The 45,605-nt window shown below is 39.5% G+C and carries 39 protein-coding genes and 4 pseudogenes; 27 read left to right on the forward strand and 16 right to left on the reverse strand.

The window, feature by feature from the left end; translation table 11 throughout:
- A pseudogene (locus tag BZK24_RS02995) lies at positions 1-211 on the reverse strand (ABC transporter permease subunit); the annotation flags it as partial.
- Here BZK24_RS02995 and BZK24_RS03000 point away from each other — a divergent pair.
- Positions 186-728, forward strand: a complete 543-nt coding sequence (locus BZK24_RS03000; protein WP_077656528.1) for a DUF1882 domain-containing protein — start codon at positions 186-188, stop codon at positions 726-728. The pseudogene BZK24_RS02995 and the gene BZK24_RS03000 sit on opposite strands and share 26 nt — an antisense overlap.
- A 21-nt stretch (positions 729-749) precedes the next feature.
- On the forward strand, positions 750-1,562 hold the full coding sequence (locus BZK24_RS03005; protein ID WP_077656529.1) for a hypothetical protein: 813 nt from the start codon (positions 750-752) through the stop codon (positions 1,560-1,562).
- 390 nt (positions 1,563-1,952) lie between these two features.
- Here BZK24_RS03005 and BZK24_RS03015 read toward each other — a convergent pair.
- A pseudogene (locus BZK24_RS03015) lies at positions 1,953-3,490 on the reverse strand (GmrSD restriction endonuclease domain-containing protein).
- 303 nt (positions 3,491-3,793) lie between these two features.
- Between BZK24_RS03015 and BZK24_RS03025 the strand changes: the two are divergent.
- Complete coding sequence (locus tag BZK24_RS03025; RefSeq protein WP_000890441.1) at positions 3,794-4,327, forward strand: TIGR00645 family protein; 534 nt, start codon at positions 3,794-3,796, stop codon at positions 4,325-4,327.
- A gap of 5 nt (positions 4,328-4,332) precedes the next feature.
- Here BZK24_RS03025 and clsC read toward each other — a convergent pair whose 3' ends face one another.
- Genes clsC through BZK24_RS03045 form a run of 4 tightly spaced genes read right to left on the reverse strand, consistent with a single transcriptional unit; the run spans position 4,333 to position 9,514 of the window.
- Complete coding sequence (gene clsC / locus BZK24_RS03030) at positions 4,333-5,841, reverse strand: cardiolipin synthase ClsC (RefSeq protein ID WP_077656530.1); 1,509 nt, start codon at positions 5,839-5,841, stop codon at positions 4,333-4,335.
- 21 nt (positions 5,842-5,862) lie between these two features.
- A complete protein-coding gene (locus BZK24_RS03035) occupies positions 5,863-6,600 on the reverse strand; it encodes a fumarate reductase iron-sulfur subunit (RefSeq protein ID WP_001282402.1) in 738 nt (245 codons plus the stop codon).
- Positions 6,593-8,737 carry a fumarate reductase flavoprotein subunit gene (locus BZK24_RS03040; protein WP_024368856.1) on the reverse strand — a complete coding sequence of 715 codons (2,145 nt, stop codon included), beginning with the start codon at positions 8,735-8,737 and terminating at the stop codon, positions 6,593-6,595. The genes BZK24_RS03035 and BZK24_RS03040 overlap by 8 nt, the downstream gene beginning before the upstream one ends.
- 9 nt (positions 8,738-8,746) lie before the next feature.
- Entirely contained in the window at positions 8,747-9,514 is a 768-nt protein-coding gene (locus BZK24_RS03045; RefSeq protein ID WP_077656531.1) for a fumarate reductase cytochrome b subunit, read from the reverse strand.
- Between the two features lie 213 nt (positions 9,515-9,727).
- Here BZK24_RS03045 and BZK24_RS03050 point away from each other — a divergent pair, with 213 nt between their 5' ends.
- From BZK24_RS03050 to BZK24_RS03095, 10 genes are all read left to right on the forward strand, one after another.
- Complete coding sequence (locus BZK24_RS03050) at positions 9,728-10,432, forward strand: triose-phosphate isomerase (RefSeq protein ID WP_077656532.1); 705 nt, start codon at positions 9,728-9,730, stop codon at positions 10,430-10,432.
- A 9-nt stretch (positions 10,433-10,441) separates the two neighbouring features.
- Positions 10,442-11,275, forward strand: coding sequence for an enoyl-ACP reductase FabI (gene fabI, locus BZK24_RS03055; protein ID WP_077656533.1), 834 nt, complete (start codon positions 10,442-10,444; stop codon positions 11,273-11,275).
- On the forward strand, positions 11,275-12,285 hold the full coding sequence (lpxD, locus tag BZK24_RS03060) for a UDP-3-O-(3-hydroxymyristoyl)glucosamine N-acyltransferase (RefSeq protein WP_077656534.1): 1,011 nt from the start codon (positions 11,275-11,277) through the stop codon (positions 12,283-12,285). Before fabI ends, lpxD begins: the two co-directional genes overlap by 1 nt.
- Before the next feature lie 64 nt (positions 12,286-12,349).
- A complete protein-coding gene (gene metK, locus BZK24_RS03065) occupies positions 12,350-13,507 on the forward strand; it encodes a methionine adenosyltransferase (RefSeq protein WP_077656535.1) in 1,158 nt (385 codons plus the stop codon).
- Positions 13,508-13,572: 65 nt separating this feature from the next.
- A complete protein-coding gene (ndk, locus tag BZK24_RS03070; RefSeq protein ID WP_000813752.1) occupies positions 13,573-13,986 on the forward strand; it encodes a nucleoside-diphosphate kinase in 414 nt (137 codons plus the stop codon).
- A gap of 24 nt (positions 13,987-14,010) precedes the next feature.
- Complete coding sequence (locus tag BZK24_RS03075) at positions 14,011-14,367, forward strand: DUF177 domain-containing protein (RefSeq protein ID WP_077656536.1); 357 nt, start codon at positions 14,011-14,013, stop codon at positions 14,365-14,367.
- 15 nt (positions 14,368-14,382) lie between these two features.
- The gene (rpmF, locus tag BZK24_RS03080; RefSeq protein WP_000290431.1) at positions 14,383-14,529 is read left to right on the forward strand and encodes a 50S ribosomal protein L32; all 147 of its coding nucleotides are present in this window, start codon (positions 14,383-14,385) and stop codon (positions 14,527-14,529) included.
- Positions 14,530-14,596: 67 nt separating this feature from the next.
- Positions 14,597-15,616, forward strand: coding sequence for a phosphate acyltransferase PlsX (gene plsX, locus BZK24_RS03085; protein ID WP_171972384.1), 1,020 nt, complete (start codon positions 14,597-14,599; stop codon positions 15,614-15,616).
- A gap of 24 nt (positions 15,617-15,640) precedes the next feature.
- Positions 15,641-16,633, forward strand: a complete 993-nt coding sequence (locus BZK24_RS03090; protein ID WP_077656538.1) for a ketoacyl-ACP synthase III — start codon at positions 15,641-15,643, stop codon at positions 16,631-16,633.
- A gap of 20 nt (positions 16,634-16,653) precedes the next feature.
- Positions 16,654-16,956: a hypothetical protein gene (locus tag BZK24_RS03095; RefSeq protein ID WP_077656539.1), complete on the forward strand. Its 303-nt coding sequence runs from the start codon at positions 16,654-16,656 to the stop codon at positions 16,954-16,956.
- Positions 16,957-17,669: 713 nt separating this feature from the next.
- Here BZK24_RS03095 and BZK24_RS03100 read toward each other — a convergent pair.
- Positions 17,670-18,053 carry a hypothetical protein gene (locus BZK24_RS03100; RefSeq protein ID WP_000473924.1) on the reverse strand — a complete coding sequence of 128 codons (384 nt, stop codon included), beginning with the start codon at positions 18,051-18,053 and terminating at the stop codon, positions 17,670-17,672.
- Between the two features lie 77 nt (positions 18,054-18,130).
- Positions 18,131-21,331, reverse strand: a complete 3,201-nt coding sequence (locus BZK24_RS03105) for an AAA family ATPase (RefSeq protein WP_077656540.1) — start codon at positions 21,329-21,331, stop codon at positions 18,131-18,133.
- Between BZK24_RS03105 and BZK24_RS03110 the strand changes: the two are divergent.
- Positions 21,296-22,536: pseudogene (locus BZK24_RS03110) on the forward strand (Mrp/NBP35 family ATP-binding protein). The gene BZK24_RS03105 and the pseudogene BZK24_RS03110 sit on opposite strands and share 36 nt — an antisense overlap.
- Positions 22,537-22,595: 59 nt before the next feature.
- On the opposite strand, the gene BZK24_RS03115 reads toward BZK24_RS03110, so the two are convergent.
- Both BZK24_RS03115 and BZK24_RS09565 read right to left on the reverse strand, forming a co-directional pair.
- Complete coding sequence (locus BZK24_RS03115; protein WP_242423415.1) at positions 22,596-23,642, reverse strand: glycosyltransferase family 8 protein; 1,047 nt, start codon at positions 23,640-23,642, stop codon at positions 22,596-22,598.
- Positions 23,623-23,778: a glycosyltransferase family 8 protein gene (locus BZK24_RS09565; RefSeq protein ID WP_077656542.1), complete on the reverse strand. Its 156-nt coding sequence runs from the start codon at positions 23,776-23,778 to the stop codon at positions 23,623-23,625. Before BZK24_RS09565 ends, BZK24_RS03115 begins: the two co-directional genes overlap by 20 nt.
- Before the next feature lie 87 nt (positions 23,779-23,865).
- Here BZK24_RS09565 and BZK24_RS03125 point away from each other — a divergent pair.
- Positions 23,866-25,274 (forward strand): annotated as a pseudogene (locus BZK24_RS03125) (outer membrane family protein).
- A gap of 102 nt (positions 25,275-25,376) precedes the next feature.
- Positions 25,377-27,242 carry a molecular chaperone HtpG gene (gene htpG / locus BZK24_RS03130; protein WP_077656543.1) on the forward strand — a complete coding sequence of 622 codons (1,866 nt, stop codon included), beginning with the start codon at positions 25,377-25,379 and terminating at the stop codon, positions 27,240-27,242.
- Positions 27,243-27,411: 169 nt separating this feature from the next.
- Here the strand turns inward: htpG and hcpA are convergent, their stop codons facing one another.
- From hcpA to mnmG, 3 genes are all read right to left on the reverse strand, one after another.
- Positions 27,412-28,164, reverse strand: a complete 753-nt coding sequence (gene hcpA / locus BZK24_RS03135; protein ID WP_000901643.1) for a Sel1-like repeat protein HcpA — start codon at positions 28,162-28,164, stop codon at positions 27,412-27,414.
- Between the two features lie 483 nt (positions 28,165-28,647).
- Positions 28,648-29,814 carry a succinyl-diaminopimelate desuccinylase gene (dapE, locus tag BZK24_RS03140; RefSeq protein ID WP_000992409.1) on the reverse strand — a complete coding sequence of 389 codons (1,167 nt, stop codon included), beginning with the start codon at positions 29,812-29,814 and terminating at the stop codon, positions 28,648-28,650.
- A 10-nt stretch (positions 29,815-29,824) separates the two neighbouring features.
- Entirely contained in the window at positions 29,825-31,690 is a 1,866-nt protein-coding gene (gene mnmG, locus BZK24_RS03145; RefSeq protein WP_077656544.1) for a tRNA uridine-5-carboxymethylaminomethyl(34) synthesis enzyme MnmG, read from the reverse strand.
- 95 nt (positions 31,691-31,785) lie between these two features.
- Between mnmG and BZK24_RS03150 the strand changes: the two genes are divergently transcribed.
- Genes BZK24_RS03150 through BZK24_RS03165 form a run of 5 tightly spaced genes read left to right on the forward strand, consistent with a single transcriptional unit; the run spans position 31,786 to position 36,550 of the window.
- Positions 31,786-33,444 carry an SLC13 family permease gene (locus BZK24_RS03150; protein WP_077656545.1) on the forward strand — a complete coding sequence of 553 codons (1,659 nt, stop codon included), beginning with the start codon at positions 31,786-31,788 and terminating at the stop codon, positions 33,442-33,444.
- Positions 33,445-33,456: 12 nt separating this feature from the next.
- Complete coding sequence (locus tag BZK24_RS03155) at positions 33,457-34,257, forward strand: phosphatidate cytidylyltransferase (protein WP_077656546.1); 801 nt, start codon at positions 33,457-33,459, stop codon at positions 34,255-34,257.
- Positions 34,258-35,364 (forward strand): 1-deoxy-D-xylulose-5-phosphate reductoisomerase, encoded by a 1,107-nt coding sequence (gene dxr / locus BZK24_RS03160; protein ID WP_077656547.1) that lies wholly within the window; start codon positions 34,258-34,260, stop codon positions 35,362-35,364.
- Between the two features lie 51 nt (positions 35,365-35,415).
- Positions 35,416-35,721: a beta-1,4-N-acetylgalactosaminyltransferase gene (locus BZK24_RS09345; protein WP_171972381.1), complete on the forward strand. Its 306-nt coding sequence runs from the start codon at positions 35,416-35,418 to the stop codon at positions 35,719-35,721.
- Positions 35,696-36,550: a beta-1,4-N-acetylgalactosamyltransferase gene (locus BZK24_RS03165; protein ID WP_171972382.1), complete on the forward strand. Its 855-nt coding sequence runs from the start codon at positions 35,696-35,698 to the stop codon at positions 36,548-36,550. The genes BZK24_RS09345 and BZK24_RS03165 overlap by 26 nt, the downstream gene beginning before the upstream one ends.
- Positions 36,551-36,619: 69 nt before the next feature.
- On the opposite strand, the gene BZK24_RS03170 is transcribed toward BZK24_RS03165, so the two are convergent.
- A complete protein-coding gene (locus BZK24_RS03170; protein ID WP_171972383.1) occupies positions 36,620-37,246 on the reverse strand; it encodes a YbhB/YbcL family Raf kinase inhibitor-like protein in 627 nt (208 codons plus the stop codon).
- A 65-nt stretch (positions 37,247-37,311) separates the two neighbouring features.
- Between BZK24_RS03170 and BZK24_RS03175 the strand changes: the two genes are divergently transcribed.
- From BZK24_RS03175 to msrB, 6 genes are all read left to right on the forward strand, one after another.
- Positions 37,312-37,806 carry a helix-turn-helix domain-containing protein gene (locus tag BZK24_RS03175; RefSeq protein ID WP_077656548.1) on the forward strand — a complete coding sequence of 165 codons (495 nt, stop codon included), beginning with the start codon at positions 37,312-37,314 and terminating at the stop codon, positions 37,804-37,806.
- A 139-nt stretch (positions 37,807-37,945) separates the two neighbouring features.
- Positions 37,946-39,109: a NifS family cysteine desulfurase gene (locus tag BZK24_RS03180; protein WP_001941508.1), complete on the forward strand. Its 1,164-nt coding sequence runs from the start codon at positions 37,946-37,948 to the stop codon at positions 39,107-39,109.
- A gap of 21 nt (positions 39,110-39,130) precedes the next feature.
- Positions 39,131-40,111, forward strand: coding sequence for an iron-sulfur cluster assembly scaffold protein NifU (locus tag BZK24_RS03185; protein ID WP_001052004.1), 981 nt, complete (start codon positions 39,131-39,133; stop codon positions 40,109-40,111).
- A gap of 160 nt (positions 40,112-40,271) precedes the next feature.
- A complete protein-coding gene (locus BZK24_RS03190) occupies positions 40,272-40,502 on the forward strand; it encodes a ribbon-helix-helix domain-containing protein (RefSeq protein WP_077656549.1) in 231 nt (76 codons plus the stop codon).
- Between the two features lie 116 nt (positions 40,503-40,618).
- Complete coding sequence (radA, locus tag BZK24_RS03195) at positions 40,619-41,965, forward strand: DNA repair protein RadA (RefSeq protein ID WP_077656550.1); 1,347 nt, start codon at positions 40,619-40,621, stop codon at positions 41,963-41,965.
- 123 nt (positions 41,966-42,088) lie between these two features.
- A complete protein-coding gene (msrB, locus tag BZK24_RS03200; protein WP_000866616.1) occupies positions 42,089-43,168 on the forward strand; it encodes a peptide-methionine (R)-S-oxide reductase MsrB in 1,080 nt (359 codons plus the stop codon).
- Between the two features lie 358 nt (positions 43,169-43,526).
- Here msrB and BZK24_RS03205 read toward each other — a convergent pair whose 3' ends face one another.
- Both BZK24_RS03205 and BZK24_RS03210 read right to left on the reverse strand, forming a co-directional pair.
- Positions 43,527-44,360, reverse strand: coding sequence for a sulfite exporter TauE/SafE family protein (locus tag BZK24_RS03205; protein ID WP_021173721.1), 834 nt, complete (start codon positions 44,358-44,360; stop codon positions 43,527-43,529).
- Between the two features lie 212 nt (positions 44,361-44,572).
- A partial coding sequence (locus BZK24_RS03210) for an outer membrane protein (protein WP_143424369.1) occupies positions 44,573-45,605 on the reverse strand: 1,033 nt, incomplete at its 5' end.

Genomic DNA, 45,605 nt, shown 5'->3' on the forward strand with positions numbered 1-45,605 from the left:
AAAACGGCACATAAGTGATCGTTGCCACTAAAGCGTTGGGTAAAACATGGTAGAAAATGATTTTTAAATCATTCCCCCCAAGCGCTCTAGCGGCTTTGGTGTAGTCCATATTCCTTGCTTTTAAAAACTCCGTGCGCACGACTTGAGAAAGCCCCATCCAGCTAAAGAGCAAGACTAAAAACAAGATGACAGAAATGGAATTAAAGCTCATTAAGATAGACACAAGCCATTATTTTGAAAAAAAACCAGGCTTGGGGGAGAGAATTGATTATGCGGGGCGTTGCTTCTATAATAAATTCCAAAGAGTGAATGCCATGCTTACAAGCTCGCTCATTCAAAAGCATTTGAAAAAAGAAATAGAAATCGCGCACAATCTCATCTTGCGTAACGATAAGGTGGAAAACATTGTGTTTGATTATAACGGGAGGAACCCGGAGCGTTTTTATCATAAGGCGCAGTTATTGCTTCGTGAGGAAGGTTTTATGAATTTTACCGCTTATAACACGAAGACGCCAGGGCATTTGCATTTGTATGTGCATAAGGGGCATACGGAATTAGGCGAGGGTGAAAGGCTGGTTAAAACTTTGTCTATGAAATTAGCACAAGGGTTGCCTAAAGAATGGAGGGTTTTCCCTAGCAATGAATGGCCTAAGGAATTTAATATTTTAGCTTTACCTTATGAGGTGTTTGCAAAAGAGCGCGGGAGCTCTTGGGCGAAGCATTTATAACCATTTTTGAAAGGATTTTTGATGTCAGAAAAAGAAAGACTGAATGAAGTGATCTTAGAAGAAGAAAATAATGGGGGCGGCACTAAAAAGGTGTTTTTGATCGTGGCTATAGCTATTATCATTTTAGCGGTGCTTTTAATGGTGTTTTGGAAAAGCACGAGAGTCGCTCCTAAAGAGACTTTTTTACAAACCGATAGTGGCATGCAAAAAATAGGCAACACTAAAGACGAGAAAAAAGACGATGAGTTTGAAAGCTTGAATATGGATTCTCCCAAACAAGAAGACAAGTTAGACAAAGTGGCGGATAATGTTAAAAAACAAGAAAATGATGCGTTTAACATGCCCGTTCAAACCGATCAAACTCAAACGGAGATGAAAACAACAGAAGAAAGACAAGAATCTCAAAAAGAATTAAAAGCTGTTGAGTCTATTCCCATGAGCACTCAAAAAGAATCTCAGGCTATGGCTAAAAAAGAAACCCCCCATAAAAAGCCTAAAGTAGCGCCAAAAGATAAAGAAGCGCATAAAGATAAAGTTAAGCATGCAGCTAAAAAAGAGCCTAAAGTTAAAAAAGAAGCCCATAAAGAAGTTTCTAAGAAAGCTAATTCTAAAACCAATCTTACTAAAGGGCATTATTTGCAAGTGGGGGTTTTTGCACACACGCCCAACAAAGCCTTTTTACAAGAGTTTAATCAATTCCCCCATAAAATTGAAGATAGGGGGGCTACTAAACGCTACCTTATAGGCCCTTATAAGAGCAAGCAAGAAGCCTTAATGCATGCTGATGAAGTCAGCAAAAAGATGACTAAACCGGTTGTCATAGAAGTGCGGTAGGGGTTTGGGCTAAAAATTCTTATTTTTTCTTGGGCGTTTTTAACGGATCGCCCAAGCGCCAAAACGATGGGGTAGCTTACTCCATCGGCTCGGATAATTTTAACAGAGAATCAAGATAAGCAGATTTTTTTGATCAATATACCTATTTGGTCTTTGAGGAATTCAGATAATTCTTGCGTTTGAATTCAGCCTTAAAGAGCATTCATTCGTTAAAAGTATTTGTTTGTTGTTTGAAAACTACGAAGCGTTTAAATTTTGTAAAATTATTGCTTGCTGTTTGATAACCCATAACTCTCCAAAGAAGAGAGCGGTTTGAAACTAGCTTTATGGGTGCGATGGTGGGGCTAGAAGCAAGAGAGCAAGCGTGCTCACGCTTCTTTAATCTCACGCTTAGTGGGTGGCGAAATCCTTAAAAAAGGTGTTGATCAGCCATTTTTCCATTTCATCATTCCTTTCTATCAAAACCTTTTTGTTGAAACCTTTTGCATTAAAGCGCCTGTTGAAAGGGATCTCACTACTTTTGTAGATTTCATCTTTTTCATACAGATTCTCATCTTTTGCTTTACTATTGAGCGGTTTTTCTAGGGAGATGAGGTTGCCGTATGTGTCAATATAATCTTCGAGATCTTTCTTGCTTTCAAAACCAAGATCTCTGATCTTATTGTTGGATCTCTGTTCTAATAAATTGGTGGGGATGATGTGCTCTTTTTCTTGGGAGAATTGCTTCCCAGGGATCAATTTTTTGAGATCGGCAAGACCCATCTTCCTGGCAGTTCTTTTCAAAGAAGACATAGTGGAAGCATGATGAGTTGGATGCGTTGTTTACAGACTGCCAAGAAGCCGACTCTATATCTTTTCTGCATTGGGCGATCATCTTGCTTTTCAATCCCTCTTTGCCCTTTTCAAGATACTCCTCAATCAGATTATAAGCCACTGAATCCGCTCCTTTGCGACCTTTGGAAAGCAAGATATAGGTTTTGGCAAAGAGTCTCAGCGTTACATCGTCTAGCTCGTTGTTGATTTTCAGGCGGATGAGCGAATTGAAAAAAAACGGGTTGATCGTGTTGATGAGCATGACCTTAAAGGTGGTTGGGTTGGTGTCAATCTCGCTCAATAGATCAAGGAAAGCCTGATAGAAATTTTTCAAATCGCTGACATAGGATTGGATGAAATTTTTCAACTTGCTTTTTCTAACTTCTTTTAACTTATCCTTGAGTTGTTCGTATGTGTCTTCTGTGCTTGTTTTGTAGTGCCCTAAAAACCCGATCCCATCAAATTTTTGACTCCCTGCGTGGTAACGGAAGATATCGCCTTCATCAAACTTTGGGCCTCCAACGCTGGAGATGTGGTTGCTCTTTTTGATCTTGGCAAAGATCTTAAAGATCTCTCCAAAATGATCGTTGATGAACTGGTCTAGCCCCCTTTTCCCATCGCAAAAAGTGTTGGAGTAATAGATGAGGAGGGATTTTAGTTTGTCTAGCAAGAGGAGAGGCACGCCTCTGTCATTCACGCTCTGAAAGGTTCTGATGGCTCTTCTAGGATCGGGCTCTTCAAGCCGCATCAAAACCATTTCCAACAGTGCCTCTAAACGCTCATTCACTTCTTCTTCACTCAATTTGCTGACTTTGTCCAAGATGGCCTTCAAAACCTCAAAGAGATTTTGCTTACCCTAAGGTGTCTGCATCTTTTTCACAATGGCTGATATTCCCCTTTTCTGCCGCTTCCAAGAGCGCTTTGAAGAAGCTTTGGTTTTTAAGGGGCGACTTCTAATTTTAATTCCCCCTTTTGGTATAGATATTTTCTTGTCTCTTGCTTGTCTTTCTCATTTTGATCGTTCGCCAAGACATGCAAGAGCATGAAGATGGTGGTCGTTCGTTGCTGGCCGTGTCATACAATTTTTTGTTGTCTTCATTCTTAGCGACAACCATGGTGCCTATAAAATGCCCTTGACCCTTTTTGTTGACTATCGCTTCTTCTAGGTCTTCTCACAGATCCCTAAAGTTTTTGTCTTTCTAAGCGTAATCCCTCTGATAGTTGGGGATGCTGTATCCTTCCGCTTGAAAGATCTCTTTTAATAGTGGTTTTCATTCACTTCTCCTTTGTTGCATGCAGCAGTCAAATTTATACCATAAATACCATAAGAATGGCTTGAAATTTCACTCCATCAAGGCGTTCTATTAGCTATAATCAAGGGTTTAAAAAAGACATAATCCTTAAAAAAGAGTTTGAACATGTTAGAAAAATTGATTGAAAGAGTGTTGTTTGCCACTCGTTGGTTGCTAGCCCCTTTATGCATTGCCATGTCGTTAGTGTTGGTGGTTTTAGGCTATGTGTTCATGAAAGAGTTGTGGCACATGCTAAGCCACCTAGACACGATCAGCGAAACGGATTTGGTTTTATCAGCCTTAGGATTAGTGGATTTGTTGTTTATGGCCGGGCTTGTTTTAATGGTGTTGCTCGCCAGTTATGAAAGCTTTGTTTCTAAATTAGACAAGGTGGATGCCAGTGAAATCACTTGGCTAAAGCACACGGATTTTAACGCTTTAAAATTAAAGGTTTCACTCTCCATTGTAGCCATTTCGGCGATTTTCTTGCTCAAACGCTACATGAGTTTAGAAGATGTTTTATCCAGCATTCCTAAGGATGCGCCCCTATCGCATAACCCCATTTTTTGGCAAGTGGTGATTCATTTGGTGTTTGTGTGTTCAGCGCTTTTAGCCGCCGTTACCAATAACATCGCTTTTTCGCAAAATAAAGGGCATTAAAAGTTTTAAAGCTCTCTTTCAGGAAGGACTTTAGACCATTCTTTAATCAAGCGTAAAAAGAAGGACGCATCAGGCGAAGTTTTTTCATGGATTAAAATCCCTTCTTCCACCGCTTCCCAAATAACCCTATGCCGATACACCACCAAATGCCATGATTGTTGGGCATGATCTTTAAGCGACAAACGCACCCTTTTAGCAAAAGACGGGTTGTCAAACAAGACCGCGCTTTCAGTGTTGATGTATGCAGAGCGCGGATCAATATTGAAACTCCCTAGAAGCGTCAAATTGTCATCAAAAACAATCGTCTTGCCGTGTAAGGAATGTTTGGTGCTAAAGCGCCCTTTAATCTGGCGGTTGAAAAAATCGTTTCGTATTTCATAGACATTCGCGCCCATTCGCACTAATTGGTTGCGATACCTTTCCCACGCCCCATAGACCACTATCGCATCAGTAGATGAAAGGGAATTGGTAAGGATGTTCAATTCAATCCCCTTAGAAATTTGATTTTTAAAGATTTTCATCATCTTTTTGCCTGGAATAAAATACGATGAAGCGATAAAAACGGAGTCTTTAGCGTTTTTAAGGGCTTTCTCAAAAGCGATTTTGATAGGCGAATACAAGGGCGTGTCAATTTTTTTGGGCAAATCGGCTAAAAAAATGGCATTCCCATAATAAATGGGGTATTGGTATTTTTGGAAGCGTTCTATAAAATCATTGACTTTTTTTTCAAACTGGTTTTTGTCTTCAGCGCTGATAGGGATTTTTTCATGGAGTTTGGCGATTTCTTTAGCGTTGTTTTTGAGTCTTTTGTGGGTTCTTAGTAATGAAACAGGAATAGAGCGGTGGAATCGCCAATAGCGTTCAAAACTTTCTTTGGCCTTTGAAGCAACCCCCCCAAAAAATAAAGCGTCTAAATCTAAAAAATTCGTGTCTAAATCGTTATCAAAATAATTGTCCCCAATATTACGACCCCCTATAATGACAGCGAAATTATCCACGATGAAAAGCTTGTTGTGCATGCGTTTTTTAATGCGCTCATAATCCGCAAGCATTTCAAAATAGCGCAAGCCTTTATTGCGGATATAGTAGGGGTTAAAAATTTTCACTTCAATGTTTTTATGGAAATTTAAAAGCATAATATCTGAAAAATCTGAATCCAATCCGTTATCATCTAAAAGGATGCGTACTTTTACCCCACGATTGGCCGCATTTAAAAGTTCTTTAGCGATCACTTGAGAGGAAAGATCGTTCTTATAAATATAAGTTTGCATGTCAATGCTTTTTTGGCTCATCCTGATAAGACCCACTCTGTGCAATAAGGCATCAAAGCCATCTTCTAAAAGAATGGCTGCACTATGGTTAGGGTTTTCTTTTAAATTTTTAGCGTACAAGCTCCCAATGGTGGTAGTGTAGGGATCATAAGAGATAGGGGGGCTTGAAATGGGAGTCTTATAGACTAACCCAAAACACCCATTAAAAAAAAAGACGCTTAAAAGGACTAAAAAGATTTTCAAAAACGACCCACTAAAAAGAAGTTAGCGGCTTTTACCCACTTTCAACATTCGGTTACGCAAAGCGGCGATACTGCTCTGCAAGGGTAATTCTTTAGGGCAAGTGTCATGGCAAGCGATCAGGCTCATGCACCCAAAAACACCATCATCATCGCCCACTAACTCATAAAAATCATCATCGCTTCTTTCATCGTGGCTGTCAATCATGAAACGCATGGCTCTGTTCATACCAGCAGCTCCAATGAAATTAGGGCGCATGAGTTTAGTCCCGCAAGAAGCGATACAGCACCCGCATTCAATGCACCTGTCTAGTTCAAAGACTTCTTGGGCTTCATCAGGCTCAATCCTTTTTTCCGGCTTAGTAATATCCACTTCTTCTTTAGAATGCGCCCAGCTTTCCACCCTTTTAGTCATATCTAAAAACCAATCGCCCGTATTCACGCTCAAATCTTTAATGAGCGTAAAACTGGGCATGGGCATGAGCGTAATCACCCCGCTTTCAAAGCTAGAAGTTAGGGTTTTACAAGCCAGTCTCGGTCTCCCATTAACCATCATCGCGCAAGAGCCGCAAATCCCAGCGCGGCACACAAAATCAAAGCTCAAATCTGGATCTTGATGCTCTCTAATGAGGTTTAAAGCGATAAAGAGCGTCATGGATGGCGTTTCTTTCAATTGATACTCTTTAAAATGCGGCTTGCTCACCGCGCTTTGAGGGTCAAATTTTAACACTCTAATTACAATCGTTCGTTCATTATCACTCATGGTGTTCTCCTTTTAAATTAGCGTTGTGTTGGTCTAATAAATCATGGACATTGAAAGAATACAAATGTTCCCCCCTAGCCCTGACTTCTTCATCTTCTAAACGCATGTTCCTGGCTTTGTATTTTTCTTGCAATTCAAAAGGCATGAGCGCATGCTGGACTTCTATCCTGTCTTTTCCAAGCTTTTCTAGTTCTAAAATCGTTTTCAAAATCTCAGCGTCGCGCTCTTCTTTTTTGGGGTGGGGGATGAAATTACCCTTTTTGCCATAGCCCCTAAAATCAGGGCTGATTTCCATTTTCATCACATCTAATTCTTCGTATTCAATCGTGGGCATGTCTTGCTCAGCGTTAGGCCAGCTCGCTAAAGTCCGATTAAGCCATTTTTCATCGTCTCTTTTAGGGTAGTCAATCCTTGTGTGAGCCCCTCTGCTTTCAGTGCGCAGTAACGCTCCTTGAGTGATGCAAAGTGCGAGTTTGAGCATTTTTTTGGTGCGGTAAGCGTCTTCTAATTCAGGGTTATTGTGTAAAACCTTGTTTTTCACGCAAATGTTTTTGGAGCGTGCATAAAGCTCTTGCAATTCTTTAAGGGCTTCTTCTAATTTTTTGCCTTCTCTAAAAACGCCCACTTTTTCATCCATGACTTCTTTCATGCGTTCTCTGATTTCATACACATCTTCCTTGCCTTCATTATGCAATAAAAAATGCATATAATCCTGGCTTTCTTTAATGAAGGCTTCAACTTTTTGCGTGTTGATTTCAATTTGCGCTTCTAAACAATGCGAGGCGAAATAATCCCCTATGATCATGCCAGCGACCACCGCTTCACTCACAGAATTTCCCCCTAAGCGGTTAAACCCATGCAAATCCCAGCATGCCGCTTCGCCCGCGCAAAACAAGCCTTTTAAATGGGTTTCGCCTTTAGGGTTTGTCCTAACCCCACCCATAGAATAGTGTTGCATGGGCTTTATGGGGATCCAGCCTTTTTGCTTAGCCATCGCTTGCCCGTATTCAGGCTCATTAGTAGGCATTCCTTGCATGTTGTCTTTGGTTTGCTCTTCGCTATCCGCCGGATCAATGCCCGCAAAAGTCATGGCAATATCGCGCACATCTCTCAAGTTTTTTTCCACATGGTTACGCCCTAAAATAGCAATATCCAGCCACACATGATCCCCATAAGGCGATTTGGCTCCATAGCCTTTTTGGATATGCTCTAAAATCCGCCTTGAAACCACATCCCGACTCGCAAGTTCTTTTTTCTCCGGCTCATAAGCGGGCATGAAGCGTCTGCCAAACTTGTCTCTCAAAACCCCTCCATCGCCCCTACAACCTTCAGTCATTAAAATCCCGCTTGGCACTAAAGCGGTAGGGTGGAATTGCACCGCTTCCATATTCCCTAATTTAGCCACGCCGGTTTCTAACGCACTTGCAGCCCCAGCTCCATCGCAAATCACGGCGTTAGTGGTGTGTTTATACACGCGCCCATAACCTCCGGTAGCTAAAAGCGTGCCTTTAGAAACATACGCTGAAATTTCGCCTGTGATCAAATCCCTTACCACCGCCCCGTAACATTTATTATCATGATGGATGAAAGCGAGCATGTCCTTTCTGTCTTGAATATCCACTTTGTGGTGTAAGGCTTCATTAGCGACCGCATAAAGCATGGTATGCCCTGTGGCATCAGCCGTAAAGCATGTGCGCCATTTTTTAGTGCCGCCAAAATCACGGCTTAGAATATAACCATGCCTGTCGTCTCTTTCAGTGATAGTTACATGCTCACCATTGACGACCGCAGGCCTATCGCCCTTTTTAATCCTAGTCCAAGGCACCCCCCAACTGGCCAATTCCCTAATGGCTTTAGGGGCAGTGGTTACAAACATTCTAGCCACTTGCTGATCACACCCCCAATCGCTCCCCTTAACCGTGTCTAAAAAGTGCAAATCTTCATTATCGCCCTCGCTTTTTTTAGCGTTCGCAAGGCTCGCTTGCATGCCCCCTTGAGCGGCTGCAGAGTGCGAACGCCTGACAGGCACTAGGCTTAAAACGATGGTGTTTAAACCCTTTTGTTTGCATGCGATACTAGCCCTTAACCCAGCTAGTCCGCCTCCAATAATTAGCGCATCACAATATGTTATTTTCATTTTCTACCCTTATTCTTTGTGGAATTTCCCATCAGCTTCTATGGCTTCTTGCATGGTTTTAATGCCATTGTCCTTATTTTCTAAACCTTTTTTAATGTAAGCCCCATAGGTGCAAAGCCCTAAAACAATGAAAAACACGCTCATCGCCCATTTGACTTTTCTCAAGCCTTGAATGCTCACATTCTTAAACCACCCCCATTTAATCGCTAAGCGATACAACCCAATAGAGCCATGCAATTCTACGGCAAACAATAAGAAAATATACAAAAGCCAAAAGTTTTGCGTGACAAAACGATAGCTTGAGCCATGAGGCCCAATACTTTCAGGCTCTGTGAGCATGACAAACAAGTGGATACTCGCTAAGAAAAACATCGCAAATCCGGTTAAAGCCTGGATAAACCACAAGCTCGTATCGCCATGTTTCATCAAATGCTTGTGGGTTTTAAAAACCTTGTATTGCCTGTAATTGATAGGGAATTTCCTTAGCGCCAAAAAAGCATGCGCGACTAAAATAAAAATAATCCCTGCTGCAACCACGCTCACAATAGCCGGCTCGCCTGCTTTTAAAAACAAGCTCCCTTCAAAAAATTTCGCCACTTTATACATGGCTTCATCGCTAATTAAGATGCTTGAGACCAAAAACATGTGCGCTATCATAAAGAGCGCTAAAATCAATCCTGTAGCGCTCTGTAAAAAATCCAGCTTAGCATAAATACCGCTTTTTTTAAGCCCTTTGCTAGCGCCATAATAACCCTCTATAATCTCTTCTTGTTGCATAAAAACTGCTCCTAAAAACTCTAAAATTAACCTGAATCGCTTGACGCAAAAACACTGCCTTAATTCTACTACATTTGAAATAATTTTTCTTATAAACAAAACCTAAATTAAGAGAAAATGCAATTCAAAGGGGCTATTGTTTAAAATTTACATTTTTTAACGCTATTAGATATAATAAGGGATAGTTACCACCTATGAAATAAGGATCATTCAATGACAAAAATTGCTATGGCTAATTTTAAATCCGCTATGCCTGTTTTTAAAAGCCATGCGTATTTGAAAGAATTAGAAAAGACTTTAAAACCGCAGCATTTTGATAGGGTGTTTGTATTCCCTGATTTTTTGGGGTTATTGCCTAATTCGTTTTTGCATTTCACTTTAGGAGTGCAAAACGCTTACCCTAGAGATTGTGGGGCTTTTACCGGTGAAATCACTTTAAAGCATTTAGAAGAACTCAAAATCAACACGCTTTTAATAGGGCATAGCGAGAGACGATTGCTTTTAAAGGAAAGCCCTAGCTTTTTGAAAGAAAAGTTTGATTTTTTTAAAAGTAAAAATTTTAAAATTATTTATTGTATTGGCGAAGATTTAACGACCAGAGAAAAGGGTTTAGTGGCTGTAAAGGAATTTTTAAGCGAGCAATTAGAAACTATCGATCTCAATTATTCCAATTTAATTGTGGCTTATGAGCCTATTTGGGCGATTGGCACCAAAAAAAGCGCTTCTTTAGAAGATATTTACCTCACGCATGGTTTTTTAAAGCAAATTTTAAATCAAAAAACGCCCTTGTTGTATGGGGGGAGCGTGAATGTGCAAAACGCTAAAGAAATTTTAGGGATTGATAGCGTGGATGGCTTATTGATCGGGAGCGCGTCTTTGGAATTAGAAAATTTTAAAACAGTCATTTCATTTTTATAAAGGAAAATCATGGGATTTTTAAAAGGTAAAAAAGGGCTTATTGTAGGGGTGGCAAACAATAAATCCATCGCTTATGGGATCGCTCAATCTTGTTTCAATCAAGGGGCTACTTTGGCTTTCACTTATTTGAATGAGAGCTTAGAAAAGCGCGTGAGGCCTATCGCTCAGGAATTGAATAGCCCCTATGTGTATGAATTGGATGTGGGCAAAGAAGAGCATTTCAAGTCGCTATACAATAATATTAAGCAGGATTTAGGCTCATTGGATTTTATCGTTCATAGCGTGGCCTTTGCCCCTAAAGAGGCTTTAGAGGGGAGCTTGTTGGAAACTTCTAAAAGTGCGTTTAACACCGCTATGGAAATTTCTGTTTATTCTTTAATAGAGCTGACAAACACTCTAAAACCTTTATTGAATAACGGAGCGTCTGTTTTGACTTTAAGCTATTTGGGCAGCACCAAATACATGGCGCATTACAACGTGATGGGGTTGGCTAAAGCGGCCCTAGAGAGTGCGGTGCGTTATTTAGCGGTGGATTTAGGCAAACACCATATAAGGGTGAATGCCCTATCAGCTGGGCCTATCAGGACGCTCGCTTCTAGCGGGATCGCTGATTTTAGAATGATTTTAAAATGGAATGAAATCAACGCCCCTTTAAGAAAAAATGTGAGTTTAGAAGAAGTGGGCAATGCCGGGATGTATTTGCTCTCTAGCTTGTCTAGCGGGGTGAGTGGGGAAGTGCATTTTGTGGATGCTGGCTATCATGTTATGGGCATGGGGGCCGTGGAAGAAAAAGATAATAAAGCTACGCTGTTGTGGGATTTGCAGAACAATAAGGGGTATTGATGAAATTAAGCGAATTGTTAAGCGCCTATTCTATTGAAACGGAATTTTCAAACGATTTTGAAGTGCATGCTTTAGCGGAATTGGATAAGGCCACGCCTAATGACATTAGCTATATTGACCAAGCGCGTTACCTTAAACTTTTAAAAGATTCAAAAGCCGGGGCGGTATTTATCCGTAAAAAAGAATCTTCTAAAGTGCCAAAACACATACAAGCTTTAATCGTGGATAACCCGCATTTAGCCTTTGCCAAAGCTTCGCATGCCTTTAAAATCCCTTTTTTTAAAAACCCACAAAGCGTTAGCGAGCCTAAACATTTTGAAAAAGTAACGATCATGCCTAATGTTATGATTGGAGAGGGCGTAGAAATTGGCGAAAACTCTTTGATTTATCCGGGCGTGGTGATTGCTGATGGGGTCAAAATCGGTAAAAATTGCGTTTTGTATCCTCGTGTCATTTTGTATCAAAACACGATTTTAGAAGACAATGTCATTATCCATGCGGGCAGTGTGATCGGAGGCGATGGCTTTGGTTATGCGCACACCGCTTTAGGAGAGCATGTCAAAATTGAGCATGTGGGGATTGTTAGGATTCAAAAAAATGTGGAAATTGGCGCTAACACAGCGATTGATAGGGCGGTGTTTGGCGAGACTTTGATTAAAGAGGGCGTTAAGATTGATAACCTGGTTCAAATCGGGCATAATTGCGTTTTAGGCGAGCACAGCATCGTCGTTTCTCAAGTGGGCTTGAGCGGCTCTACAACCACAGGCCGTAATGTGGTTTTTGGCGGTCAAGTGGGCATTGGGGGGCATTTGCATGTGGGTGAGTTCACTCAAATTGGGGGTAAAAGCGCGGTGGGTAAAGACTTGCCCCCTAACACTAATTTTGCCGGAGCGATTCCTGCTATGGAAATCCATGAATGGCACCATTTCCTAGCTCATTTACGAACGAATTTCAGGAAACAGCAAAAAACAAGTTTGTTGCAAAAAGCTAAAGGGTTTTTTAAGTCTTAAAGAATGAAATAAGCTATAATAAGCCCATTTTGAATACGAATGATTATTTTAATAAGGACAATCAATGAAAGATAGTTTTCTTTTCACCTCTGAATCAGTAACCGAGGGGCATCCTGACAAAATGGCTGATCAAATCAGCGATGCGGTTTTAGATTATATTATTGATCGGGATCAAAAAGCCAAAGTCGCATGCGAGACTTTAGTTTCTAACGGGTTTTGCATGATCACTGGCGAGTTAAAAACTTCTGTTTATGCCCCTATGCAAGAGATTGCAAGAGAAGTGGTTAAAAAGATTGGCTATACAGATGCTCTTTATGGCTTTGATTATAGAAGCGCGGCGGTTTTAAATGGTATTGGCGAGCAAAGCCCTGATATTAATCAAGGCGTGGATAGAGAAGATGGCGAGATTGGGGCAGGGGATCAAGGGCTTATGTTTGGTTATGCGTGCAAAGAGACTGAAACGCTCATGCCTTTACCCATTCATTTAGCGCACCAGCTCGCTTTCGCTCTAGCTCAAAAAAGAAAAGACAACACCTTGCCTTTTTTAAGGCCTGATGGTAAGTCTCAGGTGAGCGTGCGTTATGAAAACAACAAGCCTGTAAGCGTTGATACGATTGTCATTTCCACCCAACACTCCCCAGAAGTTTCACAAAAGCATTTAAAAGAAGCCGTGATTGAAGAGATCGTGTATAAGGTTTTACCCAAAGAATATTTGCATGACAATATCAAGTTTTTTGTCAATCCTACAGGAAAATTCGTTATCGGTGGACCGCAAGGCGATGCGGGCTTAACGGGTAGAAAAATCATCGTGGATACTTATGGGGGGAGTTGCCCGCATGGTGGGGGAGCGTTTAGCGGGAAAGACCCTAGCAAAGTGGATAGGAGCGCGGCTTATGCGGCCCGCTATGTGGCTAAAAATTTGGTAGCGAGTGGGGTTTGCGATAAAGCGACCGTGCAGCTTGCTTATGCGATTGGGGTTGTGGAGCCGGTTTCTATTTATGTGAACACGCATAACACGAGCAAGTATTCAAGCGTGGAGTTGGAAAAATGCGTGAAAGCGGTTTTCAAACTCACGCCAAAAGGCATTATTGAAAGCTTGGATTTGTTAAGACCCATTTATTCGCTCACTTCGGCTTATGGGCATTTTGGGCGCGAATTAGAGGAATTCACTTGGGAAAAAACCAACAAAGCTGAGGAGATTAAAGCGTTCTTTAAGCGTTAAAAAATATTTTAAGGGTAATATTTTAAGAAATTTTTGTATAATCAACAATTCACAAGGAGTTTAAATTGAAACAAAGAACGCTGTCTATTATTAAACCGGATGCACTTAAGAAAAAAGTGGTAGGCAAAATCATTGATCGCTTTGAGAGTAACGGCTTGGAAGTGGTGGCCATGAAACGCTTGCATTTGAGCGTTAAAGACGCTGAAAACTTTTATGCGATCCATAGAGAGAGGCCTTTTTTTAAAGATTTGATAGAGTTTATGGTGAGTGGTCCGGTGGTGGTTATGGTTTTAGAAGGTAAAGATGCGGTGGCTAAAAACAGAGAGCTTATGGGAGCGACTGATCCCAAACTCGCCCAAAAAGGTACTATCAGAGCGGATTTTGCTGAGAGCATTGACGCTAATGCGGTGCATGGGAGCGATAGCTTGGAAAACGCGCACAATGAAATCGCTTTCTTTTTTGCCGCTAGAGAGTTTTAAGATTTAAGGGCGTTTTAATTAAGCATGCAATTTGAAATGCGTAAAATCGCTTTTAATACGCCTAAAGCGTTTTCTTTAGAGCATGAGGGAGTGGTTTTAGAGGGTGAAATCGCACGAGTGGGGGCGAAATTGTTCCGCTTGAAAGCACGCCTTAAAGGTGAATTGATGCTTATTTGCGATACAAGCGGTAAAGAGTTTAAAAAAAACCTTGATGAGTCGTTGGTTTTGCATATTTCAGACGGGTTGTGGGATACGCAAAGCCAAAGTTTGGATTTTGATAATTTAGATGTTATTGAATCTTTCAATGGTTTTGTTGATTTGAGCGAAATTTTACGCTCTGAAGTGGAGTCTATTAAATTAGACTACCATTATGCAGATTGATATTAAGGAGAATTTATGGCAGTACCTGATAGAAGAGTGAGTAAGACAAGAGCGGCAAAAAGGCGTACGCATTATAGCGTTAAGTTGGCTAAACCTGTGAAAGCCAAAGATGGCACTTGGAAGCTCCCCCACCATATTAACAAATTTACTAAAGAATACTAAGATAAAAGCTATCTTTAGTGATAGAAAGTATTTTAAAGGATTGCAACAAGCCTTTTAAGGACGCATGATGAAGATTGTAATAGATTTAATGGGGGCTGACCATGGGGTTTTACCCATTATTGAGGGAGTCTCAAGGGCTTTAGAGAATAAGAGTTTTAGTGCGGTTTTAGTGGGGGATAAAGACAAAGCGACCCCTTTTATTTCTAAAGAGTTAGCCAGCAAAGTGGAAATGATCCACACGCAAGATTACATCAAAATGGAAGAAGCCGCCACTGAGGCGATTAAGCGTAAGGAATCTTCCATTTACTTGGGTATGGATATTTTAAAAAATGGGGCTGACGCCTTGATTTCAGCGGGGCATAGCGGAGCGACTATGGGTTTAGCAACCTTGCGTTTAGGACGCATCAAGGGGGTTGAAAGGCCTGCTATTTGCACTTTGATGCCTAGCGTTGGCAAACGCCCTAGTGCGCTGTTAGACGCAGGAGCGAACACCGATTGCAAGCCTGAATATTTGATTGATTTTGCTCTTATGGGGTATGAATACGCTAAAAGCGTGTTGTATTATGACAGCCCTAAGGTGGGTCTTTTGAGTAATGGCGAAGAAGATATTAAGGGAAACATGCTCGTTAAAGAAACGCATAAAATGCTGAAAGCTTATGACTTCTTTTATGGCAATGTGGAGGGGAGCGATATTTTCAAAGGGGTTGTGGATGTGGTGGTTTGCGATGGCTTTATGGGGAATGTGGTCTTAAAGACAACAGAAGGGGTCGCTAGCGCAATAGGCTCTATTTTTAAAGATGAAATTAAAAGCTCTTTTAAATCTAAAATGGGGGCTTTGATGCTTAAGAATGCGTTTGGTATTTTAAAACAAAAAACCGATTACGCTGAATATGGGGGAGCACCGCTTTTAGGCGTGAATAAAAGCGTGATCATTAGCCATGGCAAGAGCAACGCTAGAGCGGTTGAATGCGCGATTTATCAGGCTATTAGCGCTGTTGAAAGTCAGGTTTGTTTGAGGATTGCCCAAGCGTTTGAGAGCTTGAAGCCTAGCGTTTCTGCACATCAAAGTGATCAGCAAGACGCTTAAAGATGACTATGTTAAGGGGATTGAATGGAATTTTACGCCTCTCTTAAATCCATTGCGATGCATGTTCCAAGCGAGTGTGTGAAAAATGCAGAGTTTCAGCAATTTTTGGATACCAGCGATGAGTGGATAGAAAAAAGGACTGGTATCAAAGAACGCCGTTTCGCTAACGATGAAGAAAAAAGCAGCGATTTAGGGGTAATAGCGGCTAAACAGGCCATAGAGAGAGCGCATTTAACCCCACAAGACATTGATTTGGTGGTTGTGGCGACTTTAAGCCCTGATTTTTTAGCCATGCCTTCAACCGCTTGCGTGTTGAGCGCGAAATTAGGCATTGAAAACAAACCGGCGTTTGATATTTCAGCCGCTTGCACGGGTTTTATTTATTTATTATCGGTGGCTAAGGCTTATGTTGAGAGCGGGATGTACGAAAATGTGCTGATTGTGGGGGCAGAAAAAACGAGCAGCGTGTTAGATTTTAAAGATAGGGGGACTTGTATTTTATTTGGCGATGGGGCTGGGGCGTGCGTGATAGGCAGAACCAAGCGTTTAAAAGAAAGCATTTTAGATGTGCAGATTTCAGCGAATGGGAATTTTTCTAATTATCTTTATACGCCAAGGACTCTAAAACCCACGCCCTTTAACGCTAAAGAAGAAGCTTTAGAGCCTTTTTTGTGCATGAAAGGCAATGAAGTGTTTAAACTAGCGGTGAAAACGCTTTTAAAAGATGTGGAAATGATCTTAGAAAAAAACGCTCTCAAACCTGAAGATGTGCGTCTGTTTATCCCGCATCAAGCTAATTTTAGGATCATTCAAGCGGTGCGAGAGCATTTGGATTTTAAAGATGAGCAAGTGGTTTTAACCGTGCATAAATACGGCAACACTTCAGCAGCCAGTATCCCTATGGCTATGGGTGAAGCTTATGAAGAGGGGCGCTTGAAAAAGGGTGATTTAATGCTTTTAGACGCTTTTGGTGGGGGATTGACTTGGGGTTCAGCGTTGGTGTATTTTGGCGGATAAAAAAGATAAAAGGAGTATTGATGAAAAAGATAATTTTTTTATTTTTAATGGTGTTGGGGGGGTTAAAGTCGCAAAGCACTTATTGCAGCGATTTTTGCGAAGGCACGCCCGATAGCCGTATCCCTCCTATGGAGTTTCATTTCAGTTTTGTGCATTCAGTGAAATATTACTTGCAAGATCCGCAAGAGCGTGATCACAAGCTTGAAAAATGCCACAAAGCCTTTGATTCGACGCTTAAGGTTAATTTTATCACGAAGTCTTTTAAAAAGGATTGCAAGCATGCGCAAATGGCTTTAGAGCAAGCCCAAAAAGGGACTCCATAAAAGGGGTTTCTTTAGGGATTTTATTTCTTATAGCAGAAATTATTTTAAAGTAAAAGACAGATAAGGATTAGGGGCTAGTAGTTATTTTAATACCTATTGTTATTATTGGGTTAGTATTAACAGCTATTAGAGCTACCATAATGGCATTTAAAGGCGATACTGATGGTTTTTTTAGTAGGATATGGGATAATTCGTTGAATATCTCGGCTCTATTCTAGTTACTATAATGATATTTTTTCCTTATATAATTGTGGACCAGTTATCGCTTTAATATTTATCTTATCTGAGCTAGGTTATATAACTTTCTTTAATTTTATAAGATAAATAACTGACTATTATAATAGTCGGTTATACTTATCCTTTTGTTATTTTTTATATTTTTTTTGAACACAATTCTTCCAATGATTAGTAGCGTCTCAACCAAAAACTCAACCAACAACCAATTGAGAACCTAATATAGAAATTAATATTCTTTAGTCTGTTTTTTTAAAAAAGGGGGCTTTGGTTGCTTTATTTTATGGCAAACTTTTAAAGGGATAGGGGGATATTTTGCGCTTTAATATCCCTTTAACCCCCCAACTAAATCCCCCCTAACCCCATAATACCGCATTACAAGAAATTACCGTTTGCTAAACAAACTTTTTGATATTAAAAAAGTTTTTAGCGTTTTTAAATTTTATCACCAACACCCCATTAGAACAAAAACCAAATTTTTATTTGGAAAATTTGTGGTAATACTCGCCCTTGTCCGTGATGATTTTAACTTCTAACAATTGGTTAGGCTTGCAATCCAAGCGGTAAAATATCTGTTGTGAATACTTTAATTCATGATCAAAGAGTTTTTCTTTTTTAAACTTATCGCCAAATTTGGGTTCTACTTTTTTAGTCGCTTCGCATGAATTTCCCCTATTGACAATAAGATTTTTAATCACCACCGGTTCATCGTTCATAGAAGTGATGCTTAAAAGACTAGAGTCCGTCATTTTCCCCATGAGTTTCCCCCCAGTTGCGCGATAATCCAGCTTGAAATCCAAATCCTTTGCCCCCACATAAACACCGCTTATCATCAGCAAGCTCAAACACATTTTTTTAAACATCAAAATCCTTTCAATAATAGTATTTGTGGGGTATTATAATCAAATTTGATATATTCTTTTTTAATCGTTTGTTGCGTTTAGTTTTTGATCAAGTTTGTAGCCCATGCAACCCATTTGAATAATTTTAAAAAATTTCTTTTTGTTTGTTTTTCTACCGCATCTTTTCCGCCATACAAAAGCCTTGTTTTGAACGCCATGGCCAATTCCATTCGCTTATTTTTAGCGTATTTTTTTCTATCGTTTGCGCTGAAACAATCTTCAATTTGTTTGAAATTTTCATCGCATTTTGAGAGTTGTAGGATTGTGATGGGATCATGCATTTCTTCATTAGCGTTTTTAAATTGTTCGCTTTTTGCGTTTTGGTTAAAAACGCATTTTCTGTCATCATCTGTCAAAACAATGGGGTGATTGTCTAACTCGCAGAGTTTTTGAATGGTTTCTTTCATCTTGTTTGGATTGTTTTTAAGCCCTGAAATGGGTAAGAAAGTGAAAGGAATGGGGTTATCTTTGAATTGTGGATTATGCTTATTGAAATACAATTTAAAAGCGCTCAAATAACAATAATTCGTGATGCCTTCCACAAAAATGATCCGGTGTTTTTTTGGGTTATGAAAAACATGCTGACCCACCCCTAAAGAGCGTTTGATTTGATACAAGGCGTCGGAGTCTTTGCCCGCATTATTTAGAGGATAGTTAAAGTGATTCTTGATTACAGAGCTTTCTGTTTCTTTTTCTACAATCCTTATTTCATCTAAATGATCCGTATCCACTAAAAAGGGGTCATGGGTGGCTAAAACAAAAGTAACATGATTTTTATGAGCGTATTCTTTTAAAAACTTCCTGAATTCCTTTCTGGCTGGCACGCTCAAAGGAGTGACTGGCTCGTCCATGACATAGATGATATTCTTGTTAAAACTAAAATGTGATCCCACATAATAGAGAAAACCAAACATGAAATTAAACGCCCATTGGAAGCCGGTGCTTTGCTGGCTTAAGATAATTGGCTCATTTTGATTATCAGATTTTCTGCAATCATGAATTTCAAGTTTTATTTCATATGCCGTAGATTCCTTTGAATAATCATAAAATTTGTTATTGTGTCGGACATGAATTTTTAATTGGTAACTATCTTGGGGACTATCTTCAGCGATCGCTAAAAGCTCATTAAATTCTTTTGTAATTAAAGAATCTATTTTTAATTGCATGTTGTATTCTAAAATTTCTGCAAGATTTTCTAATATTTCTGTAAAATTTACCTTAAATAAAAGAGAGTTTTTATTGTTAAAAAATTCAAGTTGACATACATTGTTATCGCATTCGCCTTTTGCTTCAATATTAAAAGGAAATTCTGATTGTCTGATCTCTTTTAGTAATTCTTGGTCTATTTCTTGCAAGTATTTTTTAGGGATAACAAACGATTTATTATAAATAGAATAAATTTCTAAATCATTATTTTTATCAAACATTATTTGTAACGCTTGCTCATATTTTAAATTTTTTTGATCAAAATTTTTATAATTCAAAATGTTCCCAAAAGTATTCCAAATTGCATTAGGGTGAAAGTCCATTTTCCTAAACAATGAACTTCTAAAGAACCAATCTGATTGGTTAAATTCAGAAGGGGAAGAATAATCAATGCAAGTAAATAATACAGCCTTAAAGTCGTTATCTGTGATTTTTGGCTCTTTGTATTCTTTCATGGTTGGCACGAGTTTGTAAGACTTATAAGATAAACCACCGCTTAAAGGGAATTGAACTTTATTTCTTAAGTTTTGAAACGCTGTATAAGGGTTACACTCTCGGCAATATTCTGCGAACTCAAAATAGTTTTTGCTTTGTTTGACTTTTTCCTTGTTTGCTTCAAATTTATCTTTGATTTCATCAATATTTTTAGGGAACAAACGAGCGTTGCTTGTTTCATCTAAAGTTTTTATGTCTTCCCACAGAAATTTTCTTGCTGATTCAAGAAAATCATTGTATCTGTATTGTTCGATTTCTGAATTGACTAATAAATCTATCTTTTTCAAATAAAGCTGACACATCATGTATTTCACATCTTTAGATGCATCATTAACAACATGGCTTGCTATATAATTTTTGCATATTTGTTGGATATTATCCAATAAAACATCATAATTAAACTTTAGCACTTTTTGATTTTTGCAGTCATTTTCAATTTCTCGGATCAATCGCTCTTTTTTTCGCTCAAAATCCTCTCTTGTTTTTTCAAGGTATTTTAAAGAATTTTTAATTTTCTTTTTAAGGTTGCCTATATTTAACCGGAATGTTCTAAATTGCTGTTTAAAATTTTCATTGATAGGGTATTTTTCATCTATTTCTTTAGTAATATCCTTAATCAACTCTGATGGTATTTCTTGAGATTGTTCATTTTGTAAAACTTTAATTTTTGGTGCAAATTTTTCATCAAAGTCGGTAGTCTTAAAAATTTCATCTAAACCTTTTAGCTTTTTTAAGATGTCTTCATTTTGTGGTTTGATTTCACCTTCACTAAGTTTTTTAAAATAAGAATAAATTTTTGCTAATTGGTTTTGTTTGTGTTGCCCCATGACAAAAAATTCATCTGTGTTGTATTTTTTATCAGGCGTATTGCACTTTATGATTTCTTTGATGCACTGACAAAAATTTTTAATCCATTCGCTATTACCGCTTACATGTTTGATTAATTCTTTGAAAAACAGATTGTTGGTTGCGTTGGCATATTCAGTTACAAGCTCGCTCAATTTTAATTTTTCTTTGTAAAAATCTAAAAATGGTTTTAATGTGTTGTAAGAGATGATAAGATTTATAAAATTACTCACAAGAGTGCAAATATTTGAATAGTCGTTATTGTTAGTGGGAATAGAAACGAAGTTACTGCATTGTTCCCCTAAAGCTTCTACATGTTTTTCAAAAGGATAGCTGATCAGCGTTTTTGATAATTCCTTTAAATTACAACTGATCTCTTTAGATTGGATCCTCAAATCCACGCAAGAAAAACCTGTGATTTTGTGATCAAGGATTGTTTCTTCTTCTAAACTTAAAAGGGAATCTTTTTCATGGGGTTTGAAATAATCTTCTTCATTACAAAGTTTAATATCCGCATCATTAAAGATTTTTAAAGCTTCTAAAACATTGCTTTTGCCGACATTATTTTCCCCCACTAAGATCACCAACCCCCCATGTTTTTCAAAACTTGAATTTAAAGGCAATTCTGTGGGCGATTTTCTACCCAAATTCCTAAAATGGTGCAATTTCAAAACACGCTTATAAAATTCCATGCCCTATCCTTTTTGAAAACGCAAATTTAATTGATGATGCAAAATTAAACAAAACATGCTATAAAGAAAATTCAAATACTATCATTTTAAGGATTAAAATGCTCACCCAAGAAGATGTCTTAAACGCGTTAAAAACGATCATTTACCCTAATTTTGAAAAGGATATTGTCAGCTTTGGTTTTGTTAAAAACATCACCTTGCATGACAACCAATTAGGGCTTTTAATAGAAATCCCCTCAAGCTCTGAAGAAACGAGCGCGATTTTAAGGGAAAATATCTCCAAAGCGATGCAAGAAAAAGGCGTGAAAGCTTTGAATTTGGATATTAAAACCCCGCCTAAACCGCAAACCCCAAAGCCCACTACTAAAAATTTGGCTAAAAACATCAAGCATGTAGTGATGATAAGCTCGGGCAAGGGCGGTGTGGGTAAAAGCACCACTAGCGTGAATTTAAGCATCGCTCTAGCGAATTTAAACCAAAAAGTGGGGTTACTAGACGCTGATGTGTATGGCCCTAATATCCCTAGAATGATGGGCTTACAAAACGCTGATGTGATCATGGATCCTAGCGGTAAAAAACTCATTCCTTTAAAAGCTTTTGGCGTTTCTGTGATGAGCATGGGGCTTTTGTATGATGAGGGGCAGAGTCTCATTTGGAGAGGGCCCATGCTCATGCGAGCGATTGAGCAGATGCTAAGCGATATTATTTGGGGGGATTTAGACGTGCTGGTGGTGGATATGCCCCCAGGGACAGGCGATGCACAGCTCACGCTAGCCCAAGCCGTGCCTTTGAGCGCAGGAATCACCGTTACTACGCCCCAAATAGTGAGTTTAGATGATGCTAAACGGAGTTTGGACATGTTTAAGAAACTACACATTCCTATTGCGGGCATTGTAGAAAATATGGGGAGTTTTGTGTGCGAGCATTGCAAGAAAGAGAGCGAGATTTTTGGCTCAAATTCCATGAGCGGATTATTAGAGGCTTATAACACGCAGATTTTAGCCAAGCTCCCTTTAGAGCCTAAAGTGCGTTTAGGGGGGGATAAGGGCGAACCGATTGTGATCTCTCACCCTAGTAGCGTGAGCGCTAAGATTTTTGAAAAAATGGCAAAGGATTTGAGCGCTTTTTTAGAGAGAGTGGAAAAGGAAAAACTAGCCGATAATAAGGACATCCAGCCCACACAAACGCATGCTTATTCGCATTAGTTTTGAAAGACCGCTTTTTTAAGAAAATACCGCTTGACTTAGCGTCAAGCCCTTTTGTGTTAAATTTTAAAAAACACTTTTAGTATTTTTTTAACCAATCGCTTTACTTTTTGTTTGATCTTAAAAAGCAAAAATCCTACAAGGAGTTTAGAAGAAAGCCTGGGCAGAAGGAATTCAAAAGAATACCGCTTGTTTGAAAAAGATAGGATTTTATTAAGAGCGTGGATTTCTTGGGTTTCTTTGTCTTTGTTTTGAAGGGATTCAAAGAGGTGATCTAAAAAGGGAGCGTTAAAATAGGCGTCTTTAAAAGGCGTTTCAATCAAAACTTCATGCCATTTTTTCGCGCCAATGACGCTTAAGAGTTTCCAGGGTTTATCGCCCCAAAAATGCAGCATGCGCGCTTCTTTGATGCTAGGGAATGAGGGCGTATCAAGGAAACTGGGGTGGGCGTTGTATGAATAAGGCAGTTCTAAAATCCTCCCACGGCACACAAAACACAAAGCGTCTTGATCGGTAAATAAAAGTTTTTCATTTTTCAAAATGAAAAAGGCAATCAATTGGTTTTCCAGATTTTCTTCACGCCACAATTTTAAATTTAAGGCTAAAAACCCGGTGTTAAAGTAGTTGTCAAAAAGGATTTGCGCTTCTTCTAAATTAGGGAAAGCGTCAGCAACGCCGATAGTTTTTGCGTGCATTTGGCGTAATTCGTATAAATCCTTAGCCGAATTCCTGTTTATAGCGATCAAATCTTTTTCCCTCACAGCCCCAAAATAATGCGTTTCAAGGGGGATAAAAAAGCTCTCGCTAATATCATCCACAAACAAAGTATCCACATCAAACATGATCATCTTATCGTATTGGGGGAAAAGGGAGGCAAAAAAGAAACGGCACATGATCATTTTAGAAAAGCGTTTTTGCGAAAAAGCATTGAGTTTTAAATACAATTTTTTAATTTCATTAGCTATTAAAGCGTCAAGCTTGTAATAATTGTGGCGTGGTTCTAATTCTTCATTAGAAATATCCAAAAACTCTATACTGGAAAAAGCGCTAAAAGGAGCGATCGTTTCTTCTAATTTGGCTATATTTTCAGCGCTTAAACCCTCCACCAAACAATGGATTTGATAAAAGAGTTTTACTCTCTCTCTCTCGTTTAGCGTTCGCTAGCATGGAATACAAACTCACACCAGCAAGGATACAATAATTATTATCAAAAACCACCACAATAGGGATAATCTCTTGCATGCGCAATCCTTAAATCTTGAAATTGAACCCGCTAAAAAGGGGGATTTTTGTAATCTTATCGTTTTTTTTTTTTTTTTCAAAACCAAAATGGCGAGTTTGTTTTATGGCATAATATTAAACTTCAATAAAAAGGCGTTTGGTAAAAAGGGTGCTTAATCAAAAAGTTTGGCTAGGGTTTTTGGCTTTGCATGGGGTTTTTCTCAGCGCTTTTGAGTATCAAGTGAGTGCTAGAGTGGGATCGTTTTCGCGCATCGCTTTGAATCAATCAATCATCAATTCCAAAAAAGGGATTTACCCTACAGGGAGTAACCACTACCGGGGCCTTACAAATTGATGTTAGTTTGCTCCCTAAAGGGATTGAAAACCACAAATTGGGTTTTGGGGTAGGGGGCGAAATAGGAGCGTTAGCTTATGATTCCACGAAATTTTTGATTGATGAAGCCAACCCTAAGGCAGGGTTTCAGCCAGCGAACTGGTATTACATGGGGCGATGGGAGGGCTATTTGATGCAACACAGCCAAAATTGGACCAGAGAGCAAAAGGCTCAAAACGCCAGGCCTTATGTGTTATACAATTTGTATTTAGATTATCAATATAAGGACATTTTTGGGATTAAACTAGGGCGTTACCCTTCTAAGGCTTTGTTTTTGAGCGGGTTTAATCAAGGGTTTGAGATTTTTTACCGGTGGAAAAAGTTTAGGATAGAGTGGTTTAGCACCTTTGGAAGGGCTTTAGCCAATGAGCAATACATTAGGGATTTTTACGCTCCTGTCAATTACAAGCAAAAAATCAACTACGGCATGCACAATTTCAATCTCATTTACGAAAATAAATACATTAGGATCGCGCCTTTTATTTGGTTTTACCCTAAGAATTTTAACGCTCCTGGATTTGAAATCACCCATGACACAAAGTCTTATTGGAAATCTCTTTGGCGCATCCAAACGACTTTTTACGCATGGTTCCCCTTTTATAGCGATTATTTGTCTAAAGATTATTACAGAGCCGCTTTAGTGGGTAAAAAAAGCGCGGCTTTGTTTGTGTTTCAAAGAGTGAATTTCCGCTCTTATCGTTTTGGCTGGAGCGTGTATAAGAATTTTGGGAACGGGAGCGTTCAATTAGGCTGGAACGGCTCGCCAGCGGATCCTTTTTATGACACGAAAGATGACACCCCTTATGAAGACGCTTATTCCAATTTTTACAACGCTAATTCCATAACGATTAACGCTTTTGTAGGGAAGAGCATTAAGAATCTTTTGGTGCAATTGTATGGGAAATTGACCTATTCCCAAAGGGCTGATGCGCAAAGCTTAGGGGTTACTTTTAAATATAACCTTAAAAAACATATCTATTTCATGCTAATGGTTAATGGCTATCAAATCACGATGCATAAGGGTTATAAGGTAGGGTTTTTTACAAGCGGTTATAACCCTGATTTCGCTCAAACCATTCAAAACAGAAGCTATTTGATGAGTTCTATGAGTTATCGTTTTTAAGGAATCAAACATTCTTTCATGTTATTTTTTAAGCCATAGAATCCCCCTTTTAAGCGCGCTTTTATTGTATAATCTTAAAAATTTTATTAAAGGAAAAGATCAATGTCTAATCAAGAATACACCTTTCAAACTGAAATCAACCAGCTTTTGGATTTGATGATCCACTCTTTGTATTCTAATAAAGAGATTTTTTTAAGGGAGTTGATTTCTAACGCGAGCGACGCTTTGGACAAGCTGAATTATTTGATGCTAACCGATGAGAAATTAAAAGGGCTCAATATCACGCCTAGCATTCATTTGGGTTTTGATAGCCAGAAAAAGACCTTAACGATTAAAGACAATGGTATAGGCATGGATAAAAGCGATCTCATCGAGCATTTAGGCACGATCGCTAAATCAGGCACGAAGAGTTTTTTAAGCGCTTTGAGTGGGGATAAGAAAAAAGATAGCGCGCTGATTGGCCAGTTTGGCGTGGGCTTTTATTCGGCGTTCATGGTAGCGAGTAAGATTGTCGTTCAAACCAAAAAAGTAACCAGCGAGCAAGCGTATGCATGGGTGAGCGATGGTAAGGGCAAGTTTGAAATCAGCGAATGCGTTAAAGAGGAGCAAGGCACAGAAATCACCCTCTTTTTAAAAGATGAAGATTCTCATTTTGCGAGCCGTTGGGAGATTGATGGCATTGTTAAAAAGTATTCTGAGCATATCCCTTTCCCTATTTTTTTAACTTACACCGATACGAAATTTGAGGGCGAAGGGGATAATAAAAAAGAGGTTAAAGAAGAAAAATGCGAGCAAATCAATCAAGCGAGCGCTTTATGGAAAATGAATAAGAGCGAATTGAAAGAAAAGGATTACAAAGACTTTTACCAATCGTTTGTGCATGATAACAGCGAGCCTTTGAGTTATATCCATAATAAAGTGGAAGGCTCTTTAGAATACACAACGCTTTTTTACATCCCTAGCAAAGCGCCCTTTGATTTGTTTAGGGTGGATTATAAAAGCGGGGTCAAACTTTATGTTAAAAGGGTGTTTATCACTGATGATGACAAAGAATTGTTGCCGTCTTATTTGAGGTTTGTTAAAGGCGTGATTGACAGCGAAGATTTGCCCTTGAACGTGAGTCGTGAAATCTTGCAGCAAAACAAGATTTTAGCCAATATCCGTTCGGCTTCAGTGAAAAAGATTTTAAGCGAGATTGAGCGCTTGAGCAAGGATGAAAAAAATTACCATAAATTCTATGAGCCTTTTGGGAAAGTGTTAAAAGAAGGCTTGTATGGGGATTTTGAAAACAAAGAAAAACTTTTAGAATTGTTAAGATTCTATTCTAAAGACAAAGAAAAATTGATTTCTTTAAAAGAATACAAAGAAAATTTAAAAGAAAATCAAAAAAGCATTTACTACCTTTTAGGCGAAAATTTAGACTTACTAAAGGTGTCCCCGCTTTTAGAAAAATACGCTCAAAAGGGCTATGATGTTTTGTTATTGAGCGATGAAATTGATGCGTTTGTGATGCCAGGCGTGAATGAATACGATAAAACGCCCTTTAAAGACGCTAGCCATAGCGAGAGTTTGAAAGAGCTTGGCTTGGAAGAAATCCATGATGAGGTAAAAGATCAGTTTAAAGATTTAATGAAAGCGTTTGAAGAAAATCTTAAAGATGAGATCAAGGGCGTAGAGCTTTCTAATCATCTCACTTCAGCGGTGGCTTTAATAGGCGATGAACCAAATGCGATGATGGCTAATTGGATGCGTCAAATGGGGCAAAGCGTGCCTGAAAGCAAGAAAACTTTAGAATTAAACCCTAACCATGCGATTTTGCAAAAACTCTTAAAATGCGAAGATAAAGAGCAGTTGAGCGCTTTTATCTGGTTGCTTTATGATGGGGCGAAGCTTTTAGAAAAAGGGGCTTTAAAAGACGCTAAAAGTTTTAATGAGCGTTTAAATAGCGTGCTATTGAAGGCGTTGTAGGGGTTAAAAAGCGGTCTTGGGGGATTTAGTTGGGGTTGTAGGGGAAAATTATTTCAAAATACCCCTATTCTCTTAAGAGTTTAAAACCAAGTAGCTAAAACCCTATTTTTTAAAATATAAAAAGCGTAAAAGCCAGCTAAACGCAGCGTTTAGCTTAACTTTATTGAAACTAAAGCTCTATTTTTAATTCCTTAAGAGCGTCGCATGCTTCTTTAACGCTTGATTTGCAGCCTTTTTTAAAGTTTTCTACCGCTTGCTTCTCATCCTTTGCTGTGCCTTGGGCGTTGTATTGCATAACCCCTAAATTATAACACCCCCTACCATCTTTTAATTCGCATGCTTTAGAATAACGAACGATAGCCTCCTTAAAATTCTTTGCCACACCATACATGTATCCTGCATTAATACACCCGGGGCTGTCTTTTAAATCGCAAGCTTTTTCATACAAATCAAGAGCCTTTCTTAAATCCTTAGGCGTGCCTACGCCATAATGGTGTAAGCTTCCTAATACCGTACACCCTTCAGCATGGTTCAATTCACAAGATTTAGAGTAATATTGTGAGGCTTTTTTGGCGTCTTTAGAAACGCCTTGTCCGTTATAGTATAAATTTCCTAGTAGGCGGCACCCATAACCATCATTTAATTCACAACCTTTAGTGTAAAATTGAATGGCTTTTTTCAAGTCTTTTCCCACTCCTTTCCCTTCTTCATAAAACGCCCCTAAAAAAACACACCCAAAGCCTTCTTTTAACTCACACGCTTTTTCAAAATGCGCTTTAGCTTGAGCGAAATCTTGTTTCTTCACGCTTTCTATACCTAAATTAACAAGTTCTTTAGCGTCTGGCTCTGCCATTAACCCTCTCAAACACAATGCACCCAAACACAAGACCCCAAAAAGGGTTTTTTTAACACTCCCTAACATGATATATCTCTTATTAAAAAAATGTAATCCTTTGTAATTATAATCAAATATTGACGATTAAAGCCTTATTGAATACCATTTTATTGGTAAAATAAAGAAAATGATTGAGAATTGCTTCTCTTTTAAGCGCGTTCCAACGCTTGAGCTGGATTGCCATGCGATAGGGGATATTAGTGAGAATAAAGCTGTATTAAAAGAGTTTGTTTTAAAAAGTTGATTGAGCTACCCCTTTAAGAGTGGCTTGGTAAGAGCCCCTTAAGAAATTTAATTTTTAACAACAGGAGCATGTAAAAACTGCAAAAACAAAAAAGGACCAAAAGATTATAGCGAGATTTGGTTATTTTGTTAAGCATTGCCCCACTCTTATAAAGGCTACAACAAATGGGTTGCAAGTGCGCTTAAAGCTTGAGTCGGTTTGGTATCGGCTAAAAGATCATTGGCGCTAAAAACAAAAACCCAATTAAAACGACTACCCTATTCCATTTATTTTTCGCTTAAATCCTCCAAAACCCCCAAAAACACTTTTTCTAAAAGCTCTAATTCCTTCAAGCTCACCCTTTCATCAACGGCATGGATCCTATCATTAATCACGCCAAATTCCACCACTTCTATGCCGTGAGCGCTAAAAAATCGCGCATCGCTCGTGCCGCCTTTGGTGTTTAAAAGGGGGGTGGTGCGGCATGTCTTTAAAATATTTTCTTGTAAAACGCTAGTAAGCTTTGAATGAGAAGCCGTGATGAAAGGCGAACTGCTTGATTCTAATTCTAAAGTATAAGGCAAATCTTTCAAAACCGTTTCTAAATATTCTTTCAAACTCTCTTTGGTGGTTTTTAAAGAATGGCGCGCATTAAAGGTAATTTCTACGCTCCCTGGTGTAACATTATTAGCCCCTAACCCTGCATGCAAGTTGGTGATGACCAATTTTGAAGGGTCAAAACACTCATCGCCATCGTCTAAATGAACTCCTGAAATCGAAGGCAAAACAGAAGCGAGCGCATCAATGGGGTTTTGGCATTTTTGCGGGTAAGCCACATGCCCTTGAGTGCCTTTTAAAATGAGTTTGCCATTAATAGAGCCTCTTCGGCCAATTTTGATGCTATCGCCTAGGATTTTTTCGCAAGTGGGTTCAGCCACAATCGCCATATGGGGCAATAAATCTTTTTCTTTGAGCTTTTCTAACATGAGTTTTGTGCCAAAAATCCCTGGCCCTTCTTCATCGCTTGTGAGTAACATAGAAAGCAAAAAAGGGGTTTTAGGGTTAAAATTTAAACTCGCGCTCAAAAACGCCCCCACGCCCCCCTTCATATCTTGTGCCCCACGGCCGTATAAAAACCCCTCTTTAATGATGGGTTTAAAGGGATCGCTTTGCCAATGATCTCCAGGAGGCACGACATCAATATGCCCCGCAAAGCAAAAATGCAAGGGCTTAACATTTTCTTTTGCATGCTTTTCTTTTGCATGTTCTTTTTTTGCATGCTCTTTGGGAGGGTTAAAAATGTGGTATAAAAAAAGGTTTTTCACGCCATTTTCCCTACATTCTAGGGTTTTAAAAGCAGGAAAAAGCGATTTAATGTATTCAAAAATACCGCATTCTTTGGGCGTAATGGTGGGGTAGCTGATGAGCTTTTGGGTGATTTCTAAAGCGTTCATTAAAAATCCTTTAAGAGTTTTTTCGCAAATGGATGTATAAATGCAAAACGTCTAAATTCGCCGGGGTGATCCCGCTGATTTCTGAGGCTTCAAAAAGGCTTTTAGGGCGGAATTTTTCTAACTTTTCTACCGCTTCTAAGCTTAAGCCTGGAATGCCTTTAAACACAAAACCTTTAGGGATAGAAACTTTGAGCATGCTATCCATTTTAGCGATATTTTCGTGTTGCTTTTTAATGTAAATATTATATTTGCATTCGATTTTAATCTGCTCTAAAACCCGCTCATTCAAGGGGGCTAAAAAGCTAAAAAAGGAGCGCATTTTTTCTATATTAAAACTATCGCGCGCTAAAAGGCTAACGCCATCAACCTTGTCATTGATAGGGTTTTCATCTAATTCGTTCAAGCGTTTTAACACTTCTTTACTAGGGGTAAGGACGCATTCTTTAAGGCGTTTCAAGTTTTCTTGTATTGCTTGTTTGTCTTTTTCTAATTCCTTATAAAAATCCTCTTCCATAAGCCCTAAACGATAGGCATGTTCGCCTAATCTAAAAAGCGTGTTGTCCTCTCTTAAAAGCAAGCGGTATTCGGCTCGGCTGGTAAACATTCTGTAAGGCTCATTCGTGCCTTTAGTCACCAAATCATCAATCAAAACGCCAATATAAGCTTCATTGCGCTTTAAAATAAAGGGGTCTTGATTCTTTAAGGCTAATACCGCATTAATCCCAGCCATAAGCCCTTGAGCCGCCGCTTCTTCATAGCCGGTAGTCCCGTTGATTTGCCCGGCCAAATAAAGCCCTTTGATTTTTTTGGTTTCTAAAGTGTGGGTCAATTCTGTGGGCTGGATAAAATCATACTCTATCGCATAGCCATAGCGCGTGATAAGGGCGTTTTCTAAGCCTTTGATAGAGTGAATGACCTTTTCTTGCACATCTAGGGGTAAAGAGGTGCTTAAGCCGTTGATATAATATTCGCTTTTGTGGATGGTTTGAGGTTCTAAAAACAGCTGGTGGCGTTCTTTTTCGCTGAAGCGGTTGATTTTATCTTCAATGCTAGGGCAATACCTTGGGCCTATGCCTTCAATTTGACCGCTAAATAGGGGGGCTCGGTGGAAATTATCCCTAATGATTTGATGGGTAATGGGGTTAGTGTAAGTGATAAAGCATGAGAGTTGGGTGGGGTTAAAATCTTTGGTTTTATAGCTGAAATAGGGAGGGTTTGTGTCCCCAAAATGCTCTTCTAAGCCTTCAAAGTTAATGCTATTGCCCGCCACTCTTGGGCAAGTGCCGGTTTTTAACCTCTCCACCTTAAAGCCAAGCTCCCTTAAATTCAAGGCTAAAGAATTAGAAGCGTTTTCCCCAAAGCGCCCGTTTTGGTTTTGGTGCTCGCCAATATGCACCACCCCTTTTAAAAAAGTGCCTGTGGTGATGATCACTTTTTTAGCTCTATAAGTGTTGTTAATGTTCGTGGTTACGCCCACTACCTCATCGTTTTCAAGGATTAAACTTTCGGTCATTTCTTGAGAGACGCTCAAATTAGGGGTGTTTAAAACGAGATTTCTTGCCAAAATGCGGTAAGTGTCCATATCAATTTGCGCTCTAGTCCCCCTAACCGCCGGCCCTTTAGAAGCGTTTAACACACGATATTGCAAACCGCTATGATCCGTAATAATCCCCATAGCCCCCCCTAAAACATCCACTTCTTTAGTCAAATGCCCTTTACCCAAGCCCCCAATGGCCGGATTACAGCTCGCTAAACCGATCGTGTCTATGAGCATGGTGATTAAATGCACCCTAGCCCCCATTTTAGCCGCAATCAAGCTCGCTTCAATGCCTGCATGCCCCCCACCAACCACTAAAATATCACTTTCTTTTACCACTCTTTTTCCTATTTTGATATGATTTTTCTAAAATCTTAGTTTTGAAAAAGTTTTATTGTAGCATGTAGGTTAGTAATTTTAAAGGGTAAAATAAAATGGAAAATCATTCGCATGCCAATACGCATACCGATACGCGCGCCGATGATAAAAGCACTAAGATCGTGCGCTTGTTTGGTCTTATAGGAGGAGCGTTAATCGCACTTATTATCTATTACGCTTTAAACGCTCAAATGCCTCACATTGTAGAAGAAATCCCCAAGCTTAATTCCTTAAATTATAAAGCGATGCCTGTTGTGGCTGGGGTGGCTGTTTTAATGGGGATATGGTGGATGACTGAAGCCATTGACTTGCCTGCAACCGCGCTTTTACCTTTGGTGCTTTTTAGCGTCTTTAGCGTGGATCAATTCGCTAGCGTTAGCTCTTCTTACGCATCGCCGATTATCTTTCTTTTTATGGGAGGGTTTATTTTAGCTTTAAGCATGCAAAAATGGAACTTGCACACGCGCATCGCTTTAAGCATTATTTTATTGGTAGGCACAAGCCCTAGGAGATTGATTTTAGGTTTCATGATAGCTACAGGCTTTCTGTCTATGTGGGTGAGCAATACTGCAACGGCGGTGATGATGCTCCCTGTTGGCATGAGCGTTTTGCAATTAGTCACTAAACTGGTGGGCAAAGAAAACGCCTCTAATTCATGGTATCAAAAAGAAGAAATCACCAAAGCGCATGGGGGTATTATGGGTAATATCGTGCATAAGGGTAAAGACATTACTCAAGTCATTCAAGAAAAGACGACTATCTATCGCACGAATTTCAGTATTTGCTTGATGCTTGGCATCGCTTATGCGGCTTCTATTGGCTCTTTAGGCACTTTGATTGGCACGCCGCCTAACGCTTTATTGGCCGGCTATATGAAAACCGCTTTCAATATTGAAATTGATTTCGCTCAGTGGATGGTGTTTGGGACGCCGTTAGCCTTTATCATGCTCATTTTAGCGTGGCTCTTGCTCACTTATGTGATTTTCCCTTTAAAGATTAAAGAAATCCCAGGGGGCAAGGAAGTCATTAGGGTGGAGTTAAAAAAATTAGGCCGTTTGAGTCAGGCGGAAATCTCGGTGGGCGTTATTTTTATCTTGGCGTCTTTAGGGTGGATTTTTTTGGGCGTAATGTTAAAAGCTTGGGGCATTAAGATAGATAAAATTGATTCCGTGATCGCTATGGGGGTTTCTGCGCTTTTATTCATTTTGCCAGCTAACCATCAGGGCGATAGGCTCATTGATTGGGATATTGCTAAAAAACTCCCTTGGGACGTGCTACTTTTATTTGGTGGCGGGTTGGCTTTGAGCGCGCAATTTTCTAAAACCGGGTTGAGTTTGTGGATCGGGCATTTGGTTTCTGGCTTTTCGCATTTACCGATTTTATTCATCATTGTCATGGTCACTTTAATGGTCATCTTCTTAACCGAAATCACTTCTAACACCGCCACTGCTGCGGCGTTTTTGCCGGTGATTGGAGGGGTGGCGATGGGCATGGGTTATGAAAACCACCAAAGCTTGTTATTGACCATTCCTGTAGCTTTGAGCGCGACTTGCGCGTTCATGCTCCCTGTAGCCACCCCACCCAATGCAATAGCTTATGGCTCTGGGTATGTTAAAATAACGGACATGATTAAAGCCGGTTTGTGGCTTAATTTGGTGGGCGTTGTTTTGATTAGCATGTTTAGCTATTTTTTGGTTTCGTTAATATTTAATTGATTAAGGAAAAAAGTGAAAGAAGAGTTATTTAAAGAAAAGTCTCGTTACATTACAGGGTTTGTTTTAATCATTGTAGCAGGCTTGATTTTGTATGCGGACAATTTGTTGTTGTTTTGGGCGGTTTTAGGGGGGATTTATGCGGTAGGGTTTTCTGAAGCGTTAAGGTTGTTCCAGGTCAAAGCAAGCTTTAGCTTGTATCTCATTTTAGTGTTGTCATGGGTGGCGGCGTATTTTAACGGGCATCCTGTAGAATGCGCTCTTATCAGCGCGATGGTCATGGCTAGCGTCATCGCTTATCAAAAAGCGCACCATAGCGAAGCCATTTTACCCTTTTTATACCCGGGCGTTGGGTTTTTTGCGCTTTTTGGGGTTTATAAGGATTTTGGTGCGGTAGCGATCATTTGGCTTTTAGTCGTGGTGGTGGCAAGCGATGTGGGGGCGTTTTTTGGAGGCAAGCTTTTAGGCAAAACCCCTTTCACAGCCACTTCGCCGAATAAAACCTTAGAGGGCGCGTTCATTGGCGTTGTTTTGGCGAGCGTTTTGGGATCGTTTGTGGGCATGGGGAAATTGAGCGGAGGCTTTCTTATGGCACTCTTTTTTAGTTTTTTAATCGCTCTTATGGCGGTGTTTGGGGATTTGTATGAAAGCTATTTGAAAAGAAAGGCCGGGATCAAAGATAGCGGTAAGATTTTACCCGGGCATGGGGGCGTTTTAGACCGATTGGATTCCATGCTTTTTGGGGCTTTGAGCTTGCATGTGCTGTTGTATTTTTTAGAAGTTTGGAAAGAGACGGCGGTGTTTTTAGGGGATTGAATGGTTGTTTTAGGAAGCACCGGCTCTATCGGGAAAAACGCCCTTAAAATCGCAAAAAAATTTGGCGTAGAAATAGAAGCCTTAAGCTGTGGGAAAAATATCGCTTTAATCAATGAGCAAATCCAAATTTTCAAACCCAAGAAAGTAGCGATCTTTGATCCTAGCGATTTGAATGATTTAGAGCCTTTGGGCGCGGAAGTGTTTGTAGGGCTAGAGGGCATTGATGCGATGATAGAGGAGTGCGTTTCCAATTTAGTCCTTAACGCCATTGTGGGCGTGGCCGGATTGAAAGCGAGCTTTAAAAGCTTACAAAGGAACAAAAAACTAGCCCTAGCGAATAAAGAGAGCTTGGTAAGCGCTGGGCATTTGTTAGACATTTCACAAATCACGCCCATTGATAGCGAGCATTTTGGTTTGTGGGCGTTGTTGCAAAACAAGACTTTAAAGCCTAAATCCTTAATCATTAGCGCGAGTGGGGGGGCTTTTAGAGACACGCCCTTAGATCTTATCGCTATTCAAAACGTGCAAAACGCGCTCAAGCACCCTAATTGGAGCATGGGGGATAAAATCACCATTGATTCAGCGAGCATGGTCAATAAACTTTTTGAAATTTTAGAAACCTATTGGCTTTTTGGCGCGTCTTTAAAGATTGACGCGCTGATTGAAAGAAGTTCTATCGTGCATGCTTTGGTGGAGTTTGAAGACAACTCTGTCATCGCGCATTTAGCGAGCGCAGACATGAAACTACCCATAAGCTACGCCATTAACCCCAAATTCGCTTCGTTGAACGCTTCCATCAAGCCCTTAGATTTATACGCTTTAAGTGCGATTAAATTTGAACCCATTAGCATGGAGCGCTACACTTTGTGGTGCTATAAAGACTTGTTGCTAGAAAACCCTAAGCTTGGCGTGGTGTTGAATGCGAGCAATGAGGTGGCGATGGAGAAGTTTTTGAATCAAGAAATCGCTTTTGGTGGCCTTATCAAAACCATTTCTCAAGCCTTAGAATTGTATGCTAAAAAATCTTTCAAGCTCTCTAGTTTAGAAGAAGTGCTAGAATTGGATAAGGAAGTTAGGGAGCGTTTTAAAAATGTAGCGGGAGTGTAGTATAATGAGATTTTGCTTTTAATAGCGTTTTTATTCCAATTAGGAGTTTTTATGGGGTTAAAAAATAAAATCAAGGGTTTTATTAAAGAGAGAATGCCTTTTGTGGTTAGATATATTCGTAGTTTAAAAGGGGCCAAAAACATTTATGATGAAATCAATCATGAAATTAAGGAAATGTTGGAGGCTAAAAAACTTCATTCTCTTCAAGAAAAAGCTTTATTCAACCATGACCATCAAGAAAGCGTGTTTTTAGCTATCGTCTCTTTAAATAATGAATATTTCATTGAACGCAATAAGAGTATTTATAAAAATAGTTCTCTTAATTATAATTATGGGGGGGGGGCATTTAGAAGATAGGGTTATCCATCCCACTTTAACTCTACCCAATCCCACGCATTCAGGTTATTTTGACTATGATAAAAAAAGTCAAAACCCTAAAAGCCCTCTAAACCCATGGGCTTTTATTAGAGTCAAAAACGAAATCGTTACTTTAGAAGAGAGTTTGTTTTCTATGCTTCCTGCCGTTCAAAGGGGGGTCATTGGTTTTAATGATTGCGATGATGGCTCTAAAGAAGTGGTTTTAGAGTTTTGTAAAAAGTTCCCCTCATTTATCCCTATCAGCTATCCTTATGAAGTCATGCTAAAGGATTGCCCGAGTTTGTGGCACCAATTTTATCATTACTCTAATTATACGCTTTCTTTTATCCCTAAAAATGAGTGGGTAGTAAAAATTGATTGCGATCATATCTATGACGCTAAAAAGCTTTATGAAAGTTTTTATATCCCTAAGAGCATTAAAGAGGTTGTGATGTATTCGCGCATTAATTTTGTGGTGCGAGATTTTGAAGTGTTTGTGTGTAATAGTGGGGATTTTGGGTTTTTAGACGCATGGGGGGATCATTGGTTATTGTATAACGATTGCGAGCCTTTTGAAATTTGGCGCTACAATGATGAAAGTTATGAAGTCCTAAAGCTTAAAGATAAACACCATATTAAAGATAAGGAAATGGTGCAATGGCACTTCCCTTTGGCTAAAAAGAGGCGAAACGCTATCGTTTATGACGATTTGATCCCTTTAAAAGAATTCAAAAAACGCCATGCCGATTTGATAGGCACAAGGATTGAAGAAAGCATGCTAGATGAAAAGAGGATTTTAGAGGTATATCAAAAATTCCGCTTGCCTTAAATCAATCATCGTTTTTTGCTTCCATGCTCTATTTGTAGGTTCATTGAACTAAACCTACAAGCTTATAGCCTATTTCCTTACAAACTGCTTGTATAAAAATTCCTTTCTCCCTATGGCGATGATATGGTTGCGCATTTTGTCATGCAAATCGCCTAAGAAAAAAGGGGCTTTTAATTCCAGTTTAGGAATGTCTAGAGCATACACTTGAATCAAGTAATGGTGATCGCCATTAGGAGGCATGGGGCCGATATAGACGCTGTTGTTGAGATTGGAGCGTTGTTTTTCGCTTTCATTAAGAGAGGAACGGATAAAGCCTTGAGTGAGCGAATTGACCCCTTGAGTGATCCTTTTATCCATCATGGAAGCGTTTTCTTCTAAGACATTGTAAGAAATATTGCCCACGACCCAATGGACAAACGGCATGCCGCACACTTTTTGTGCGTCATGATCGATGAGTTCTAACGCATAGCTTTTAGCGCCTTCCACTTTTTGCCATGAGATTTTAGGCGAATAAGTGGGTAAGCCGTTTGGGTTAAGAAACCCCCTAGGAGCGTTACCGCCAAATTTAGCGTCCAAATACCCTTCTGAATCGGTTTGAATCATCACTTCAAAAGTTTTCATTTTAAGCCCTTTTTCTTTGAAATCATTTTCCTTTATTGTAGCATGATCATAAAAACACATCTTAATTTGGAGCATGGTATTAGAATAATCATTTTTAATGATTAAATAGTTATTTATTTTTACTAGTTACCATTGAACGCATGGAAAGTAGAATAAATCGTTTGAGCGCCAAAATAGACGCACTATTGGAACAGCAAAAAAGAGTGATTTCGTTGTTAGAAACTTATTTGAGCGTTTATTCCACACCACAAGAGGCTTCAAATAAGCTTTTTAAGGGCATTAGTCAAGGCATGGAGTTGGCCCCAGAAATCGCGCAAGAAGATGAAGAAAAACGCCTTTATGTGTTGCAATATTTAAGCCATGTGGATATTACCAAAAACAAGCAAGACTCTCAGCTCAAAAAAGATTGTTTGGAATTTATCCAAAGGTTTAATATCCCAAAACCCCTTATCATTACCGCTCTTTATAACCTTAAGGGCATTAAACCCACTAAAAAAGAAGTGGCGAAACAATTGCAAAAACTCTATGTATGGGAGAGGCGTTACCAACAAGGGGGGATAGACGCTTTAAAAGACAGGCGTGGGAGACCCCTTAAAAACCCTAAGCGGGTTGATAATGGCTATGTTGGTTTTTAATGGAGGTATTCGTGTTTCTCAAAATGTTTTTTAAAATTCATCTTATTTTAAGTTAAAATTAAGAAAATATCTTGTATTTAATCATAATTTAGACTTAGATAAGAAAATCTATGTAAAATTTTTGAGGAGAATATTAACCTTGTTACAACGAATTTATTTAGACAATAACGCTACAACTAGGATTGACCCTAAAGTCAAGGAGATCATGGATCCTTTTTTAAGGGATCATTACGGGAACCCTAGCTCGTTACACCAGTTTGGCACAGAAACCCACCCAGCCATTGCAGAAGCACTGGATAAGCTCTATAAGGGCATTAACGCTAGGGATATAGATGATGTGATCATCACTTCTTGCGCGACAGAGAGCAATAATTGGGTTTTAAAGGGCGTGTATTTTGATGAATGTTTGAAAAAGGGCAAAAACCATATTGTAACCACGGTTGCAGAGCATCCGGCGGTGCGATCCACTTGTAATTTTTTAGAAAGCTTGGGGGTGGAGGTTACTTACTTGCCCATTAATGAGCATGGGAGCATCACCGCCGATCAAGTCAAAGAAGCGATCACAGAAAAAACCGCTTTAGTGAGCGTGATGTGGGCGAATAATGAAACCGGTCTCATTTTCCCTATTGAAGAAATTGGGGCTATCTGTAAAGAAAAGGGCGTGTTGTTCCATACCGATGCGGTGCAAGCGATTGGTAAAATCCCTGTAGATGTGTTGAAAGCGAATGTGGATTTCCTTTCTTTTAGCGCGCACAAATTCCATGGGCCTAAAGGCATTGGGGGTTTATACATTAGAAGTGGGGTGGGATTGACCCCTCTTTTTCATGGCGGGGAGCATATGAATGGCAGGCGCAGCGGGACTTTGAACGTGCCTTATATCGTGGGCATGGGCGAAGCGATGAAATTAGCCGTAGAGCATTTAGACTATGAAAAAGAAGTGGTAGGGAAATTGCGCGACAAATTAGAAGAAGCGCTTTTGAAAATCCCTGATGTGATGGTAGTAGGGGATCGAGTCCATCGTGTGCCTAACACGACTTTAATCAGCGTGAGAGGGATTGAAGGAGAGGCCATGCTGTGGGATTTGAATCGCTCTAATATCGCCGCTTCCACAGGGAGCGCTTGCGCGAGTGAGGATTTAGAGGCTAACCCCGTAATGGTGGCGATTGGGGCGAGTAAGGAATTGGCTCATACCGCTATCAGGCTTTCATTGAGCCGTTTTAACACGGAAGCTGAGATTGACAAAACGATTGAAGTTTTCTCTCAAGCGGCTGTAAGATTGAGAAACATTTCAAGCTCTTATTAAAAAGAACATAAAGGAATCAAAATGGCAAAACATGATTTAGTGGGATCGGTTCTCTGGGACGCATATTCTAAAGAAGTTCAAAGGCGCATGGATAACCCTACGCATTTAGGGGTCATCACAGAAGAGCAGGCTAAAGCCAAAAACGCTAAGCTCATTGTGGCGGATTACGGCGCAGAAGCATGCGGTGATGCGGTGAGGTTGTATTGGCTTGTAGATGAAAGCACGGACACGATTATTGATGCGAAATTTAAAAGCTTTGGTTGCGGGACAGCGATCGCAAGCTCAGATATGATGGTAGAATTGTGTTTGAATAAAAGAGTCCAAGATGCAGTAAAAATCACGAATTTAGATGTGGAAAGAGGCTTGAGAGACGATCCGGACACGCCGGCTGTCCCTGGGCAAAAAATGCACTGCTCGGTGATGGCGTATGATGTGATCAAAAAAGCTGCCGGCATGTATTTGGGGAAAAACGCTGAAGATTTTGAAGAAGAGATCATCGTGTGCGAGTGTGCTAGGGTGAGTTTAGGCACGATTAAAGAAGTGATTAAGCTCAATGATTTAAAAAGCGTTGAAGAAATCACTAACTACACCAAAGCCGGTGCCTTTTGTAAAAGCTGTGTGAGGCCTGGAGGGCATGAAAAAAGGGATTATTACCTAGTGGATATTCTTAAAGAAGTGCGCGAAGAAATGGAAGCTGAAAAACTTAAAGCCGCTGCGAATAAATCCCAAAGTGGGGAATTGGCTTTTAGGGAAATGACTATGGTTCAAAAGATTAAAGCGGTGGATAAAGTCATAGATGAAAATATCCGCGCTATGCTTATGATGGATGGGGGGGATTTAGAGATTTTAGACATTAAAGAAAGCGATGATTACATTGATGTGTATATCCGCTACATGGGGGCATGCGATGGGTGCATGAGCGCGACTACCGGGACTTTATTTGCCATTGAAAACGCTTTGCAGGAATTATTGGATCGCAGTATCAGAGTGTTACCGATTTGATTTGTTTTGATATTTTTAGGGGGTGAAGGCCTTTTTTGAGCGAAGCGCTAATAAACTCAAAATGAGGAATGATCAGCGCTTGTAACATTATTCATTATACGCTACTTTTATGCTAACATGCTATTTTGAAGCGATTTGCGATGATGATTGAAGGAACTTGATGGAAAAGACAGAAAACACAGATGAAACTCGCTTGAGGGAAACTAAAAATAAACTAGGACGCAAACCAAAAGCAGACGCTAATAAAAAAACTCGTGCGGTAAGCTTGTATTTTTCTGATGAGCAATACCAAAAACTAGAGAAAATGGCTAACGAAGAAGAAAGCGTGGGATCTTATATCAAACGCTATATTTTGAAAGCTTTAAGAAAAATAGAGCAAAATGGCCCTTGATAACTTTTTAACTTGTTTTTAGTTTAACTCCACGGGTTTTACTATAAAGCAAAATGATTAAAACCCCCATTTTTATCTGGTCTTTAGCTGTGTGATTTTTAAAAAGAGGGAATACTATGGCTAAAAAAACTTCTTTATTTGAGTGTCAGCATTGTGGTTTTACAAGCCCTAAATGGCTAGGAAAGTGCACTCAGTGCAACGCATGGGAGAGTTTTATAGAATTGAACCAAGCCCAAAAGGAAATTTTAAACGCGCTTAAAAATCCGATCCCACAAGCACAAAAAAGCGTTTCTATCGCTGCAATTGAGCATGAAGAAGTGGTGAAATTTTCTTCCACTCAAAGCGAATTGGATATTGTCTTAGGTGGGGGGATCGCTAAAGGAGGGTTGTATTTAGTGGGGGGGAGTCCTGGGGTGGGGAAATCCACTCTGCTTTTAAAAGTGGCTTCTGGCTTAGCCAAAAACCAGCAAAAGGTTTTGTATGTGAGCGGGGAAGAGAGCTTGAGCCAGATTAAAATGCGCGCCACTAGATTGGATTGCATAGAAAAAGAATTGTATCTGCTCAATGAAATCAATTGGCCTGTGATTAAGGCTAATATAGAAAGCGAAAATTATTTTGCTTGCGTGATTGATTCTATCCAAACGCTTTATTCGCCAGAGATTTCTTCAGCCCCCGGCTCTATTTCGCAAGTGCGAGAGATCACTTTTGAGCTCATGCGTTTGGCAAAAACAAGAGATGTTGCTATTTTTATCATTGGTCATATCACTAAAGAAGGGAGCATCGCAGGGCCTAGAGTGCTAGAGCATATGGTAGATAGCGTGCTGTATTTTGAGGGCGATCCCAGTAGGGAATTAAGGATTTTGAGGAGTTTTAAAAACCGCTTTGGCCCTACGAGTGAAATCGGCTTGTTTGAAATGAAAGAGCAGGGTTTGGTGAGCGCTAAAGAAGCTTCAAGCTTGTTTTTTTCCAAAGAAGAGCCTATGGAGGGGAGTGCGATTACTATCACTTTAGAAGGCTCAAGAGCGTTGATTTTAGAGATTCAGGCGTTGGTGAGCGAGTGCAGTTTTGGAGTGCCCAAACGATTAGCAAACGGGTTTGACACTAACCGCCTTAACATGCTTATTGCTTTGTTAGAAAAAAAACTAGAAATCCCTTTAAACCGCCATGATGTGTTTATCAATGTGAGCGGAGGCATCAAAATTAGCGAGCCGGCTTGCGATTTAGCGGTGATTGCCAGTATCCTTTCAAGCTTTAAAAACAGAAAAATTGACAATAAAACGGCGTTTTTGGGCGAAGTGAGTTTGAATGGTAGGATTTTAGAAGCCCCTAATTTGAATGCTAGATTGAAAGAAATGGAAAATTACGGCTTTTTAAAAGCCATATTGCCTAAAAAACCCAGTCAAAAAACATCTATCAAATGCTATGAAGCCAATGCGGTGGGTAAGATTGTTGAATGGATGTGATTTTAACTTTTGTTACCTAATAGAACAGAGTCTTATTAAAATTTAAACTCAATTTAAAGAGCAATTACCATTTTTTTTAGTTATAATGGCAAACACCATTAAAATCAAAACAAAGGTTATTCAATGAAGGTATTATCTTATTTGAAAAATTTTTATCTTTTTTTAGCGATAGGAGCAATTATGCAAGCGAATGAAAACATGGGATCTCAACACCCAAAAACCGATGAAAGAGTGATTTACTTGGCTGGGGGGTGCTTTTGGGGGCTAGAGGCGTATATGGAGAGGATTTATGGCGTCATAGACGCAAGCTCTGGCTACGCTAACGGCAAGACTTCAAGCACGAATTATGAAAAATTGCATGAGAGCGATCATGCTGAAAGCGTGAAAGTGATCTATGATCCTAAAAAGATCAGTTTGGACAAGTTGTTGCGTTACTATTTTAAGGTGGTTGATCCGGTGAGCGTGAACAAGCAAGGTAATGATGTGGGCAGGCAGTATCGCACAGGGATTTATTATGTCAATAGCGCGGATAAGGAAGTGATAGACAACGCTTTAAAAGCGTTACAAAAAGAAGTGAAAGGCAAAATCGCCATTGAGGTAGAGCCTTTAAAAAATTATGTGAGGGCTGAAGAGTATCACCAAGATTATTTGAAAAAACACCCTGGTGGTTATTGCCATATTGATTTGAAAAAGGCGGATGAAGTGATTGTGGATGACGATAAATACACTAAACCTAGCGATGAAGTTTTAAAGAAAAAACTCACCAAACTCCAGTATGAAGTTACGCAAAACAAACACACTGAGAAACCCTTTGAAAACGAGTATTACAACAAAGAAGAAGAGGGCATTTATGTGGATATTACCACAGGCGAGCCGTTATTTTCTTCAGCGGATAAATACGACTCTGGTTGCGGGTGGCCAAGCTTTTCTAAGCCCATCAATAAAGATGTGGTGAAATACGAAGACGATGAGAGCCTTAATAGGAAACGCATTGAAGTGTTGAGCCGTATTGGTAAGGCGCATTTGGGGCATGTGTTTAACGATGGACCTAAAGAATTAGGGGGCTTAAGGTATTGCATCAACAGCGCGGCTTTAAGGTTTATCCCCTTAAAAGACATGGAAAAAGAGGGCTATGGCGAGTTTATCCCTTATATCAAAAAGGGTGAATTGAAAAAATACATCCAAGATAAAAAAACGCATTAAGGGGTAATGACTAAGCCTCCTAATGGGGGTTTAAGCGTTTGGATTATCTTAAAAACATCTCAAACCGCCTTAAATAATTTATTTTTTGATTACTCTTACTTTGAAGACATTCTTTTTTAAGTTTTATGGTTTTGTTCTCATCAAATAAAGATAACTAAAACTTTTTATTTTTTTTAAAATGGGGTTTTTAATTTTATTTTTTGTTTCAAACTCATTTTTTAAGGGGGTAGGGGGTTATCCCATTACAACCCCCAACTAATTTCCCCTAACCCTAAAGAAGCGCTTTTTTAGAGATTATCGCTTGCTGGTGAAAGCTTTTTGGTATTAATTTTAAAAATGCCCTTGAGCGTTTTTAGATTTACCCCATAATGAGCTTGTGTAAAGTCGCTAAAATGCTTAAAGCATAAATGAGGAGCAACAGGATTTTATGCACCTTTTCATTAGCCAAAGCGATGAGCTTGATCCCAATGCCCACCCCTAAAAACGCTCCGACACCGGTGATCACCCCGGCTTGAACGCTTACATCATCAAGAACCTTCCCGTTATAAAGAGAGATGACCCCAGATAAAGAAGCGAACACCACAAAAAATAGCCCCAAAGGCACGATTTTTTTAGAATCGTATTTTAAAAAATAGCCCAAAAACGGCACCATTAAAATCCCCCCACCCATGCCTAGCGGGATAGAAAAGATGCCGGTAACAAAACCAGCGAGCATCAAAACCCCATGCGTTCTATCCATAGACACAAAAGGGATTGCGCGCTTTTTTTCGGGCGTTTTGTTATTCGCATGCAAATCAAAATGCATTTCTTCAAAATGCTCTGGCTTCTTGTTGTTAGAAAAAGCGTATTTGATAAAGGTGTAGCACACCACCACCACAAACACGCTCATTAAAATTTTATCGTTAATGATTTTTAAGATAAAGCTCCCTAAAACCGCCCCCATTAGCCCTCCAAGTGCAGCAAATGAGCCTTCTTTCAAATCCAACAAGCCCTTTTTGTAATTGATGATAGAGCCGACCACTGAAGAAAAAAGCATTTGCATGAGCGAAATACCCACCGCATGGCTATAACTAAAATGGGCAAAAATCGCGCTAGGGACGACAATCTCCCCCCCACCAATACCAAAAAACCCGGCGGTGATGCCGGTGAATAGCCCCACAAGAGCCAAAATAAACGCTGTTGATTCTTCCATGAAAAACTCCCTAAATTCTAAATTATTACTTTATCAAAAAAGAGCGATAATCTTTAAAAAATCTTTCTTTAATGATTGCAAAAATAGGGTTTTGATTACTTTAATTTTATCGCTTGAGAGCGATTTATAAGAGATTATCCAAGATCTCTTTATTTGCTTAATTTAAAAATGCCTTCAAGCGTTTTCAGCAAGCCCCCTTTTTTAAAGAGGGTTTAATAAGCAAACACATAATTCAAATACACGCTATAGAGCCTTCTGTATTTGAGTTCAGCGCCCATGAAAGAATAATAGTTGGTGTTGATCGTGGGGATCTTAAAGCCTAATTCAATGCCATGCTGAGCGGCATGATCGCTGTCTTTTTTCTTAGGCCTAGCGAGGTTCATTCTCAAGCCTAAGTCAAACAAAAATTGGAAATTAGAAGTGCTGACATTAGCGTTATAAATGCCATTCATCATGGTCAAATTCACTTGTTGGGAATTAAGCCATGAAGTCCCGGCTAACGCAAAGCCTCCAAAAAGCCCCACGGAAAGCTTGTTATTTTTGCCTAAGAAATTGGTGTTTTTATCGTTAATGAAGTTATAAAGAGCGTCCATACCCACCCCATAAGTCCACACATCAGAAGCGGAGTTGAAGAAATTGGATTTGATATAAGCATGGTTGTAATCAAAGAAACCATAATACCTTAACCCCCAATTCCTTTTTTTACCAAAGAATTGCTTGTAACCCACTTGCACGCCGATGCCGTTCATTGCGCCGTTATTGTTTTGATAGTCAATCACGCCGATACGCCTGAAAGGGTTTTTGCCTAATTCTTGCGTGATGGTTTGGAGCTGGCTGTATTTGTTGGTATCCAAAGAATAAGTGAGCAAACCTTCTGGGGAATTAGGGTTTTGAGTGGCATGCGTCATGTTTTGAAGGGACTTAGCGTTAGGCAAATGAGAGATACCGCTATTGATCGCTTTTGAGTCGTTCCCTAAAGTGCTAAGGGCTTCTTTAAAATCCAAAATGGTTTGAGCCAAAGCTTTCTCTTGATTGACCTGGTTGCCGTAATAAGTGGTGTGTTGCTCTAAAGAATTGAGAGTCTCTTTCACAAACGCGCAGCCTGAACCCCAAGTGTTATTAGTGATCACACCAGCCGATCCTGCTTTACATTCTTCTAAATCCCCTTGGATAGGCCCTTGAATGCTGTGGAAATTGTTCGCTACTTGCTTAGCTAAATTTAAAATCTCTGCTTGAGCGTTAGCT

The sequence above is a fragment of the Helicobacter pylori genome (assembly GCF_001998165.1).
GTDB lineage: Bacteria > Campylobacterota > Campylobacteria > Campylobacterales > Helicobacteraceae > Helicobacter > Helicobacter pylori_DL.

What these genes read in the sequence shown, in the direction of transcription:
- BZK24_RS03000 (WP_077656528.1), top strand. Translation starts at nt 186, where the DNA reads ATGACAGAAATGGAATTAAAGCTCATTAAGATAGACACAAGCCATTAT.
- BZK24_RS03005 (WP_077656529.1), top strand. Translation starts at nt 750, where the DNA reads ATGTCAGAAAAAGAAAGACTGAATGAAGTGATCTTAGAAGAAGAAAAT.
- BZK24_RS03025 (WP_000890441.1), top strand. Translation starts at nt 3,794, where the DNA reads ATGTTAGAAAAATTGATTGAAAGAGTGTTGTTTGCCACTCGTTGGTTG.
- BZK24_RS03035 (WP_001282402.1), bottom strand. Translation starts at nt 6,600, where the DNA reads ATGAGTGATAATGAACGAACGATTGTAATTAGAGTGTTAAAATTTGAC.
- BZK24_RS03040 (WP_024368856.1), bottom strand. Translation starts at nt 8,737, where the DNA reads ATGAAAATAACATATTGTGATGCGCTAATTATTGGAGGCGGACTAGCT.
- BZK24_RS03045 (WP_077656531.1), bottom strand. Translation starts at nt 9,514, where the DNA reads ATGCAACAAGAAGAGATTATAGAGGGTTATTATGGCGCTAGCAAAGGG.
- BZK24_RS03050 (WP_077656532.1), top strand. Translation starts at nt 9,728, where the DNA reads ATGACAAAAATTGCTATGGCTAATTTTAAATCCGCTATGCCTGTTTTT.
- fabI (WP_077656533.1), top strand. Translation starts at nt 10,442, where the DNA reads ATGGGATTTTTAAAAGGTAAAAAAGGGCTTATTGTAGGGGTGGCAAAC.
- lpxD (WP_077656534.1), top strand. Translation starts at nt 11,275, where the DNA reads ATGAAATTAAGCGAATTGTTAAGCGCCTATTCTATTGAAACGGAATTT.
- metK (WP_077656535.1), top strand. Translation starts at nt 12,350, where the DNA reads ATGAAAGATAGTTTTCTTTTCACCTCTGAATCAGTAACCGAGGGGCAT.
- BZK24_RS03075 (WP_077656536.1), top strand. Translation starts at nt 14,011, where the DNA reads ATGCAATTTGAAATGCGTAAAATCGCTTTTAATACGCCTAAAGCGTTT.
- rpmF (WP_000290431.1), top strand. Translation starts at nt 14,383, where the DNA reads ATGGCAGTACCTGATAGAAGAGTGAGTAAGACAAGAGCGGCAAAAAGG.
- plsX (WP_171972384.1), top strand. Translation starts at nt 14,597, where the DNA reads ATGAAGATTGTAATAGATTTAATGGGGGCTGACCATGGGGTTTTACCC.
- BZK24_RS03090 (WP_077656538.1), top strand. Translation starts at nt 15,641, where the DNA reads ATGGAATTTTACGCCTCTCTTAAATCCATTGCGATGCATGTTCCAAGC.
- BZK24_RS03095 (WP_077656539.1), top strand. Translation starts at nt 16,654, where the DNA reads ATGAAAAAGATAATTTTTTTATTTTTAATGGTGTTGGGGGGGTTAAAG.
- BZK24_RS03100 (WP_000473924.1), bottom strand. Translation starts at nt 18,053, where the DNA reads ATGTTTAAAAAAATGTGTTTGAGCTTGCTGATGATAAGCGGTGTTTAT.
- BZK24_RS03105 (WP_077656540.1), bottom strand. Translation starts at nt 21,331, where the DNA reads ATGGAATTTTATAAGCGTGTTTTGAAATTGCACCATTTTAGGAATTTG.
- BZK24_RS09565 (WP_077656542.1), bottom strand. Translation starts at nt 23,778, where the DNA reads ATGCAAGAGATTATCCCTATTGTGGTGGTTTTTGATAATAATTATTGT.
- htpG (WP_077656543.1), top strand. Translation starts at nt 25,377, where the DNA reads ATGTCTAATCAAGAATACACCTTTCAAACTGAAATCAACCAGCTTTTG.
- hcpA (WP_000901643.1), bottom strand. Translation starts at nt 28,164, where the DNA reads ATGTTAGGGAGTGTTAAAAAAACCCTTTTTGGGGTCTTGTGTTTGGGT.
- dapE (WP_000992409.1), bottom strand. Translation starts at nt 29,814, where the DNA reads ATGAACGCTTTAGAAATCACCCAAAAGCTCATCAGCTACCCCACCATT.
- BZK24_RS03150 (WP_077656545.1), top strand. Translation starts at nt 31,786, where the DNA reads ATGGAAAATCATTCGCATGCCAATACGCATACCGATACGCGCGCCGAT.
- dxr (WP_077656547.1), top strand. Translation starts at nt 34,258, where the DNA reads ATGGTTGTTTTAGGAAGCACCGGCTCTATCGGGAAAAACGCCCTTAAA.
- BZK24_RS09345 (WP_171972381.1), top strand. Translation starts at nt 35,416, where the DNA reads ATGGGGTTAAAAAATAAAATCAAGGGTTTTATTAAAGAGAGAATGCCT.
- BZK24_RS03165 (WP_171972382.1), top strand. Translation starts at nt 35,696, where the DNA reads ATGGGGGGGGGGCATTTAGAAGATAGGGTTATCCATCCCACTTTAACT.
- BZK24_RS03170 (WP_171972383.1), bottom strand. Translation starts at nt 37,246, where the DNA reads ATGCTCCAAATTAAGATGTGTTTTTATGATCATGCTACAATAAAGGAA.
- BZK24_RS03175 (WP_077656548.1), top strand. Translation starts at nt 37,312, where the DNA reads ATGGAAAGTAGAATAAATCGTTTGAGCGCCAAAATAGACGCACTATTG.
- BZK24_RS03185 (WP_001052004.1), top strand. Translation starts at nt 39,131, where the DNA reads ATGGCAAAACATGATTTAGTGGGATCGGTTCTCTGGGACGCATATTCT.
- BZK24_RS03190 (WP_077656549.1), top strand. Translation starts at nt 40,272, where the DNA reads ATGGAAAAGACAGAAAACACAGATGAAACTCGCTTGAGGGAAACTAAA.
- radA (WP_077656550.1), top strand. Translation starts at nt 40,619, where the DNA reads ATGGCTAAAAAAACTTCTTTATTTGAGTGTCAGCATTGTGGTTTTACA.
- msrB (WP_000866616.1), top strand. Translation starts at nt 42,089, where the DNA reads ATGAAGGTATTATCTTATTTGAAAAATTTTTATCTTTTTTTAGCGATA.
- BZK24_RS03205 (WP_021173721.1), bottom strand. Translation starts at nt 44,360, where the DNA reads ATGGAAGAATCAACAGCGTTTATTTTGGCTCTTGTGGGGCTATTCACC.